Below are 57,671 nucleotides of genomic sequence, written 5' to 3' on the forward strand. Positions count from 1 at the left end.
TGGAAGCGAAAAAAAGAGATAGGCAAGAGACAAACTGGACGATGTGTCTGGAATGTCAGGGGCGTGGAAAAAAAAGCCAGCGAATTAGCAAAAAAGTCAAACTTCGCTATCAGAATGAACTTGATCTATTTGAGAAAACAAATCGCGAAGGAACGGCTCCCGTTCGTCCAAAAGCACATTTATTGATCTGTTCCAGTTGTTCCGGATCCGGATTAATCAGCTCAGAAAACCCTCCCGAAGCCAATACAGAAAATTATCCGCATGTTGCTATTATTGGCGGCGGAATAGGCGGCGTGGCTTTGGCCGTAGCCTGCCTGCATCGCGGCATTCCTTTTACTCTTTTTGAACGCGACGACAATTTCGACGCCCGGTCTCAGGGTTACGGACTTACTTTACAGCAAGCCAGTAAAGCAATCGAAGGATTTGGCGTTTTTTCGTTAGATGAAAAAGTAATCTCAACAAGACACCTCGTTCATACTACCGAAGGAAAAGTAATTGGCGAATGGGGAGTCCGGAAATGGATTCCTGCCGATGTGAAAATTTTCCAAAAACGCTCCAATATGCATATTGCGCGCCAGTCCCTGCGTCTGGCTTTGCTAAAACAACTCACGAAACAAGAAAATGTAAAATGGGGACACCAGCTGCTGGATTTTCAGGAATCTGAAAACGGCGACTTTAATCTGAATTTTAAAGTAAATGACGAAATAAAAACCTTAAAGGCAGATCTTGTTGTGGGTTCCGATGGCATTCGAAGTTCAGTCAGAAAATTATTGATTGGAGAAGATGCCGCGCCTTTACGTTACCTGGGCTGTATTGTAATATTAGGAATTTGTCCTTTGAGCGCACTTGAAAATCTTGAAAGTCCTTTGTTAGATTCGGCTACCGTTTTTCAAACTGCCAACGGAAATGAACGAATTTATGTTATGCCTTACACGGCAGATTCGGTTATGTGGCAGCTTAGTTTTCCAATGCCCGAAGATGAGGCAAAAGAATTAAGCGTACAAGGAACTCATGCATTAAAAGAAGAAGCCTGCCGAAGAACCCAATGGCACGATCCAATTCCGCAGATTTTAAAAGCAACAAACGAAGCCCAGATTTCGGGTTATCCGGTTTATGACCGTGAATTACTCAATCCGGAATTATTAAAGAAATGCGGAAACGCCACTCTTATTGGCGATGCTGCACATCCTATGAGTCCGTTTAAAGGACAAGGCGCCAATCAGGCTTTATTGGATGCACTTACTTTGGCCAGAACAATTACAAAAGGATGCTGGTCTTTAGCACAATGGAAAAAAGCAGGATTAAGAGAAAGTGTCCTTAATGAATTTGAATCTGAAATGGCAGAAAGGAGTTCTTCCAAAGTAAAAGGTTCAGCAGATGCAGCAAAGTTTCTGCATTCCGAAATCGTACTTTATGAAGGTGATGAACCAAGGGGAAGATGTTTGAACAGGGGAGAGTTATAGTGATTGCTGTCTCATAAGTTGTAGATATTTTACGCCTTCTTCGAGAGAAGAATTTATTTAGAATTTCAAGCAAAACAAAAAAATATGAACTTAATCAATAAACTTTACAACAAACTGACTAACGCCGATTTAAGTTTGAAAAGCCGCTCGTACGATTTTTATTTGTTGTTTGGAAGCCAAGACGAAGCTAAATCGCCCTGGCTGAAACCCAATTGGGATTTATATTTCAAACCCTGTTTCGATGAAATTCTAAAACAAGTTGAAGAAAATAAAGAAACCGGAATCAGGGTAAATAAATACAAAGCCGAAAAAAGAATATCGAAAAAAGACAAGGAAGAATTCATTTACCATTCTGAAATAAAACTCGGAAGGTTAAAATGGAATGACGAATCTCACAATAAATGGACGATTGAAAATGGTGACGAAGAATATTTTCAGAATCTGGAACTCTGGTCGCCAATCTGGACCGTGTGCGAAAAACGTCAAACTCCCCCTGAGATTTTTATATCAATATCAAATGAAAGAAATTTTGATAATCAACGTGATCTTCAATTTGGATATTTTATAGTTATTGCCGTTGCCGAAAATCTAAATATTGAGGTAAAGTCAATCATTTCAGAACTTTCGCAGAAAGTAAACGCAAAAGCAGCAGTCTTGAAAAAACGAAAATGGGGAACACCCGAAAAAGCCGGAAAATGGATTTTTAAAAACGGAATTCAGGATACCTTTAGTATAGGAATTTATGAAGAAAAGGATTTACACCATTTAAATTTCGGCGAATTAGAATTTGAACCTATTTGGGAAATAATCTATCAGGAAAAATAACAAAACATTTCTTTAATAAATCCAATAATTTATTGTTGAAGCCTCTATTGTGGTCATTTCATTATTAATCAACATTTTTAAAAGTCTAAATGAATGTTGATATCGGTCTTTAATCTCTGCAATTCCTTGTGATAATGCCCATCCTGAACTATTTACGGCTTTTTCAAATTCTTCAGAGTTTTCAAATTCCATTTCTTTAGTTTCAGAAAGTATTTGCATTGCTCTTCTTCTCAATTCATGTAAATTTGAACCTGTTAGGTAATCTTCTTTTAATGCAATTTTTTCAATTATTACATCAATCAAATTAATTATTTGAGCTTTTCTTTCATCAGTAGTAATAAACTCATTGAGTTCCATTGACATTCCTCCAAATATCATAGGAAATGATTGTATTGCCAGCTGGATTTTAAATTCATTAACCCATTCTGTTGAATCCAGATTTTGTGTTTCGATTTCATTTATCAAACATAATTGCATGGCTTCAACAAAACCATCTTTTGCCCAAAATCCATTATTTTTAAAATTAACAAAACTGCTTGCCATGTTTTATGTATTAGGTTGAAGATTAATTTTAGAACTATTTGCTAATATAGAAACAATTCGAATCAATGGAAAAAAATGAGAAGAGCAATTACAAAAAAGCTCCATTAGAAATAATGGAGCTTTTTTATTGGAAAAAGAAAAATTACTTTTCTTTTATTATATTTTCAAGATATTGAACTTTTTCTTTTTCTGCCTGAACCAAGCGTTCGTAAAGTTTTATTTGTTCTTCGTGAGCTTGAATTAATTTGTCTAAAGGATTAAAAGTACATCCGTAATTTACAGCCGATGAATTATCGACATTATAAGTATTGCCAATAATATTTAAAACAGCTTCCTCTGAAAAATTCTTAATCGCTTCTACACTTACCCCAAGCGCTTTTGCAACTTCAGCCAGTTTTGCGTCGTCTATAGTTTCACTGTTTTCCATTGCAGATATAGCTTGCTGATTAGTTCCTAAAGCTTGCGCTAAAGCTTCCTGTTTCATATCACGAAGTTCACGAATACGGCTGATGTTTCTTCCGATATGTTTTGGTCTTGTTTGTGTGCTCATAATTCAAAGATAATAATTAAGTGAATAAACCAGAACTGTAAAAAACAGATTTTAAATGTTCGTTACATGTTTTCTTGGGGAGCGGTAAACAAAAATACAATTTTTCTAATATGTATTGGTTTTGTTTGAGACTTAAATATTGGAAAGATATTTAGTCAATTTTGTCATTTCGACCGAAGAGAGAAATCACACGCGGGAATCGACAAAGATTGTCTATGTGCTTGTAGAATTTCTAGTGCGATTTCTCCCTTCGGTCGAAATGACAATTCTATTCCAGAAAGTTTCCAAGAAAAATAGCGCTAAAAAAAAACTCCTTAATTTCTTAAGGAGTTTTTTTGTGGGCGATGATAGCTTGTTCCGATTCCATCGGAAGGTTCGAACCCCCGACCACTTCCGATGGAGTCGGAATGCTCTGAACCATCTGAGCTAATCTTTGTTTTTAATTAGTTCCTGAATTTTAATTCTGCTTTTCCAGGATTTAATTTGCAATTCTCTTTTGTGTGCAAGTTCCTTGGTTTCGTAATTTTCAGTATAAACAACTTTCCAGTCGTTTGTGTTTCCTGTAAAACCTTTACTTTTTTGATTGTGCCTAATGAGTCTTTCTTCTAAATTGGGCGTGAAGCCAATATAGAATTTGTTTTTGTTTTCGCTAAATAGAATGTAAACAATAAAATTCATAAAGTGTCTTAAAGCAAAAAACTCCAAAATCATAAGACTTTGGAGTTTTTGGAATTTGGTGGGCGATGAGGGGTTCGAACCCCCGACCCCCTCGGTGTAAACGAGGTGCTCTGAACCAGCTGAGCTAATCGCCCTATTTTACTAGGTTGCTATCATTTCTGATTGCGAACGCAAATATACGTTTGTTTTTGATTCCTGCAAAGAAATTTAAACTTTTGTGAGTTTTTAATATTCTTTTTAGTTCTCTTATTTTAAAAGAAAACTCCTTAATTTCTTAAGGAGTTTTTTGTGGGCGATGAGGGGTTCGAACCCCCGACCCCCTCGGTGTAAACGAGGTGCTCTGAACCAGCTGAGCTAATCGCCCTATTTTATTAGGTTGCTATCGTTTGTGATTGCGAGTGCAAATATACGTCTGTTTTTGAGTTCTGCAAACAAAAACCAAGAAAAAATAAAACTTTTTTAAAAATAACTTATATCTGTTTGTTTATGAATTTGTTATTAAAATGAGTTTTTTAAGTTTTTTTCTAAATCAAAAGTATATTTTAGTCCAAAGGCAATTCCGCCACAACAAAAGTGCTGCCTCCAGCGTAAATAAAATCATTTTCCGAAGCATTTTTCTTCGCTTCTGCAAAAGCGCTTGCAACCGACTCGTATTTTTCTCCAATTAAATCGTGCTTTTTTGCTTCATTTTGTAAAATTTCGGTACTCAAACCTCTTGACGAATCTGGTTTGCAGAAATAATATTTGGCCTCTTTTGGAAATAATGGCAGAATAGAATCCAGATCTTTATCATTTACAACTCCCAGAACAATATGAAGATTTTCGAATTTCTCATTTTTCAGCTGATTCATTACAACCATTAATCCGTGTTTGTTGTGTGCCGTGTCGCAGATAATTTTTGGGTTTTCGCCCAATTGCTGCCATCGGCCTTGCAAACCTGTATTTTTTATAACATTCAATAAACCTTCTTTTAACTGTTCAATAGAAACTTTAAAATCGGTTTCATTGTTTAAGATTGAAATGGTCTGCTGCACCGTTTTTTTATTATGAAACTGATAATCTCCAATCAAATCCGACAAATAAATCTGATCAATTAAATCGGATGCGAAAGAAATCGGTGCGTTATTTTCTTCGGCTTTTTCCAAAAATACCGATTTTGTTTCGTCTGTATATTCACCAATAACAACCGGAACATTTGGTTTTATGATTCCCGCTTTTTCGCCTGCAATAGCTTCTAATGTATTTCCTAAAAACTGAGTATGATCTAAACCAATATTGGTAATGACCGAAACCAAAGGCGTGATGATATTCGTCGCGTCAAGTCGGCCTCCCAAACCAACTTCTATAATCGCAATGTCGACTTTTTCAGAAGCGAAATAATCAAAAGCCAAACCAACCGACATTTCGAAGAAACTCATATCATTGGCTTCAAAAAAATCTTTGTGTTTGGCAATGAACTCAATTACAAATTCTTCTGAGATTTCCCTGCCGTTTATTTTGATTCTTTCCCTAAAATCTTTTAGATGCGGCGAGGTATATAAACCCACTTTGTAACCCGCTTCCTGCAATACCGAAGACAGTATGTGCGAAGTCGAACCTTTTCCGTTTGTTCCGGCCACATGAATGCATTTCAGTCCCGTTTGCGGACTGCCAAGATGAGCTGCCAGTAATTTGATATTCGTTAGATCTTCTTTATAGGCAGAAGCGCCCTGTAACTGGTACATTGGGAGCTGATTAAACATCCAGTTGGTAGTCTCTTGATAGTTCATTTATTTTGGATAAAATGGTTGCTGATTGAAATAAATTTCGATTTTTGTAGTTTAATATTACAGCGAAAATTATCTTTATTGCAAATTTCAAATATTTTTTAGAATTAATTATTAAAAACCAGAATTAATATATGTTTAGTTTTATTCAGTTACAAACAGATACAATCGCAAATGCTTCAAATGTAGTGATCGAAAAGATCGCTCCGGATCATGAAATTTCGATGTTTGGGTTTATTATGAAAGGGGGAGTTTTCCTGATTCCAATCGCGATTTTATTGTTTTACACTATTTATCTGATTTTTGAGCGTTATATGTATATCAGCCGTGCTTCAAAAATCGACAGCAGATTAATGCAGGATGTCGGCGAAAAACTGCATTCTGGAAATATTGAATTAGCAAGAACAATTGTTGAAAGAAATAATACCGCTGCAGCCAATATTTTAAAAGAAGGAGTAGTGGTTATTGGAAGACCAATTTCTGAAATTGAAGCCAACATGGACCGCGCTGCCGATATCGAAATTGGCGAAATGGAAAGACATTTAGGTCACCTTGGACTTATTGCTGGTATTGCACCAACTTTAGGTTTCATTGGAACAATTTCGGGGGTTATTAAAATTTTCTACAGCATCTCAGTTACAGAAAATATCAGTATCGGGAATATTTCGGGAGGTTTATACGAGAAAATGATCAGTTCAGGTTCAGGACTTATCGTGGGGATTATTGCCTATAGTGCTTACCACTTACTGAACGGAAAAATTGATGATTTTGCTTTAAAAATCCAGAAACAGATATTAGAATTTGTAAACATAATTCAAAAAGCATAAAAAATGTCTATTAAAAGAAAAAGAAGATTTCACGCCGAAGTAGCGACTTCATCTTTGAGTGATATTATGTTTTTCCTGTTGTTGTTTTTCTTAATTATCTCAACACTGGCAAATCCGAATGTGATTAAGATGACTTTGCCAAAAGCCAAAGCGAATGAAAAAACCAATAAACAGTTAATCAGTTTATCGGTTACAGAAGATAAAAAGTTCTACATTGACAAACAAGAAGTAGATTTCGAAAATCTAGAAACGAGTTTAATGTCAAAAATAGGAACAGATAAAGAGCAAACTGTTGTAGTTCGAATTCCGTTTAATCTGCAGGTTCAGGATTTAGTAGATGTTTTGCAGATAGGAGTAAAGAACAATCTAAAATTTGTAATTGCCACAAGCCCGAAGTAAATTATTATTAGGGCGTGACCACAATAAAAAAATGGGCTAATCAGCAAAACGTTGATGCGCCCATTTTTTTATTGCGGTCGGGCTATCCGCTCCGCCGTGGCGGATTGCTTCTATCCCTCACGCGAGAAAACGTAATCTGCATCGTTGTGAGAAACGAAGCAATATTACTTAACAGTATACGTCACAGTTTTGTCATTTCGACGAAGGAGAAATCACACTAGAAGCTCCTCAAGTAATTCTCCAATCTTTGTCGAATCCCGCGTGTGATTTCTCTCTACGGTCGAAATGACAAACTGAAACGAATAAAAAAAGGCTTTCAGGAATCTGAAAGCCTTTTTTATGTGAATATATTTTTAATGTAAATCTGTGAAATTCGTGTTTTAATTCAAATTGAAATTATAAATGATTTTTCCAACTTGTTTTGGTGCGGCATTATCATCAGCAGACCATTTCGTGTTTAATGCAGCTATTTTTGCTTGTTCTAATAAACAACTAGCTTTGTTTGTAGTTCCTTTTATTCCTGGATTAGCACTGACGGTTTTTCCATTTTGATCTACTGTAACTTCAACTACCACTGTTCCTTCTTCATTACAAGTGTATTTAGGTGCAGGCTTTGATAATGCTTTTCTACCGTTTAAAGAATATCCTGATCCGCCGCCAGAACCACCGCCGCTTCCGGCTCCGTAACCGCTTCCGGTACCAATACCATTTCCGGTTCCGTTACCGCCTCCGGTTCCGCCGCCAGAGCCTCCGGATCCATAATATCCGTTCGAGTTTAAACTTCCGTTTGCTTTTCCTTTATTTCCAGCAGCTTTATCATCGCCGTCTCCGCCTTTGTTTGACCCTTTTAAAATACTCGATAAGGCATCGTTTGTTGAGTTTGAAACTTTTGGTTTCTCGGGAACAGGTTTTTGTACCGGTTTTTCAACAGGAACAGGTTTTTTAGGTTTTTCTTTTGTTGGAATAACAACATCATTATCGGCAGTTGTGTTTTCCTGAGTAATGATAGATTCTTCTTCGGGAGTTGCTTTTGGAGTTGCTTGTTTTACGTTGTTTTTTACATCCAGAACTTCACTTTTGTAGTTAGCTCCTGATCCTAAATCGCTGTCTCCAAAATTTACGGTTACACCTCCGCCGCCACCTCCGCCATCAGCAAGAGCCACGTTGTTTTCTGGATTGTAGGGAGGCCAAAAGCGTATTAAGAACAATATTCCAATTAATACTGCATATATAAGCGAGGTAATTGCCAATGATTTCTTTCTGTCTGAAGAACTGGCGGCATCTGCTTTATTGTAATTAATTTTATATGGACTCGCTTTCATATAACTCGTACGATTCTGAATTTTGTAATGTATTCTTTAAAAACGTTTAAAAGTACTAAAAATTGTTTAGAATGAAAGTGCATCGTGGCATTTAACCGCAAAGCACGCTGCGGTTTTTTGTAGACTTAGTATAAACGCAAAAGCTCGCAAAGCTTTAACTACAAAAAGCTTTGCGAACTTAATATTTAGATTCTGCCTGCGCTTCAAATTACAATAACTTAGCGTGCTTTGCGGTAAAAAAAAACATTTGAGGTAATTAATCAAACAAGAATATTTGACTCATTTAGAATTGTTTGTTTTATGATTAGACCAACTGTTTCAATGCAATTTCAAAAGCAGTTGCGCTGATGTTTGTTTTTGATGCGCTTATAGAGTGAGCTTTTACGATGGCATTTTTAATAGTTTCTGATGTGTCGTTAAAAATAGCCTCATCTGTCATTTGTACTTTTTTCTCCATGAAATAAGCAAAAACCCTTGCCATTCCGCAGTTTGAAATAAAATCCGGAATCAGACTTACTTTACGGTCTACTTCTTCCATAATAGATCCAAAGAAGATTTCTTTATCTGCAAAAGGCACATTCGCACCGCATGAAATTACTTCTAGCCCGTTTTCGATTAAACTGTCGATTTGAGCCTGAGTTACCAGTCTCGAAGCTGCACACGGTGTAAAAATTTCAGCACCAATGGTCCAGATTTTAGAATTGATTTCTTCAAACGGAATCATAGCATCGGCAACTAATTTATTTCCGTCTTTATTTAAAAACAACGTTCTGATTTCTTCAAACGAAAATCCTTCCTCTTTAATTAATCCGCCGTCGCGGTCAATAATTCCGATTACTTTGGCTCCCATTTCGGCTAAATAAAAAGCAGCAGCAGAACCTACGTTTCCAAATCCCTGTACAATTGCTTTTTTGCCTTTAATGTCGCCTCCGTATGCTGCATAAAAATGACGAACTGCTTCGGCAACGCCAAAACCGGTAATCATATCTGCAACGGTATATTTTCTGGTTACATCCGGTGAGAATTTAGGATTTTCGATTACCTTGATAACTCCCTGGCGTAACTGCCCGATTCTGTTAATTTTATCAGCTTCCGTTGGTTTAAAATGTCCGTTAAAAACACCTTCCTGCGGATGCCATACGCCGCATTCCTCAGTCATTGGAATCACCTCGTGAATCTCGTCAACATTCAAATCGCCTCCTGTTCCGTAGTAACTTTTTAATAATGGAGAAACTGCTTTGTACCAGCGTTGTAAAACTCCTTTTTTACGCGGGTCATTTGGGTCAAAATTTATTCCAGATTTAGCTCCGCCAATTGCTGGACCGGAAACTGAAAATTTAACTTCCATTGTTTTGGCAAGAGACAGAACTTCGTTCATATCTAAGCCTTTTCTCATTCTTGTTCCTCCGCCGGCAGCTCCTCCGCGCAGCGAATTGATTACTGTCCATCCTTCTGCTTCAGTTTCAGAATCTTTCCAGTTGAAAACAATTTCAGGTGCTTTATTTTCAAATTGTTGTAATAAATCTTTCATTTCGTTGTGATATGTTTATTTTGCGTAAATGTATAAAATAGAATAATGCGAATAATGTATTTTGTGTCAAATTTTATCAAACCCAAAAGAAAAGCCGAAAACTTGTGGGTTTTCGGCTTTTTTAATATTAAAATTTTAAGAATTATATTCCAAGCAGGTGTTTTTTCAAAGTATCATCGACTGGTTTGTCTGAAAGCCAGATTCCGAATAATGCTTTTTTGAAATCAAATCCCGGAACTTGTCCTTTTAAAACTTCGTTCTTGTAAATGTTCATCGTTTGATCCAGTGGATTATAAGCCAGAATAAAAACATCTTTTTCTGTAATCGCATCGCTCAAATACGATTTTAACTGCTCAATTCTAGGGCGTAGTTCTTCAAGATTACTTCCGGCAGACTTTTCAAATCCGGCATTTATCGCTTTTGTTAATTTATTAGAAGAAACCATCGATGAAGTAATTTCAATTCGTATAGCCATTTCGGTATCACTGTCGATAATAAATTTTGGATCCTGGCTCAATTGAGATAAATACAATGCCTGAACGTAAACTTCTAACCACATTTTTGATCTTCCTCCCGCACCATTTAGCTGCAATGTTTTATTTTGAAATTCTATTTTTCGGGGAACAGTAACACCGTTAACTTCTAAATGTGTCTGGGCAGAAACTGTAAAAAAAGGTATAGTCAACAGGAATGTCAGGACTAGTAAAATATTTCTCATGTTCTATCAATTGTTTATTTTTTAGGCAAAAATAATGTTAATTTATCAATAATGTAACTATGGTTACAAAGTTTTTTTTTGGTCTAATTTTGATTTTTGTTTGTCTATATTCTTAAAAATCAGAATAGTAAGATTTAATTTACGTACAATTACGTGTTTTGTGAATTGTTTAATGTTTTGTTGATAGGAATTGTCTGATTTTTGGTTTTTTTGAGGCAATTAGGACTTCTTTATATTCATTTATGTTTTCTAAAATTTGCTGCATGATTATTTGATCTCAGAGCAAAATCATATATAATTACGAAAACGTTATCGTTATTGTTGTAAATCTATTAATTTTATATGCGTGCATTGTAAATTAAGCATTTAAAAATTATCTTTGAAAGCCTTTACTACAATAAATGCATTTCACAAAAAAATAAATAAAAAACAACTAAACGCAATCATGCATTGGTTTAGTATAAAAACAATAAAACAAAAAACTATGGATTTTAATCTTACCGAAGAACATTTAATGATTCAGCAGGCAGCAAGAGATTTTGCTCAGAATGAATTATTACCAGGAGTTATTGAACGCGACGAAAAACAAATCTTCCCTACAGAACAAGTTAAGAAAATGGGCGAACTTGGATTTATGGGAATGATGGTTGATCCAAAATACGGCGGAAGCGGCCTTGATGCCATTTCGTATGTAATTGCGATGGAAGAAATTTCTAAGGTAGATGCCTCTGCTTCTGTAGTAATGTCTGTAAATAATTCTTTAGTCTGCTGGGGACTGCAGGAATATGGAACCGAAGAACAAAAACAAAAATACTTGCCGGGTTTAGCTTCAGGCGAGATTCACGGGGCATTTTGTTTAAGCGAGCCGGAAGCCGGAAGTGATGCAACATCCCAAAAAACAACCGCCATTGATATGGGGGATCATTATTTGGTAAACGGAACCAAAAACTGGATTACAAACGGAAACACAGCTTCGGTTTATTTGGTGATAGCGCAAACGCATCCTGAATTAAAACATAAAGGAATCAATGCTTTGATCATGACTAAAGATATGCCGGGTTTTGCTGTTGGTCCAAAAGAGCAAAAAATGGGAATCCGTGGTTCTGATACTCACTCTTTGATGTTTACGGATGTTAAAGTTCCTAAAGAAAACAGAATTGGGGAAGATGGTTTTGGATTTAAATTTGCAATGAAAACTTTGGCGGGAGGCAGAATTGGAATCGCTTCTCAGGCTTTAGGAATTGCTTCTGGAGCTTATGAACTGGCTCTTAAATATTCTAAAGAACGTAAAGCCTTTGGAACAGAAATCTGCAATCATCAGGCAATTGCTTTTAAATTGGCAGATATGGCGGTAAATATCGAAGCGGCACGCCATTTATGTATGAAAGCGGCCTGGGATAAAGACCAGCATAAAAATTATGATGTGAGCGGTGCAATGGCAAAATTATTCGCTTCGCAGGTTGCAATGGATACTTCGGTTGAAGCCGTTCAGATTCACGGAGGAAATGGATATGTAAAAGAATACCATGTAGAGCGTTTAATGCGTGATGCTAAAATTACCCAGATTTACGAAGGAACATCAGAAATTCAGAAAATTGTAATTTCAAGAGCTGTTATTGCAGGATAATTAAAATTCTTTCTTTATTATAAAATTAGAACCCTTTCGGCTTTTTGGAGTGCGAAAGGGTTTTTTTCTAATGTTTTTAGAGGGTTTATTCTTTCAAATTAGTAACTTAGTTTTCTTTTAATCCAAAATCATTTCCATGAAAAAGTTGTACTTTCTCCTTCCGTTTATTCTGCTGGCCTGTAAATCGAATACCTCTCCGGTAAGCGAAAAATCATCCAAATCAAATTCGAAGCCCCTTGAAATCAGTTATAAAGTTTCGGAATCAGAAGTTTCAGATTTTTTAAAATACCTTTCTTCGGATGAACTTGAAGGCCGTGAAACGGGAACAAACGGAATTGAAAAGGCAGCGGTTTTTCTGGAAGATTATTTTAAGAAACACAACGTTAAACCTTATTTTTCTACTTATCGCGATACGTTGACCAACTTTAAATCCCCAGCTTATAATATTGTCGGCGTTTTAGAAGGAACAGATCCGGTTCTTAAAAAAGAATATGTGGTCCTGAGCGCGCATTATGATCATATTGGTGTTGAAAAGAAACAACAGCCGGATGTAATTTACAACGGTGCAAATGATGATGCATCGGGTGTTACAGCTGTGGCGCAAATGGCAAAGTATTTCAGCGAAACCAAATCGAATAAAAGAAGTATTCTTTTTGTGTTTTTTGCCGGAGAAGAAAAAGGACTTCTGGGCTCTAAAAGTATGGTTCAGAAACTAAAAAAACAAAACTTCAATTTATATACCCAGCTAAATATCGAAATGATCGGCGTTCCAATGAAACGCGATTATCTGGCTTACATAACGGGTTTTGATAAATCGAATATGGCAGAGAAAATAAATGAGTATACGGGAAAAAAGACCATTGGTTTTTTACCGAAAGAAGCCGAATATCAATTGTTTTACAGATCTGATAACCATCCGTTTTTTGAAACTTTTGGAAAACCATGCCAGTCTTTAAGTACTTTTGATTTTGAAAATTTTGATTTCTATCACCATGTTTCGGATGAATTTAAAATAATGGATATTCCGCACATGACTGCATTTGTTCAGGAACTTCTTCCCGCAGTTACCCGTATCAGCCAGACACCGACAGAGGAAATAACGATGAATAAATAAGAGTCGTTTTGTCTCATTTGATTATTTTTGCTTCATGAAAAATATTATCGTTACCGGAACAAGCAGAGGGATAGGTTATGAATTGGCCTTGCAGTTTGCAAACGAAGGAAATCAGGTTTTGGCTATTTCCAGAAAAGTACCAAAAGAACTATTAGAACATCAAAATATTACTTGTTTGTCTGTTGATCTGGCAGATGAAAGTGCATTGAATCAGGTTGAAGGTTTTCTTTCTTCAACATGGAAAAAAGTAGATGCTCTAGTACATAATGCGGGTGCTTTATTATTAAAGCCTTTTGCAGAAACGACTCAGGCTGATTTTGAAAGTATTTATAAAGTAAATGTTTTTGCTGTCGCAAATCTTACGAGAATCTGTCTTCCGTATTTGCAAAAAGGAAGCCATGTTGTAACCATTAGTTCTATTGGCGGTGTAAGAGGAAGTCTGAAATTCGCCGGACTGGCCGCTTATAGTTCGAGTAAAGGCGCTGTGATTACGCTAACCGAATTATTAGCCGAAGAATATAAAGAAAAAGGAATCTCATTTAATGTTCTGGCTTTGGGTTCTGTTCAGACTGAAATGTTAAATGAAGCTTTCCCTGGCTATCAGGCGCCAATTTCGGCAGCAGGAATGGCTAATTATATTTATGATTTTACATTGAACGGTAATAAATACTTTAACGGAAAAGTATTGGAGGTTTCTTCTACTAATCCGTAAATTAAATTATGAGTTTTGAGTTATGAATTATGAGTTTGATTATGAGTGAGAGTATCGTGAAGGTTAAAAGTTTTGAGTTAGCTATAAGAGGAGTTAATTTTTATAAATGGCTGATTTCAGAAAAGAAAGAATTTATAATGAGCAAACAATTTTTACGTTCTGTTACTTCCGTAGGTGCAAACGTTCGAGAAGCCGTAAATGCTCAGAGCAAAGCTGATTTTATACATAAATTATCAATTTCTCAAAAAGAATGTGATGAGTCAATGTATTGGTTAGAAATTTTAAATGCGACAAATTATATTTCAGAAAATGAATTTGAATCATTGCATCAACAATGTAATGAAGTTCTGAAAATTATAAAAAGCATAATTATAACATCAAAGAAAAACATATAGTTAGTAAAACTCATAACTCATACTTTATAATTCATAATTATTTTGAGCGCCACTTTAGCCAAATACATTCCCGAGCATGCTGTAAAGCCTGTTTTTGATTTGATTGTAGCCAATCAGGTTCATCTGAAAATCGTAAATGAGCGTCAGACGCGTCACGGAGATTACAGAAGGGGACCGAGCGGAAAGCATGAGATTACGGTTAATGCAAGTTTAAATAAGTACAGGTTTTTGATTACGCTTATTCACGAGATTGCACATTTGGTTGCTTTTGAAAAATTCGGACGAAATATTAAACCGCACGGAAACGAGTGGAAATATACCTTTCAGCGTTTAATGGTTCCGTTTATCAGGCCTGAAATATTTCCGAGTCAGATCCTGCCTTTGCTGGCAAGACATTTTAAGAATCCTTCTGCAAGCAGTGATACTGATACTACTTTATCGCTGGCTTTGAAACAATATGATACGGATAACGATAAAAGTTATGTTTTTGAAATTCCATTTGGAAGCGTTTTTAAAATTAAAAACGGAAAGGTATTCAAGAAACTGGCAGTTAGGACCAAGCGTTTTGAATGCATCGAAATAAGTTCAGGAAAAACATATCTTTTTAATCCAAATGCAGAAGTAGAACTTGTGGATTAAACAATGAAATTTTAATGTTTTAAATCCCAAATTCCAAAATCAGGGATGAATATTCTAAAAAAAAATCCAAATTCCAATTGAAAAAGCTGGAATTTGGATTTTAAAATATTTTGAAATCTAAAAGGTTTTAACCTTTCAAATATGCTTCTCTTACTTTTTTGAAAAGGTTTGAAGAGTAAACAAACTTCACGATGTCTTTATTATCTGTTCTAAAGATTTCTTCTTTTGTTCCCTGCCAGGCTTTTAATCCTTTCTTTAGGAAAACAATATTTTCGCCAATCTCCATAACCGAGTTCATATCGTGTGTGTTAATCACGGTTGTAATATTGTATTCTTTAGTGATTTCCTGAATAAGATTATCAATCAAAGTTGAAGTATTGGGATCTAATCCGGAGTTTGGTTCATCACAAAATAAATATTTAGGATTGTTTACGATAGCACGGGCAATAGCTACACGTTTCTGCATACCTCCGGAAATTTCAGAAGGCAGTTTTTTATGAGCTTCGACAAGATTTACTCTTTCTAAAACAAAATCAACACGTTCTTTGATTTGTGCTTTATTGTTATTTGTGAACATTTTTAACGGGAAAGCTACATTTTCTTCAACCGTCATAGAATCAAATAAAGCACTTCCCTGAAATACCATTCCAATTTCGGTTCTTAAGTCACGCTTTTCATCTTTGTCTAAATCAGAATACACTCTGCCGTCAAATTCAATTGTTCCGGAATCTGGCGTGTGAATTCCTAATAATGTTTTTAGCAGAACTGTTTTTCCAGATCCACTTTGTCCAATAATCAAGTTGGTTTTTCCGGTTTCAAATACTGTCGAAACACCTTTTAAAACTTTGCTGTCGCCAAATGATTTTTCTATATTTTTTACTTCTATCATTATCCTAATAATAATTGAGTTAATATATAATTTAGAAGAATTATAGTGACAGATGTCCATATAAATGCTGTCGTACTAGCTTTACCTACTTCTAATGCACCGCCTTTCATGTAATATCCGTGAAAAGCCGGAATTGTTGCCAGTAACAGGGCAAAGATTAAAGTTTTGATAAAAGCATAAGTAATATGAAAGGGTATAAAATCTTTCTGAGCTCCCATGATAAAATCTGCACCGGTCGAAAATCCTCCATAAGCACAAGCAAGCCATCCTCCAAAAACACCTAAAAACATACTGATCCCGATTACGAAAGGATACATTAACAGAGCGATTATTTTTGGGAAAACAAGATAGTTTACTGAGTTGACTCCCATAACTTCTAAAGCATCGATTTGTTCTGTAACACGCATTGTACCTATACTGGAAGTAATGTAAGATCCCATTTTTCCGGCCATAATTACAGAAATAAAAGTAGGGGCAAACTCCAGGATTACAGATTGACGTGTAGCAAAACCAATTAAATATTTTGGAATTAATGGATTAGTTAAGTTTAATGCTGTCTGGATGGCCACAACTCCTCCAATGAAAAAAGAGATAAAACATACAATTCCAAGAGAGTCAATAATAAGATCATCGATTTCTTTTAGAATTAGGTTTTTCATAACAGGCCATTTGGTCTGTTTATTGAAAATTTCTTTTAGCATTAAAAAATATTTCCCTATTTGGGATAAATAACGAATTAGCATCATAAGGTTTTACAAATATTGGCTAAATTAAGCATTAGTTTACAGTTTATCGTTTAGGCGTGTCGTTTTTTAATTTTTTTTAAGATTAAAAAAGCTTTTGTTTCATTTTTTGAAAACGATAATTTCTAATAAATTTAGCTTGTTCAGTAGTAACTAATAAAGGAGTTTTGGCTTTTTTTGCTTTCCAGAATCCTCTTATATAATCTAAAAAAAGAAATGGTTTTTTTTTCATCATGGCCAGTTTTGCCGAAGCAATTGCCGTGATCCAGAAACCATATCCTAAAGTATAAAAAGCCTCGCCTTGTTTGTAGCGGGCTGTTTTGTTGTAGTTTGCTCCGGTTGGTTTTAGGTGTTTTACATGTAAAGATTCATCGGTTACGATTTTCCAGTTGTAATATTTACAAAGTAATTCGTCAACGGTGTCCCATCCCATTGCTGGACGCAAACCGCCAATTTGCTCGAAGGTTTCTTTTCTATATGCCTTTAAAGCACCCCGAATGTGATCTTTATCGGTAAGATTTTCTAAAACCCAGTCGCCGTTTTTGTCAATGTAACAAAATCCTCCGGCCATTCCAACTCTTGTATCGCTTTCGAAATGTTTTATTATCGTTTCGAAATAATTGGGAGGGAAAATTAAATCACCGTCAATTTTTACAATGATATCGTAATTGGAATCTAAAGTTTCAAAACCTTTTTGAAAAGCCTGAATTACTTTGCTTCCCGGCATATGAATCGCGTCTGAAGTTTTATTTACAACAGAGATATATGGATTTTCTTTTGCAAATTCCAATACAACTTCTTCTGTTTTATCAGTCGAATTATCGTTTACAACCACAATTTTTGATGGCAAAACAGTTTGCGTAACCAACGATTGCAGAGTCAGGCCAATAAGATCTTGTTCGTTGTGTGCGGGTATAACAATGTAATACTTCATTTTAAATTCCAAATTTTTTAAATTCCAAATTCCAAATCTTGAGAATAACTCTTAATCTTCTTAAACTCCAAATTCCAACTATTAAAATAATTTCAAAAATTAGTTCTTGAAATTTCTCTTTTAGTTGGAATTTGGAATTTAAAAAATTTGGAATTTATTTTATTTTCTCTGCTGCAACAATATAATATCTTGGAGTGAAATATCGTAATAAAGGTCTTAATCCAAACTTTTTAACCGGATGCGTAAATTGCAGGCGGTCGGTTATTTTCCAGCCTGTTTTTTCTAAAAGCCAGTCTAATTGCCAATCTTCAAATTCATGATAATGTCTGTCCCACATATCAGTTTTAGATCTGTATGCCGGTGAAAACCATAAACGCAGCGGAATTGAAATTAATATTTTGTCACATTTTACGTTTTGTAAAATAGTATATGGATTTAATAAATGTTCGAAAATTTCAAATGCAGTAAAAACAGTATATTCTTCTGTTTGCAAAGCAGTATGATCGTTGTCTAAATCTTCGCCTTTTGTATTTTTTACGGTATATCCATTTTCTTCCATTATTTTGGAGAAAGGATTTGGAACTCCAAAATCAAAAATGGTCTCTGATGTATTAACGTGCTTTTGTAAAAATTCTAAAGTAAGCCTGAATCTTTTATTCGGAAACGTTTTTTCGTACATAGTCATTGCGAACGAATTAATCTCTCGTTCCTGATTTTAATTAGGTCGCAAATATACTAAAAAAGTCCGCACCTTTTGGTACGGACTTTTTTAAAGTTTTCAGTCATAAGAAGCGGCATACTGCCACTGTTAACTGTGACTAATATCTGTAAACAAAAGCATTAATATTCATTCCGGCTCCAACCGAAGCAAAAATAACAACATCGCCTTTATTGATTTCGTGGTTCTCGATTTTCCCCTGTAAGATTAAGTCAAATAGAGTAGGAACGGTTGCAACACTGCTGTTTCCTAAATCATGAATACTCATTGGCATAATATCTTTTGGAGGTGTTTTGTCATAAAGTTTATAGAAACGTTCGATAATCGCTTCGTCCATTTTTTCGTTGGCCTGATGAATAAGGATTTTTTTAACCTCGCTGATATCAATACCGCTTTTATCTAAACAGCTTTTCATGGCACACGGAACATTGCTTAAAGCAAATTCGTAAATTTTACGTCCGTACATTTTGATGTACTTAATATCCGGATCCAATTCAGGATTGTATGATTTTCCAAAGAAAAGGTAATTGGCTTCATCGTTTGCAAAAGTGGCACTTTCATAAGATAATAAACCTGTTTCATCTGTTGAGGCTTCTAAGATTGAAACCCCGGCTCCATCAGAATAAATCATCGAATCGCGATCGTGATCATCGACTACCCTTGATAAGGTTTCAGCACCAATTACCATAACTCTTTTTGCCATTCCGGATTTGATGAAAGCATTAGCCTGTAAAACACCTTCGATCCAGCCCGGACATCCAAAAAGGATATCATAAGCGACACATTTAGGATTTTTGATTCCTAATTTATTTTTTACTCTCGTTGCTAAACTTGGTAAAATATCAGTTTGGTGCGTGCCGGTTTTTACATCGCCAAAGTTATGGGCGAAAATAATATAGTCTAAAGTTTCGGCATCGATTTGTGCGTCAGCGATTGCTTTTTGAGCTGCAAAAAAGGCTAAATCTGATGCATTGTATTGAGGTTCAGCATAACGGCGGTTTTGAATTCCGGTAATACCTTTAAATTTTTTAATAACAACTTCATTCGGATAACCAAAAGGAGTTCCATCCTCGTTTAAAAAAACATGTTTGTCAAAATCTGTGTTTTTAACTTCTAAATTAGGAATATAGCTCCCAATACCAATAAATTTTATTTTCATTTTTGCCCGTAATTATCCGATAAATTTATTGCTAAAGTATAAATAAAATTATGATAACTATCATAAAAAATACTATGCATGCATATAATTGTGAAATAATGATTTTTAGAATGATATATTGTTTATTTTTTAATGATTTTTTAATTTAATTGAGATTTCAAACGATTGAGAAAGCGAGATAGAGTTTAAAAAAAAGTTTCAGGTTTCAAGCTGCCTGGACTTGTTTTGTGAACATGAAACTTAAAACCTGAAACAAAAAAACAAACCCGACAGATTTTGAAGATCTGTCGGGTTTAAGATATTTAGAGAAAACTAATTTTTAGTTTTCCATATAAGCTTCGATAGGCGCACAGCTGCAAACTAAATTTCTGTCACCGTAAGCATCGTCTACACGACGAACAGATGGCCAGAATTTATTTTCAGCAATATAGTCTAATGGATAAGCTGCTTTTTCTCTAGAGTAAGGGAAGTCCCAGTTATCAGTAGTTAACATTGCTAATGTATGAGGTGCATTTTTCAGTACATTATTTTTGTCATCAGCTGTTGCAGTTTCGATTTCTTTTCTGATTGAAATAAGCGCATCGCAAAAACGATCTAATTCTGCTAAATCTTCAGATTCTGTAGGCTCGATCATTAATGTTCCTGCTACCGGGAAAGAAACTGTTGGAGCGTGGAAACCGTAATCCATTAAACGTTTAGCGATATCACCAACTTCGATTCCGTTTTCTTTAAAAGCACGACAATCTAAAATCATTTCGTGAGCTGCTCTTCCGCATTCTCCAGTATAAAGAATTGGGTAGTGACCTTCGAAACGAGATTTCATGTAGTTTGCATTCAAGATTGCGTGCTCAGTAGCGCTTTTTAATCCTTCAGCACCCATCATCGTGATGTAACCGTAAGAAATTAAACAAACTAAAGCAGATCCGTAAGGTGCAGATGAAATAGCAGTAATGGCCTGCTCACCGCCAACTCTTAAGATAGGGTTTGTTGGTAAAAACGGAACTAATTTTTCGTTCACACAAATTGGTCCAACTCCAGGACCGCCTCCACCGTGAGGAATAGCGAATGTTTTGTGTAAGTTTAAGTGACAAACGTCAGCACCAATTGTAGCAGGATTTGTTAATCCAACTTGTGCGTTCATGTTTGCACCGTCCATATATACTAATCCGCCGTTTTCGTGGATTAATTTTGTGATTTCGATAATTGAAGATTCGAAAACTCCGTGAGTAGATGGATACGTTACCATTAAACAAGATAAATCATCTTTGTGTTCAATCGCTTTTTCTCTTAAATCTTCTACGTCGATATTTCCTTCAGGAGTAGTTTTCGTAACAATGATTTTCATTCCCGCCATCGCAGCAGAAGCAGGGTTTGTTCCGTGAGCCGATGAAGGAATCAAGCATACATTACGGTGACCTTCGTTTCTTGACATGTGGTACGCACGAATCGCCATTAAACCAGCGTATTCTCCTTGTGCTCCAGAGTTTGGCTGTAAAGTTGTTCCGGCAAAACCAGTAATTACATTTAATTGCTCTTCTAATTTTTTAAGCATTGTGATGTAACCTTGAGCCTGCTCAACTGGTGCAAACGGGTGAATGCTGTTCCAGTTTGGCATTGATAAAGGCAGCATTTCAGAAGCAGCGTTTAATTTCATTGTACAAGAACCTAATGAAATCATCGAGTGATTCAATGATAAATCTTTACGCTCTAATTTTTTGATGTAACGCATCAATTGGCTTTCTGAATGATGATTGTTGAATACATCATGTGTTAAGAAAGAAGAAGTTCTTTCTAAAGAAGCTGGTAATTGACTAGCTTCAGTTAATTCAGAAACAGAAACTGTTTCTTTTCCTAAAGCTTCAGCAAAAATTGCTGCGATTTGGTTGATGTCTGAAATTGAAGTTGTTTCGTTTAACGAAATAGAAATCGTATCAGCATCAACATAGAAGAAGTTTACTTCGTTTTTCTCAGCAGCAGCTTTTACTTTTTGAGCATCTGCTTTTACCAAAATAGTGTCAAAGTAAGCCGAGTTAACTTGAGAAACTCCAATTTTATTTAAAACCTCAGCAGTAGTAACCGCCGATGCGTGAACTTTGTTTGCAATATATTTTAATCCTTTTGGTCCGTGATAAACAGCGTACATTCCGGCCATAACCGCTAGTAAAACCTGAGCAGTACAAATGTTAGAAGTTGCTTTTTCACGTTTAATGTGCTGTTCACGAGTTCCTAAAGCCATACGTAAAGCGCGGTTTCCGTTTGCATCAACAGAAACTCCAATAATACGTCCTGGCATAGAACGCTTGTACTCATCTTTGGTTGCAAAGTAAGCAGCGTGAGGACCTCCGTAACCCATTGGTACACCAAAACGCTGAGTAGTTCCAACCACAACAGCAGCTCCCATTTCTCCAGGAGAAGTTAAGGCCGCAAGTGATAAAATATCAGCAGCAAAAGCTACTTTAATTTCATTTTCTTTTGCTTTAGCAGTAAAAGCGCTGTAATCGTTTACCTGACCATATTTTCCAGGGTATTGTAAAATAGCTCCGAAGAATTCATTTGAAAAATCAAATGTTTCGTGGTTTCCAACAACTAATTCAATTCCAATTGGAGTCGAACGTGTCTGCAGTACAGATAAAGTTTGTGGTAAGATTTCTTCAGAAACGAAGAATTTATGTGTATTGTTTTTCTTTTGATCGCGTGTACGAACATCAAATAATAACGCCATAGCTTCTGCAGCTGCAGTTCCTTCATCTAATAAAGAGGCATTGGCAATTTCCATTCCGGTTAATTCGATAACTGTAGTCTGGAAATTCAAAATAGCTTCAAGACGACCTTGGGCAATTTCTGCCTGGTAAGGCGTGTAAGCTGTATACCATCCCGGGTTTTCAAAGATATTTCTTTGAATCGGAGCCGGAACAATGGTTGGATGATAACCCAAACCAATGTATGATTTGAATACTTTATTTTTCTTTCCTAATTCCTGAATATGATTTGCAAATTCATACTCTGTCATCGCAGGATCTAAATTCAAAGGTGCTTTTAAACGAATATCGTCCGGAAGGGTTTCATAAACAAGTCGCTCGATTGAGTCAACTCCAATAGTGTTCAGCATGTGCTGAAGATCAGTTTCTCTTGGACCAATGTGTCTTAAAGCAAAAGCATCTGTTTTCATTTGTAGCTATCTGGTTTTTTAAATGGATGTGATTTGTATAACGTTGTATAGTACGAATCACATTTAAAAGTAAATGTGTTGTTTTTTTGTGGCGCAAAATTAAGTATTATTAATAATTTAATAGGTATTTTTAACTTCAATTTTTATCAAATTTCTAACTAAAGAGTTGATTTGTTAATAAATGATTAGATTTGAGGTATGAAACTTCTAAAACAGCTATTTGATTTTTATTTAAACAGCAGCATTCACGTGGCTTTATCGTGTTATGCATTGGTACGGATTACATTTCATGTGTTTCATATTCAGTATGATGAACCTATGGCGTTGTTTGTTTTTTTTGGGACAATTGTAGGATATAATTTCGTAAAATATGACGCACTGGTTCGCGTAAAGAAAAATCCAATTGGAACTCAGCTAAAAATTATTGCTGTTTTGAGTTTTATTTCGGTCGTTTTGGTTGGGTATTATTTTTTTCATTTAAAAAGAATTACCCAAATCGTTTCCGTTGGAATTTTTGCCATAACCGCACTTTATACATTGCCATTTTTTCCGAATAGAAGAAATGCCAGAAACTGGGCCGGTGTAAAAATCTACATAGTAGCGCTCTGCTGGGTTGGCGCGACTTTGGTTTTGCCTTTAATTAATGCCGAAATTCCGTTTACAACCGATTTCTTTATCAAATGCATTCAGCGGTTTGTTTTAGTTTTTGTACTGATATTGGTTTTTGAAATTTTAGATTTAGCTAATGACGATCCGCATTTACAAACCGTTCCGCAGACAATTGGAGTGAAGAAAACCAAACTTTTAGGATTTTTACTGCTGATTCCGTTTTGGTTTTTAGAAGTTTTTATATCAACATTTAATTATCATGATGCATTCATTAACCTTATCATGGTTGTTATGCTGATGTTGTTTATCTTTTTCGCCAATCCCGCCCGTTCCAAATATTATACTTCTTTTTGGGTAGAAGCCGTACCGGTTTTTTGGTGGCTGATGATTGCTTTCCTGAAATAGAAACAAGTCTTTTTCTGAAAAATCTGTTTTGGACCTTTTTTTCGAAAGAAAATGGGTTTCCATATATTTTCTAATGCACTAAACTTATATAAAGGTATTCTGCGGTAAGAAGCTTTTTGGCTTTTTATGAACCTGTATAAGTATTTGATAACCAATAATCTCTATTCTGCGGCATTTTTTGCAGTCCTCCTGCCGATGTATTATAATTTTGAAATGAAAAGAAAACAAGCCGACAGGTATTCTTTTCATTTTGTTTCATGTTATCGTTTTTTAAATTTCTGAGTACGAGGCCTGAGACAAGTCAAATTGAATTCAATCACGATGGGTACTGTATCGCTCAGGAAAGCGGCTGCGAAAACCGAAAAGCAGTAGATAAGAGTAGGTTATAAATTTTAAAAATTAATATCATGGCAATTCAAACAGTAGGAAAATTTAAATTAGACCAGCAGGGTGGTTATGTATGTAAGACAGAATTTGTTTATATGGATAATGAAGGACAGCTGCATACTTCGTCGCGAACAGGAGAAGAACTTTTAGGACAAACCTATGTAACAGATCCGGGAGATCTAGGTGTACCAAGCGGTTCTACTTTATGGATGAAAATATGGGTAATGGCCGGACATGATAATCAGGCAAAACAAGCCTTTATTTATCAAAAAGGAAACAGCTCTACTGCAGATTATACGTGCTCAGGAACAACCTTAGGAAACCATTTGGCATTAGAAGGGGTTTCTTAATGAGCTATATAATTCAGACAAAAAAATGAACCACTCCTAAAAATTAAGTTTAAGAGTGGTTTTTTATTTAATACCGGGGTTTTTACGGGTAAAAAAATCTAGTGTCATTCTTAACCTTATTTCATGTCAAAGAATCCTCATCTTATGACATTTTTTTTCTAAATCCTATAAATCTGCTATAGTTTTGATGTAGATAAAATGAAGCTATTGAAACTATTAACGGCTGATTTTTAGCTAAATAGTATTTTATAAGTCTTAATTTCCAAAAACAGTTAAAATACTCCCATCAAACAAGTGGAGCAGACCCCACGAAAAAAAACGAGGCGGTTCCGAAAAGCCATACGAGTAGGAAACCTTAAAACAAAAAGTTATGTCAGATTTATTAGCAGGTGCCTATTTAGCAAAAGGCACAATCGGAAATGTAGGAACACCAGGTGCTCCAGTTGCAACATTTAGTTTAGTAGTAGTACCGTCTCAGCATACTGTAACGGGTACAGTTGTAATTAAACAAGCGGTACAAGGTCCGGACAGCCATATCGTGGTTCAGGTAAAAGGAAGAATTTATTCTACAGGATTTGGAAAATACACTCAGGTAGTAAGTTTTAATGGGCAATATGTACAATCTTTCCCACCGCCGGCAATTGGTTCTTTCTTAGCTGAATTTAGTGCTCATTTAGCTATTGATGGTGCATGGAACGGAACAGGAGGATTCTCTTACTATCAGCACCAAATCGAAAATGTGCCGGTTGCTTCGGCTAAGCAGTCAGAATTAGTATAAGTTGGTTATACTAAAATGTTACAAATAGGAATAATATGAATCAGCATATATGTTCCTGACTTGAAAGAGTTACAATTTTAAGACCGCCTGATATGGCGGTCTTTTTTTAGAATAAAACCTTTTTGCTCCCATCCATTATCAAAAAAAAATAAAATTTTAGAAGAAATTCTAATTCACCAAAAACTAAAAAAATGAAAAGAAAACCTATTATTATCACCCTGTTAGTTGTTTTTCTGGTAGCAGCCGTCACCCTGTTTTTCTTAAATAAGGAGAAACTGCTGGAAAAAATAGGAGTGTCTTCCGGTTACACTTCCTCAACCGAACCTTGCGACTGCGAAACCAGCTGGTTTCCTCATGAACAGACACCTCCTCCGGCAGAAGGAGACGGAAGCCCTTTTGATTCTAGCAATACTACCAATTGTATTTTTCATCAATGGTCATGGCAGAAATTTTTGTGGCTTACCAAACCAATGCCAAGTGGAAATCCTTTCTTTTTAGATTCGCTGGATGTGGTAAGTCCGCAGTTAGAAGATGTTGCACCTGAACTGGGATTAAAACTTACGCTGAGTTCTATACATCAGGCAGGTCCGGGAGGTGTTTTGGTATCGAATCCGAAATATAATAATGCGGCCGATACCGTTTTTTATTCCATTCACGTCAATGATTTATTAAAGGATAAAGCACTTTCAGCGGCTATACAAATTAACAAAGGACAACTTCCGGTTTCTAATCTGGAGACTTTTCCTGTAGGAGCTCTGGAACTAAAAGCATCGTGGATTAATGTAGAAGCCATTCCGCAGCAGGAACGCGCTTCTTATTTTACGACCAAAGCCGCTGTGATAAACAAAAAGAATAAATATGTCGAAAAAACGGTAGCACTGCTTGGCATGCACGTAGTTGGAGTGGTGAAAAATCATCCAGAATTTATCTGGGCCACTTTTGAACACAAAGACATGGCACCGGTTTACGATAAGAAAAAAAATTCGGTAACATCGGCAAAAGAAATGCTGTTTTACGAAAAAGGAACCACTACAGATATCCAAGGCATTAAATGGAATAGCAAAGACAGTGTGCCTCTGCTTCCAAACAGAGCATTTATTCTTTACGAATACGGCGTTCCAACGGAATTAAAAACCGGAAATTTTATGCCTACGAGCCAGTCAGAACCTATGAATTATGATAATATTGAAAACATCAACAAATGTGTTGCGTCTAATTTAAAAGATGTTTTCGTTAATTATTTCTACAATGGTTCTGTGTGGTTAAATTTTGACGGAGTTTCTCCTATAAATCAGGCAAAAGCTATCGTGACGAGAGATATTTCAAGTGTACTGCCGGATTCATTGGTGAGAGGTTCTGCCAATCTGGCCAATATTACAATGGAAACCTATACACAGACTTTCAACAAAAAAGGAATTCACAGTATTAATAATACCAATTTGGTAAACTGTTTCGATTGTCATCAGGCGGGCAATTTTGATACATCAAGACCGGGAAATTCTCCTTTGTTCTTAAGCCATATTTTTGGGGATCACCTGAAATTTACAAAACCAAAAGAAGCTTTAACAGGAAAAAAAGCGAATGTTAAAGATATACTTTCAAGAGAGAAACGTATTGAAGAAATTGAACAGTTGAAACTTAAACAATTTGAAAAATTTGTTGAGAAGAATCAATAAGTTCAGATTCGTTTTCGGCAGTTTCTGTCAGCGTTTTATTTCTTTCTAAAAGGAATTTTATGAGATGTTTTTTTAAACACAAAACATCAAATAATTTTCCGAAAATACCAAACGGAGTTTCATATTGCAGCAAGTCTGTCATTATGGTAACTCCGTTTACTTCTTTAAAATAATGTTTGTGTTTAAATGATGCAAAACAGCCTTCTTCCATTTCATCTACAAAATAATTATAAAAATCCATCGCGGTAATGCGGCTTTTATGAGTAAGATAAAATCCAAAATGTTTCCCGCGCCAGGTTACGGTTTCATTTACATTTATTAAACCCGAAGTGACGCCTGCAATTGCTTTTTCTTTTGATGGACTGGCTGATTTTTGGTGAATGTCAATATCTCTGGATACATCAAAAACGGTTTTTAACGGTGCATTTATTTTTGTAATAAGATGAATGGTAGTCATAAGAATAAAGTTTTAAGATTTAGTCAATAAATTACGAAAGGCTTTTTCAACAGAATCATACTTAAATTTAAATCCATTTTCCAAAAGTCGTTTAGGAATCACATTTCTGCTTTTTAAGACCAATTCAGCCTCTGTCCGGATAAAGAAAGATCCAATTTTAAGTAAAAATATATTTGCCGGAATTCCAAAAGGCATTCCAATACTTTTTCGGAGCTGCTGCATGAAATCGGTATTACGGACTGGTTTGGGAGAAACGATATTGATAACGCCGGTAATTTCTTTTTCGATTACAAAATCTACCGCATTGGCAAAATCCTCTTCATGAATCCAGCTTACAAACTGATTTCCTTTTCCTTGTTTTCCTCCTAAGCCCAATTTTGCCAGATTCTTTAACGTAACCAAAGCACCGTCGTTTTTCCCTAAAACGATCGAAGTTCGCAAAGCGGTTTTTAAGGTATTTGGTGTTTCGGTTTTAAAAAAAGCTTTTTCCCACGAAAGAGCCACATTTATAGAAAAATCATTTCCAATTTCGCCATTTATCTCATCCATTTCTTTGTCTAAAGAAAAACGATAAATAGTAGCTGTTGATGAATTGAGCCAGTGTTTGGGCGGGTTCTGACAATTTAAAACTGCTTTATTTAAAATTTTTGTGCTGTCAATTCTGGACCATAAAATCTCTTTTTTGTTTTCTTTGGTATAACGGCAGTTAACCGATTTTCCGGCAAGATTAATTAAAACCGAAGCATTCTCTACTTCCTTTTCCCAGCCCGAAAAAGTTCTGGCATTCCAGTTTACATATTTAATACCGCCGGCAGTTTTTGATTTTCCGCGTGTAAGGATTACAACCTCATCAAATTTATTTTTGAAATGATTGACTAAGACCTGTCCCAGAAATCCGGTTCCGGCTGCTATAATAAGTTTGCTCATTTTTGTTTCGGTTAAGAGATTAATTTAGAATTAAAAACAACGCAATAATTCGATAAAGAATCCAGGTGAAAGATAGAAAAAAAGGAAGTTTTAAAAGTTTTATTCTTCTGAAATGTTCTAAAAACATAATTAAAACAACAGCGCCAAACCAGCTTAAAATAATCACTTGCGGTATAATAATAAATTGGCTCAAAATTAAAATTGGCATTAAAATTAAAGATCCCGCTAAAGAAACCGTCATTAAATTACCTGCATAATTAACAATTGTTTTTTTGTCGAATTTGAATAAAAACAAAGCCTGAAAAACAATTTGTCCGAAAGCCAAAATAAATTCTCGTGTAGCGCTGTTTTTAGGGAAATTCAATATCAAATTAGAATAAGAAAATAATACTATGGTTGTAATGCTGATTGCAAATAAGATAAAAAGAAATCTGTATTTAAAATTGAAATCAGGAATGCATTCGAGTTTGTCTTTTTTTGTTTGCGCCGGAATAATGACTTTTCGATTATAAGATACAAAAGAATAGAGTTTTCTTAATAGAAGATAAACTGGTTTTGCAGTGAGAATTTTTTTGATCCATGGAAAAGAAAAACCAATTACCTTGATCAGACTGTCAATACCATACGTTGTCGTTTTTGTAGTATAATCAATTAAAGCAATTTCATTTGCGGCACGTTTTACATCTACAAAATCTTGTTCTTCGCAGCTTATATTGCAATAAGGTTTTCTGCCGTTTTGGTCAAGCATCCCTGTTTTTATAAATCCGGTTGTGTACAAATTGCAGAGCGGACAATCTTCATCATACAATAAAGTTTGATTTTCGAGCATTTTCATGGCATTTATGATTTAAGGTTTGATGAATTAGGGAGGGATAAGTAAATCCGATTGAGGAAACCTAACAGGTTTTTAAAACCTGCTAGGTTTCTATTAAAAAATTACGCTTTAAAAACCAATCGTTCTTCTCGTTGAGATTCTTTTGCTTTTCTTTTTCCTCTAAAGAAAAAATATAAATTAAGGAATAACATTATACCAAGGTAAATAGCAAAACCTCCAATTTTATAACTCAATCTTTCAACCAATTCCTGATAACTGTCGGTATTCAATTGCAATTCCAGAATCATCAAAGCAAAACCAATATTTAAAAGATAAAATCCGGTTTCAAAAAGTCTGTTGGTTGCTTCAGCGATATCTTCTCTTCCTTTAAAAATGTCGAGCATGAATATTTTACCGTTTTTAAACAAAGTTTTAGATACATAATAGGTTAAAAATAAAGCAACAGGTAAATAAATGCTGTATCCGATTAAAATTTTTGCAGTTTCCATAGTTATTTGATATTAAGTTATTTAATTATTTTTTGAATGTACTTTGTGATAATAATAATGTTGAGGTAATGCAGGATTGAGATAATAAAAATTATAACAGCTGTTTTGATGCTGATAATTTCAACTAATTGTTCCGAAGAAATAATTTTTTCCCAGGAAATTAAAGTCATAGCACAATACCCGATATTTAAAAGGTAATATCCTAAAAGCAGTACCTGATTTGTTTTCTGGCAGAGATCTTCATGATCCGGAATTAATGCGGCTACATACACATTTCCGTTTTTATAGCAGATTTTTCCAACTTTGAGAATAATGAAAATCGTGATCCCGAGATAAATAAAATACCCAATAATGTTATAATTGATATTCATGGCGAAGTGTTTTTTTGTTTTCGACTTTTATCTCTGAACCTTTTGCCAGAAATACAGAAACCGGTTTTTGATTTTGTAAAACAGTAAAGTCCTCACCGTAATTTTTTCCAAAATCAACATGCAGCATAAAATTTTTAATTTCGAACTGCTGCCATCGGGGGTGTTTTACTTCATATTCAAAAGTTGTATTGTCGTCGTATTTTGTGTAACCAAAATAATGTTCCGTTATAAACCCGGCTTCAGAATCTGTTTCGATTTCTTTAAGTTCTTTCTGGGTTTCTACTTGTATGGTATTCCATTTTTTATCTGTTTTCCATTGATATACGAAAGTCAGGGAATTTTCATTTTCAATAATTTTATGCCTCATTTTGCGAGTCTCATAATGCTCCTTATACAGCGTATTGGCAATAAAAGTGATCGCTTTTTTAGGAACAATTTCTTTAATAAAAACCACACCGCGTTTCCATTCTCCGTTTTCAAATCTTTTTGCATAAAACCTTAAATTAACCTCTTCAAAATTGATGTGAAACGGAATTTTAAGTCCCAATACTTTCGTTTCTTTAAACATAAAACCAACAAGACTTACATAACATTTCCCGTTCCAGATATCCAGTTCTGTTCCTGCAGGAAGGTATTTCTCTAATATTTCAGCCTCAATTTCATAATTAATTATGGCTAAGTTTTTCCATTGTGCACTTAAGAAACTCATAATGTTGTGTGTTTTTTAAACTTTCAGAAAATAATGAAAGATTGATTTAAATTTTTTTGATTGTGTACACTAAAAAAGAAAGATAAAAAGCTAATAACGGAGGCAGAGAAAATGTAAAAAATGTTAGTGCTGGATTATAATCTGGTCCATAATTATTCCACAGAATAAAAAAGAGTGTTACACCGGCGAGATAGAAATACATTTTTCTGTCACAAACACCATCATACAATATTTTTAATGCAACCAAAACCTGGAGAAATCCCGTTACCATCGTTTATAATAAACTATACATGAAAGCGTATTCTTCGATAAAGGGATAACTGAGCAGGATAATAAGAGGCAGGCTTACTGCAAATGTGTTGATGTATTTTAAAGTTTTCATAATTACTGATTATTTTGAATTTTCAGAAAAAATTGAAAGTTTTGATTAAATTTTTTTATTTCATGATTTTTAAAACCAGTTTTCCTAACCAGTTTTCATTAAATTCAGTCATTTTGTCCAGCATATTATCTGCTTTCAAAACAAAATCATACAGTTTGGAGGTCTGGTCTACAAAATGTTTTTCTTCGGCAGAATCTTTCGCTTCAATAGTCGAAACTTCTTTTAATATTTTTAAAGCCGGTTTTAATTCTCTTTTGCTTCTTTCTCTCGAAATTTTTGCAGCCAGTTCATCCAGATCTTTTTCGGCAGTAAAAAACTCTTTTCGTTCTCCCGCTTTATTTTCTTTATATACAATCCCCCAATCCATTAAAGCTCTCAGGTTCATACTGGCATTTCCACGCGAAATTTGTAATTCTTCCATAATGTCTTCCATAGAAACAGGATCGTTTGAGACCATTAACAAAGCATGGATCTGTGCCATGGTTTTATTAATTCCCCATTGAGAACCTAAAGCTCCCCAGGTCTGAACGAATTTATTTTTTGCTTCTTTGAATTCCATGAAACAAATGTAAATAAAAGTTTTTAAACTTTCAAAAATAATTGAAAGTTTATTTAAAAACCCGGAAACAAATTATTTTTTTTAAGAATAATCTTATGACTTGTTTTTTGTGTTTCATGACATAGAATCTTCTGTTTCGTAACATTTTTATGTAATTGGCTGTATATCAGGTGTAATTTTAATCTGAAAAATAAAGGTAGCTGCTGTATTTTTTATCACGTGGAGCCAGAACCCACGCTAAAAAACGAACTGTTTCGCACAGTAAAGCGAAGGCGGAACCTGAAAAGCCTTATGAGTAAGACCCAAAAACTTATTATTATGCAACCTATACCTAGAAAAGTAAAAAATGTAAATGTATATCCTTATATAGACTGGAAAGGAGGAGGAGTTGGTCCTGTTATTCTTCCGGTTATCGAAGGGGCCAGCGGTACTTACGCTGTTGGTACATTGATCAGATCTGTATTTTACAACCTGAATCTTTCTTCAACTGGTCAAACAAAGCTAGGAATACATCAGAGATATGTAGCAATAGGAGAGTATCAGGACGGAACACCTTTTACTACACCCTGGATGTACTGCACAAACGCAGGCGATGAGCCTCAATTTGGAAGAACTATTAACCTTCTTAAACCGGAATCAGAAGCTTTAAATGCAGAATTTTTGCCTGACTACATCACGCTTGGACCTCTTACAGATATTACGGTTACACAATCATTTCCTCCTCCGGCAATTGGCGAGATTTTATTAATCGAAAACGGTGCAGGAAATGTAATTGCCACAAGAACCGGTACACCTCATGAAATGGGAATCGAAGTAAGCAGCGGTAACCGTGTAGGAGAACTAAGAGCTGGTTTGAGAAATATCATGATTACCGGAAAAAACAAAGACGGACAAAATGTTACAATGGGTAACCTTACCTGTATAAGCCCAAATGAACCGGCGATTTTCCTTCATCAGTTTGGACCTTTCGAATAAATTTTTTACACCAGATAATAGTTCTCGTCTGTAAGAATCTATTTGAAATAAATCAATACTAAGTTAATCTAAAAAATAAAACCATGGGAGTAATCATGCCTTACGGTGTTGCAATCAGAGAAGCGATAGCTTCTAATGATTTAGCAAAAATGGAATCTATTGCAGAGCAGGCAAAACAGATAGTTAAAGATCAGGGCGATTTAAGCGCTGCTCTTCTGGACTTGCTGGAAGCAATAGAAGCCTTGAAAAACAAAAAATAAAAAGTTTTTTCAAACCAAAAACAAACAAACTGTCTTGTTCAGTAAAACAAGGGTGAAACCGAAAAACCTTACGAGTAGGAATAACCTAAAAACAAACTATTATGGGAGCTATTATGCTTTACGCCGCAGGAATCAGAGAAGCACTTGTTTCAAATGATTTAGAAAAAATGAAAGCAGTAGCCGAGCAGGCTAAACAAACTGTGAAAGAACAAGGAGACTTAAGTGCCGCTTTGTTAGAATTGCTTGAGGCAATTGAAAAATTGAAAAAATAATCTAGAAAAGAACGGTTTATTGAGTCCTGACTTTATAAACCGTTTTTTTTAAGTAATTAAGTAACCCTAAATTAATTAAGATGAATAAGACTTCTACACGATACAGAGTAAGAGATGATTACAAAACAGCAACACCTGTTCATGTTGTATGGGAAATTACGCTGGCCTGTAATTTGAAATGTTCACATTGCGGCTCCAGAGCAGGCAAAGTAAGACCCGGTGAATTAACTACAGAACAATGCTTCGAAGTTATTGACAGTCTAAAACGTCTTGGTACAAGAGAAATAACCATTATTGGCGGGGAAGCTTTTTTACGAAAAGACTGGCTTGATATAATCGAAAGAATCAGCGAAAGCGGTATTGAATGTTCGATGCAGTCCGGTGCTTATAATTTAAATGAAGAAAGAATCAGCAGTGCCAAAAAAGCGGGCATACGAAATATTGGCGTTTCGATTGACGGAATGCCGGAAACACATAATAAAATAAGAGGAAGAAGAGATTCCTTCGACCATGTTATCCATTGTCTGCAATTACTAAAAAGCCACGATATTCCTTCGAGTGTTAATACTGTTATTACCAAATTAAATCAGGACGAGCTGAACGATCTTCTGGATGTTCTGATCGAAAACGGAGTAAGAAACTGGCAGATTCAGCTTGCCGTTGCAATGGGAAATGCCGTAGATCATGCAGACGAATTAATTCTGCAACCGTATGAATTAATCGATTTTTACGAAAAACTAATCGTGATTTACAGAAAAGCACTGGCTCATAATGTTTTAATTCAGGCAGGAAACAACATAGGTTACTTTGGTCCATATGAACATATCTGGAGACAAGGTAACGAAAAATATTATACAGGTTGTTCTGCAGGACATACCGGAATTGGCATTGAAGCCGATGGAAAAATTAAAGGATGTCCATCCTTACCCACAACAGAATATACCGGCGGTAACGTAAAAGATATGAAACTGGAAGACATTTGGAGATACAGCGAAGAAATGGTTTTTTCCAGATATAGAAACAAAGAAGAATTATGGGGAGGCTGCAAAGGCTGTTATTACGAATCGTCCTGCCTCGCCGGATGTACCTGGACAAGTCATGTACTGTTTGGCAAAAGAGGAAACAATCCGTTTTGCCATCACCGGGCCTTGGAACTAAAAAAGAAAGGACTTCACGAGCGCATCAGAAAAATAAAAGAAGCTCCCGGATTGTCTTTTGATATTGGCTTGTTTGAGATAATCGTAGAAAACGAAAAAGGTGAAATAATAGAAATCCAGTCACCATATAACAGTCCGCCATCACTTCCTGCCGAAGATTATACAGACAGAGTACCAAGAATGCCGCAGGCACTTAAACTCTGCAGCGGCTGCGATAATTATGTGTATGAAGAAGAAGAAACCTGCAGTTTCTGCAAAGCCGATATTCAGAAAGTAAACGATGAATATGCGGCTAAAATGGAAAAAGCCAAACGATCACTGGAAAAATTAGAACTATTAATGATGAGATAATATGGAACTGCTAAAAAAGATTCAATCAGAAATTGACAAACAATCAGATACGATCGAAGAAAATTTAAGTCTTCCGGAAATTACAATCAAATACGGCTTAAACTCGTATCGATACGGATCGTCCAGTTTTTTAGCTGATCTTTTTGATCCTGTCGAAATAACAAACCAAACCGTCTTTTATGATTTGGGATCAGGTTACGGAAATATAATTTTATACGGAGCCGTAAAATATCCCGAAGCACAATTTAAAGGAATTGAAATCCTGAAAGAACGACATGAGGTCTGTGCTGATTTGATAGAGAAAGAACAATTAAAAAATGCCGCTGCAATCTGCGGTGATATTTTAAAAACCGATATTTCTGACGGAACGATTTTTTATCTCTACAATCCTCTCTTTGATTTTCAGTATGCCGAATTACTGGATAAACTCTATCAGATTTCTTTAAACAAACCCATTATTGTTATTGCAGAATCGCGCTGTGTTTTCTTTGATGAGGCAGACTGGCTTGAACAATACTATCTTAAGGATATTGATGTCATCCGAAAAATTAAATATTACCGATCCAGATAAAACCAGAAAAAAACAGTCGGCTAGGCAAAACCGCATGCACAATTTTTTATGACAAAAATTAACGGTTTCATGCCGCATATTAATCTGTTTGTGACATTTCCTGTTTACTGTGATTTTTTATAAGATAAGTTTACCCATAAAAATAAAAACCCCTTGTTTTTCCGGCTCTTTAACCTGGATTCAAAAAGACAAACCCAAAAACAAATAATAACTAAAAAACTAAGATCATGGCTAATTTAAGTTCAATTATCCTTCCGGTTCTTCAGGATATGGAAGAATCGCATTTAAAAGATCAATTATTAAAGTTCCTGCCAAACCAGACAGAAGCTTTTTCAAAAATCGAAAAAAGCTTCATTCAGTTAACTTCAAAAGTTCAGGACAAAGAGCGTTTACAGCGTTTCTTTCACAGCTGGAGCCAGACCAATAACAGTGCAATGACTGTTGCCGGAATCAGCAACCGTATTACAATGCTGGTTCATAAAAAACAGCCAATTGCAGACGAAAAAGCACTTTTGCAATCTATTACCAGTTTAAACAGAATTGTAGATGAAGATCTTGCAGTGGTAGGGCGTGTATTGCATTCTCAGTTATTCTATACTATGGCAACAAATATTTGTACAGATGATGACTGGCTTTCACGTAAATATTTAAACCAGAGCGCTTACGAATTTAAAGCCTGGAAAGACCAGAACTCCCTTCGAAACAAAGATATCATGATCGCTTTATTAACGACTTTGATACATGAAATTTATACTCACGGTGAAGTAGAATATATTCTTCCAAAATTTGAAGCCTGGGTTACAAACGACTATGGATTTTCTGAAGAAGACCGAGATAAAACTTTAGCATGGATTAGTGTACACTGCGGGCCGACAGAAAAAAATCATTTCTTTTTTGCCGTGAGCGCTATTTTCCATTATGCAAAAGCCATGAATGTAAATCTTGAATCGTATGATCTTGAAAACATCATCAAAGATTACTTAGATAAGAAATCGGCCGTAATGGAAGATGTAATGGAAATTGAAGAAGTAAGTATCTAATTATTGCAAAAAATGATTACTACAAGTAAAGAAGCAGAGCCTAAAGTCACGTCTAAAATTTCATTGCAGCAAAATCCATCTGATAAACAAAAAAAGTGGAACCAGTTGTTTGTGCAATATCTTCAGACTGATACCGGATTAGACCGAAATTCATTTGCCGGTTCTTCGGTAAAATTGTCTTCGGGCTATAATAAAAAAATGAGACGTTTATGCTCTGTTTTAAATCATGCTTGTAAAGCTGTTGTTTTAAATTATTTTGAAGATGAAAGAATTCGGGAATATTATCAGTTGGATAATGATCTCGAAACTTTACTAAAAAAATGCAATAACCAGCCATATAATCAGGGCTTTTACCGCCCTGATTTTTTATATGACAAAAACGATCAGGCAAAAATTTGTGAAATAGGCGCACGTTATCCGCTAAACGGCTGGATGATCAGCTATTATCTGGAATTAATCGATAATGAAATCAATAGAGAACAAAGTAAGGAATCTGACCTGAAAAACCTGATCAGCGATTTGTATTATCAATTTTCTCCCGACAAAAAAATAGCACTTGTTCATGACGACGAAAAAGGAACCGAAATTTTTTATCTTCAAAAGGAACTGGCAAAATTTGGTATCGAATTAATTTCTGTAAAACCTCAGGATTTAATCGTTTCAAATGATTCTGTTTATGTAAATGGAGAACCCGTTTCTAAATTTATATTAGAAATGGATCGTGAGGAACTCAAAAAAATAAATCCGGAGGTAATCGATAAACTGATTGAACAAAATACCTATTTCAATGACATTCGAACTTTAATTTTAATTCATGACAAAAGAGTTTTGGCTGTTCTTTACGACGAACAAATTATGAGCGATTATGTAAATGAGGAAGACTATACCTTTTTAAAAAAATACCTTATTCCGAGTTATGTAATTATAGACCCAATTGGCTGTGATCCTTTTATTTATTGCGACACCAATTTAATCTTAAAATTAAACAGCGGCGGCAGAGGAATAGGCGCTTATGTAAAAAACGAATGTACAGATCAGGAATGGGAAAACATTATTAGACAAAACTGGAATAAATACCTCATTCAGCATTTTGTAGATCAGAAAGAATTCGACGATATCGAGAACAACCGTGACATTCATCTCGTTGGCATGCTATTGTGTAAAGATGACAAAACCTATGGTTCCGGTTTATTTCGCGGTTCAGATGAATCAGTTGTAAATGTACATCAGGGCAGGGCATTGATTTATCCTGTATCAGACTAATCAAAAAAATGAAACATACTGTTGTTATTCCGCTTTACAATAAAGAAGCTTATATATCAGATACCATTCGTTCGCTCGCTTTTCAGGAGAAAAAACCATACGAAATTATCATTGTTGATGACTGCAGTACAGATAAAAGCCTGCCGCGTTTAAAAGAAGCTTTGGCATTTTTTGCACCGCAGTTCCTGCAAACCAATGTTCAGATTATCAAATTAAAAGAGAACAAAGGTCCTGGGAATGCACGAAACACTGGACTTGAAAATGCAAAAGGCGACCTGATAAGTTTTCTGGATGCCGATGATTATTACACCCCTTTCTGTTTACTCGAAGCCGGTTTAGTAATGGAACAGGAAAATATCGACATTCTGGTGCTCGGAATTGTATTGGTACCCTCAAAATATTATCTGCCTCAAATAAAATCATTCGAAAAAGAACTGATTTTTTTGCATGATGAGCTCTTTTTGATTCCAAATATACTGCACACCATAAGTTCTCCGGATTTTATTATGGGCGTTGGAAGCAATGTTGTCATCAAAAAGAAACTTTTAGAAAATGTGCGTTATGAAACCAATGTTTCCTTAAATGAAGGAATTGATTTTTGGTACCGGGTTTTAAAAAGTATGGAAAAAACATCTCGTACCGCTTTACTTAATAAAGTCTGTATTGAAGTTAGAGAAGTAGAAGGAAGTTTGTCCCGAATAAGTTATAAGAGCTGGAAAGAATTAAAAATTCCGGTTACCATACAACGATATCAAAATAGCACCGATTGCAATGACCGGCAGTTAATGGGAATGTTATCGCAGCGATGGTTTGATCACGCTATGGAACGTTTACCATCCTTTTGGCAAAAATTACTCTTTGTGTTACATCACTTTAAAACCTTATTTCGAAATCGCCGGTATTTCAGAAAAAGAAATAAATAAACCACAAAATTATGTACGAAACCTGTACTTTTCATACAACAGATCTCACGGAATTGCAGGATTATTTTGAACTGGCAAAAAAGAATCCGTTATATACAGCATTTTATAAAGAATCCGAATCTGCTTCTAAAGCTCCAATGCTGAGTAAAAAAGAATTGATTCCCATTCTGAAAACTAAATTTAAACTTCAGGAGGAAAATACCGGTGTGTATCTTGTGCGTTCAGGCGGGAGCACTCAAAATCCTTTAGTTTTTCCTGTGGACATTCAGGAAAACCATAATCAGCGTCTGGCATTGGCAGAAGAATTAATCCAAAACAATTTTTTTAGTCCGAAAACCATAGCTTTAAATATTTTTGGTTATTCTGATATGTACCGCACAGCAGCAATAATGGATGATATTTTAGAAAAATGCCAGGCCACAACATTAGCCTTAAGCGCACATGCCGCTTATGCCGATATGGAACACGCAGCAGATTATTTTAAGCCTGATTTTATATTGGGAACACCTTCAAAATTATTATGCTTTGCACAGTTTTTAGAAGAAAAGAATAAAAAACTTGAAATCCGGAATTTACTTTACGGAGGAGAATTTTTAAGACCAAACATACAAAAGCTTTTACAGAAAACACTTGGAGTACAGCAAATCTATTCGTTATATGGTTCTGCCGAAACCGGAATTTGGGCCTGGTGTAATGTTACCGAAAAGCCGTCACTATTTTCAGTTATTAACGGAATTATAATCGAAATCCTGAATCCGGACAAAGAAGGATATGGTACAATTGCCGTAACGAATACTTTTAGAAAAAGATTTCCGGTTTTTCGATATGCCATTGGCGATTTAGGCCGCTGGGTTGAAGCTGACGGAAAATCCTTTCTGGAGTTAAAATCGCGAGAAAGTAAATCTTTTATCCTTTGCGAACAGCATTACGATTTAGACGATTTTGCTTTTTTAACAAACGGAGCTGCTGCTTTTCAAATCCAGCTTTCGACCTCAGATAAGTTTAAGGAAATCATACGTTTTTTACTTGTTCATGACCTTCCTCAAAAACAAATACCTGAATTTGTTCAGGAAAAATGCGAGGCACTAAAAAAACTTCTTTATTATGACGAACGTTTTATGAAAGTAGAGGTTTCGCTCGTAAAAGCCTCCGATTTATACATTGATCCCAATACTGCAAAAACACCTATATTGTTGGATATTAGATGATTTAACTTGCGTTGTTTTTCATTACAGCAAAAAGTTTGTTCATGACATTCTTTTAAGCTTTGATGACATTCTTTTTATAGTCTTTTTTTTGTTCGATTAATTTTAATCAAAATAACTGCGGGAACTCTGTTTCTTAAAGTTTGTTTTTAGAGAAAATCTCAAATTTCAACTAACAAAAAAATAACTATTATGACCACATTTTCATCAAGTCCGAATTTTGCGAACGGTTTTCCAACACCGGGTCCGCAGGATCCAACAGCACAAAAAGTTTTGGATCACATTTTTTTCCTTTCAGAAACCGACTGGAAAATTGCACGAGAACAAGAACATTTTGATTTTATAGTTATTGGGAGCGGTTTCTGTGCTTTGGCTTTCGCCGAAAAAACATTAGAAGAAAACCCGGAGGCAAGAATTTTAATAGTAGAACGAGGTCCTTTTTTCCTGCCAGAACACTTTCAAAATCTTCCTATTCCGTATCAGCATGTATTGGGCGGATTGTCAGAAACATTTCCGTGGACACTTTCAAGAAAAACGGCTCAGCAGCCAAAAGGAAATATCCAGTTTCAACACGGAATGATTCCGTTTTTTGGAGGAAGAAGTATTATGTGGAGTGCGTGGTGCCCAAGACCGACTCAGGAAGAAATGCAGTACTGGCCTCAGGAAACGATTGATGCGGCTAATAGAAAATTTAAAGATGCTGAAAAGCTGTTAAATGTTATTCCGGCAGATAAAATTGATACCAAACTTGATGATGCAGTTTTAAATCATGTAGCTTCACAGCGTCCTGTTTATAATGTAATGCAGAAAAAACTGCAAAAAATGTTAGCAGATAATTTAGAAAAGATTCCATCTGCTACCAGAAGTATGGCTGCTCCTTTGGCAGTAGGTTCCGGAGAACTGCAGGGATTAGATTTTGCTAAATTTTCTACTCCGTCCGTAATGCTGGAACTTGCCATAAAACAAGCCGATAAAAGTAAAAAAAAGGAAGGAAGCCCTTTAAAAATGGTTGCCAATTGTATTGTAGAGCGTATTCATCAGCAGGATGGCGTTGCGACAGCTCTGGAAACTTCAAGAGGAGTAATAAATGTAGGCGATGCCAAAGTAATTCTGGCAATGGGAACACTGCCGCCAACTACCTTATTATTAAATTCTTTCCCGCAGGTTAAAAGAGCAGGAGAACGTTTTACGGCTCATTTTATTACTTCAATTGTAGCCCGTATTCCTCGTAACGATTATGATTTTGCACAACGGTTAGATGAACTGGAATTGGCAGCAATTTATATGGCAGGAACCAATAAAAAAAGCGGTATGCAGTATCATGTGCAGTTGTCTGTTTTATCAGATAAAAACCCGAAAGAAAATGCACAAAAAGCAGCACGATATATGCCGGATGTTGTGGCAACAGCCTCGATGGCACAATTAAAAGATTCTAAAGATTATCTGGTATTTGTCTGCGCTGTACTGGGTGAAATGGATTTTATAAATCCGGAAAACTTTTTACGTCTTAACGGACAATCTGACCCTACTACAAATGTTACGCTTCAGGCAATTGCCAGTAAAAAAGATTTACAAACCTGGGACACAATGGATGAAGGAACTTTTGAAATGCTGGAAAAAGCCTTATCTCCAAAAGGAGAAGGGGCTGTACAATACTGGAGAGGCTCTCCAGACAAAGGAGAGTGGGTGAAGGAAAGACCTCCGGTAGATCAGCGTAGAGTAGGCGGTCTGGTTCACGAAGGCTCAAGTCTTTGGATTGGAAAAGACGACGAAGGTGTTGTAGGATTAGACTATCGTCCAAACGGAGTAGAGAATGTTTATGTAACCGGCGGTGCACTTTGGCCTGCAAGCGGTTCATGGAACCCCACTTTAACTATGGTCGCTCTGGCTCAGGATTTGGCAGAAAATTTAAACCGCGAATCTATCAGCAAAACTAAAATTGGCTCTAAGAAAGCCGCTTCAAAATAATCGAAAATGAAAACTCAGATTTTAGAACATTTGACTGGAGATATAAATAATATTCCATTAGATACCATTCCTCCTATGACAGTAGGGGATGTTCTCGATAAAACAGACGGTGTATATTTTTGTATAAAAAACAGAGATTCGGTTTTTCTTTGGGTCAATAAAAACTTTGCCGATTTAGTTGGTCAGAGACAAGAAGATATTATTGGTACAAGAGACGAACGCACTGAGCACGTTGCGCACGACAGAGCGGTTATGGAAAGCGGTATTCCGTTACTTAATTTTCATGAAACAATCGAAGTCCCGCAGCCGGACGGATCTATGTCGGCTCTGGAAATTGTAACACAAAAAGGACTTTTGAGAAAAAAAGACGGTAACGAAATTATTGGTATTACAGTTTGTTTCTCTAAAAGATTCCCTAACGCTGATAAAGAGGCAGATGAATTAATTAGAAATTTAAACATGGTTCCAACCGGAATTGGCGGTTATCTGGCACATGGCCCAATAAGCAGTATTATACTCCCAAAAGAGGCACTTCCGGAATGTTTTGGAGGTCCAAGAAAAGCCTATTCAACAAATTATTTTCTGCTAAAAAAGGATGAGGTGCTTAAAATTCATGCTTTAAATCAGGATGAACAATGGTTTTTTCATCAGGGAAGCGCCATTAAACTTCATATTTTTTCAGAAGACGGAGTGTATTCTTCTATAACCTTTGGAAACAGAATCGATCAGGAACAGTTTTTAATGGGAGCAGCTCCTCATAGTCATTGGTTTGGTGCCGAAGTTATAGGTTCCGGATATTCTTTGTCAAGCTGCAGTCTTGCACCTGCCTGGGACAAAGACGACAGTTTTCTTCCCGATGCAGGAAAAATTGAAGAACTCAAAAGGAAATTTCCCAAACAGGTTGATATTATAGAAAGGCTTCGATAAAGAAGAAAAAGAGAGAGTTGTTTTTTACAGCTCTCTTTTTTATTTCGCTGCAAAAGTGTATTTTAATTCTATTGGGTTTTATTCAGTAAAGAAGGGTAAAGATTGAGGATAATTTAAAAAGATGCTTTTACAAATTATAAAATTATGTTAATTCGCTGCTTCGAATTTTGTTTTAAGTAATGGAAAGATATTTTTGTAAAAATCACATTTATGGAATTATACTACACCTTTTCAATACTTATTGTATTGGCCTCTTTCTTCGCCTATTTGAATTTGAGATTTTTAAAACTTCCGGGAACTATTGGAATTATGATTATTGCCATGCTGGTTTCTGTAGGTATCCGACTTTTGGGAGATTCTTATTTTCCTGCAACCACCAAACATTTTTTTGAGTTGATAAAAGAATTCGACTTCAATGAAATTCTCATGGGGGCGATGCTGAACTTTCTTCTGTTTGCAGGTGCACTGCACGTTAACATGTCTGACCTTAAAAAACAAAAAGTTCCCATAATAATGTATTCTACTGTCAGCGTAGTATTGTCAGCTTTGATCGTTTCAATGCTGTTGTATTATATAGCACCGCTTTTAGGAATAAAAATTCCGTATGTGTTCTGTCTGGTTTTTGGAACCCTGATTTCTCCAACCGATCCGATTGTGGTATTGGGAGTTTTAAAAGAAGCCAAAGTTCCTAAAAGAATAGAAACCAAAATTGTGGGCGAATCCTTGTTTAATGATGGAGTAGCAGTAGTAATGTTTGCCGTTGTTCTTAAAATGGCAACAGATCCAACATTTGAGATGACATTTAGTTCAATCAGCTGGTTGTTTATAAAAGAAGGCGTTGGCGGACTTTTACTGGGAGCCGTTTTCGGATTTAGCGCAGCAAAGGTTATGAAGAAAGTTGACGATTACAAAGTTTCAGTTTTAATTACGCTTTCTATTGTAACCGGAGGCTTTTTGGTAGCTCAGAGTCTGCACGTTTCAAGTCCGTTAGCAATGGTTGTTGCCGGATTGATTATTGGAAATTATGGTAAAAAAGTAGCCATGAGCGAAGTAACCAAAGATTATTTAGGAAAGTTCTGGGAACTTATCGACGAGATATTAAACGCAATTTTATTCCTGTTTATTGGTTTTGAATTATTGTTGCTGCCGGATTTGAATAAACAATTATTAACGGGTTTTGTAGCCATTTTTATTGTACTGTTTTCAAGACTGACATCTATAGTTTTGCCTTGGAAATTCTTTGATATATTTAAGTTCTTCGGAATCAAATCAGCCTATAATAAAGGTTCCCTGATGGTAATGGTCTGGGGCGGAATTCGTGGAGGAGTTTCGATTGCGCTGGTTCTTTCTATGCCGGAAGGTGAATATAAAAACCTATTACTGGAGGTAACCTATATCGTGGTATTATTCTCTATCGTAGTACAAGGATTGACTGTTGGAAAACTGGCTAAACGAGTTTTGGAGAAAGAGTAAGAAATATAGATTAAAGAAAATAGAGAATAGAGCAAAGAATAAAGATTTCTATTCTTTGTCTTTAAATTATTAACCTGAAACCCTGCAAGTTCTTGCAGGGTTTTGTTTTTATCGTTTATCTTCTTTAGAATAATTAGATTCTCCATTAATATTAATTTCTCCACCTAGAAACTTCGGTTCACGATTTCTCAAAACATCAAAAAAAGATTTACATCTCGAAAGACATTCTCTAAAACGAACATAATTGTAACCTAAATATTCGCCTTTATTAGCAGAATAACCTGCAGATTTTATTCCCAATTTATTTCCGATGTAAATCGCGCGATTCAAATGATATTCCTGTGATATCAAAGTTGCTTTTTTAATCTTGAAAATATGCTTTGCCCGATACATTGTTGAATACGTATCGAAACCAGCATAATCGATAAAAATTTTAGTAGTGTCAACACCTTGTGCATAACAATAGTTTTTCATAACCGTTAGTTCGTCATATTCTTCACGGCCGTTATCTCCGGAAAGAAGAATTTTATTGATGCGTCTTGCTTTCCAAAGCATAATTCCTGCATCAAGTCTGTCTTTTAAATATTTACTTGGCTGATTTCCGTTAATTCCTGCGCCAAAAATAATTCCAACATCATTTTTAGGAAATTTTTTAATAGAATAATGAATGTATTTCTTGGTCGAATTTTTTACGTAGTAGTTTACAGAAGTAATTGCAACTAATCCAATAATTGCAAGATAAAGTGCTATTTTAAAATATTTTTTCACGGCTTGTATTTTGTAAGATTAAGATTCGAAAATGCTAAGATAGCTAGACAAAATCAAATAAAAAAACCGAAGCGGAATACTTCGGTTTAATCTAAAATTATAGCGATCAGAATTTAATCTAAAATTACAAAAGTCCCGCTCTTTTCAATAAAGCCTCAGGTTTTGGCTCCTGACCTCTAAAGCGTTTGTATAAAGTCATTGGATGTTCTGTTCCTCCTTTAGAAAGTACATTGTCTTTAAATTTCTTTGCAACTTCTTCGTTGAAGATGCCTTTTTCCTGGAAAAATTCAAAAGCATCTGCATCTAGAACTTCCGCCCATTTATAGCTGTAATATCCAGAAGAATATCCGCCTTGAAAAATATGCGAAAAAGAAGTACTCATGGCATTTTCTTTTACGTCTGGATACAATTGCGTATTAGCAAATTGTTCTGTTTCGAAAGTTTTAAGATCTGTAATATTAGTTGGATCTTGTCCGTGCCAGGCCATATCCAATAATCCGAAACTTAATTGACGCAATGTTGCTAGACCTTCCTGAAAACTGGCACTTTCTTTAATTTTCTGAACATACTCAATCGGAATAATTTCTCCCGTTTCGTAATGATTTGCGAATAAAGCCAAAGCTTCTGGCTCGTAACACCAGTTTTCCATAATCTGACTTGGTAATTCTACAAAATCCCAATAAACAGAAGTTCCGGATAAACTTGGATAAACCGTATCGGCCAGCATTCCGTGTAATCCGTGACCGAATTCGTGGAATAAAGTCGTTACTTCATTAAAAGTCAATAACGAAGGTTTTGTTTCGGTTGGTTTTGTAAAATTGCAAACGTTCGAAATATGCGGTCTTTCGTTTACGCCGTCTTTTACATATTGCGATTTGAATGAAGTCATCCAGGCGCCGTTTCTTTTTCCTTTTCTTGGAAAGAAATCAGCGTAGAAGATCGAAACTAAATCATTTTTAGCATCACGAACTTCATAAGTTGTAACTTCTTCGTGGTATTTATCGATATCAAAAACTTCGGTAAAAGTTAAACCGTATAGTTTTTTCGCCACGGTAAAAGCACCGTCTAAAACTTTTTCTAATTGAAAATACGGTTTTAGTTTTTCATCATCTAAATTAAAAAGCTGCTGTTTTAATTTTTCAGAATAATAAGCACCGTCCCATTTTTCCAATTGCTCTATTCCGTCCAGTTCTTTTGCGAAAGCAGTTAATTCTGCAAATTCTTTTTGAGCGGCAGGTTTTGCTTTTGCCAATAAATCATTAAGGAAAGAAAAAACTTTTTCCGGACTTTCGGCCATTCTTTCTTCCAGAACAAAATGAGCGTGCGTTTTATAACCTAGTAAATTGGCTCTTTCGTGACGAAGTTTAGCAATCTTTAAAACATTTTCCTGATTGTCGAATTCGTTATTCTGAAAACCTTTTGCACCAAAAGCAATTGCCATTTTTTTACGCAGTTCGCGATTATCAGCATAAGTCAAAAACGGAACATAACTTGGATAATCTAAAGTAAAAATCCAGCCTTCTTTTTCCTGATTTTTTGCTAATAATCTAGCCGCTTCGATTGTACCTTCAGGTAAACCAGCTAGATCTTTCTCGTCGGTTAAATGCAATTCGAAGTTGTTGGTTTCGGCCAAAACATTTTCGCCAAACTGCAAACTCAATTTCGATAATTCTTTGTCGATTTCTCTTAATTGGTTTTTCTTGTCTTCCGGAAGATTAGCTCCGTTTCTGGAGAAACTTTTGTATTTTTTATCTAATAAAGTAGTTTGTTCCGGGTTGAGGTTTAAACTTTCTTTTTGATCGTAAACCGCTTTTACTCGTGCAAAAAGTTCAGCATTTAAACGAATGTCATTTCCGAATTCAGAAAGCCAAGGCGAAACTTCCTGAGCAATTTTCTGCATTTCGTCATTCGTTTCAGCCGAATTCAAATTGAAGAAAACACTAGAAAGACGATCTAAAATATCGCCGGAATAATCCATTGCTGCAATTGTGTTTTCAAAAGTTGGTGCATCCGGATTATTTGTAATTGCATCAATTTCGGCTTTAGCCAAAGCAATTCCTTCCTGAAAAGCAGGAACGTAATCTTCGATTTTAATCTGCGAAAAAGGTGCGGTGTTATGTTTGGTATTGAAATATTGTGTTAATATACTCATGATGCATTTTTTAGTCCTGCAAGGTTTTCAAAACCTTGTAGGTTTCTTTTAAGTATTTAAAATCTAGTTATACCTGCAAGGTTTTGAAAACCTTGCAGGAATTTATGCGAAAAGATTATTTCTTTAAACCTTCAGCCGCTTTATTTACCGCAGCTTTTAATTCTTCTTTGTAAGCAATAATCGTATCCAAAACTTTTTTGTCATGGCTTCCGATGATTTGTGCTGCTAAAATTCCGGCATTTTTTGCTCCGTTTAAAGCTACAGTTGCTACAGGAACTCCGCCTGGCATTTGTAAAATTGATAAAACAGAATCCCAGCCATCAATTGAGTTGCTTGATTTTACCGGAACTCCAATTACCGGAAGCGGAGACATAGAAGCTACCATTCCTGGTAAATGCGCTGCACCGCCCGCTCCGGCAATAATTACCGAAATACCGCGAGTATGTGCGTTTTTGCTAAAATCAAATAATTTCTCCGGTGTTCTGTGTGCCGAAACGATATCTACTTCAACTTCAACATTGAATTGTTTTAATATGTCGATTGCATCCTGCATAACTGGCATGTCTGAGATGCTTCCCATTATAATAGCTACTTTGCTCATGTTTTTTATTTGTTTCAAGTTTTAAGTTTCAGGTTTCAAGTTGTTACTGAGACTTAAAAATATATTTAGTTGTTAACTGTAAACTGTGACTGCGACTAAAAGCTAATCACTAATTACTATTGACTAATTACTCGAATAGTATTCTTAACTTCCTGTGCAATTCTTCGAGCTTCCTGCATATTCTCATTTACAATCGTAACGTGGCCCATTTTTCTGAAAGGACGGGTTTGTTTTTTACCGTAAATATGTGGCGTAACACCGTTCCATCCTAAAATGGTTTCGATGTTTTCATACACTACATTTCCGGAATAACCTTCGGCACCGACTAAATTTACCATAATTCCGGCAACTTTGCTGTCTGTGTTTCCTAACGGAAGATCTAAAATAGCACGTAAATGATTTTCGAATTGTGAGGTATAACTTGCTTCAATTGAATAATGACCAGAATTATGCGGACGTGGCGCAACTTCGTTAACCAAAATTTCGTCATCCTGAGTCTGGAACATTTCAACTGCCAAAAGTCCAACGTGATTGAATTTTTCAGAAACGTTTAAAGCGATTGCTCTCGCTTTTTCGGCTACTTTTTCGTCGATTCTTGCCGGGCAGATTACGTATTCAACCTGATTGGCTTCTGGGTGAAATTCCATTTCTACAACCGGATAGGTTTTTATTTCTCCTGACGGATTTCTGCAAACAATTACCGCTAATTCGTTTTTAAACGGAACCATAGTTTCGGCAATGCATTCTACATTAGGAAGATTATCTAAATCTGAAATCTGACGAATTACTTTTACGCCGTTTCCGTCGTAACCAAATTCGGTACATTTCCATACAAATGGAATTGTGATTTCGTTATTTCCAACTGATTTTTGTAATTGCGCCGGATTTTCAAAACGTAAATACGATGCGGTTGGAATATTACTTTCTGTATAAAAGTCTTTTTGAGTTCCTTTATTCTGAATTCCTTTTAAGGTTTTTGGAGACGGATATACTTTTACGCCTTCGTTTTCTAATTGCGTTAAAGCTTCAAGGTTTACCAACTCGATTTCAAAAGTCAAAACATCGACTTGTTTCCCAAAGTTATAAACGGTTTCATAATCCATTAAATCGCCCTGAAAGAATTTATTGCAGGCAATTTTACTAGGCGCTTCGTCGCTAGGGTCAAGAACGTAAGTTTGTATATCAAATTTTCGGGTGTCGAACAAAAGCATTTTACCTAATTGTCCGCCGCCTAATATTCCTAATTTAAAATCAGAAGAAAAATAATTCATTTTGAGTTGTGTTTTTGCAAAGATACTTTTTAATCTTTTTTTAGCCAAAAATTCATTATGCGCTAGTTTTTTTCCGCCACGACTAGAGCGGTAGCGACTGGCGAAGCAATTCACGAATTTTTATTAAATCAAAAAGAAAATAATTCGTGAATTTGTGGCGATAAAAAAACTATTTTATTTTTTTCAAAACTTCTTTGGCAACGGCTTTGTAAGCGGGAGAATGATCGGCATAATCTTTTTCAACAATGACTTTAAGTTCCGGATGAATCCAATCGTAATGATTACCTAGAATATATAAAGTTCTAATAGAATACGCTTTTGTGGCAACTTTAATGTCATTAATTAACCAATCAAAACTTGCTTCGATACAATCCTGAAGATTTTGTTCGGATAAATGAATATTGTTTTTGTCTTTCTTATAATGTGATTTTACCAAAAGCTGAACCACTTTTGCAATCGGACGAAGCGAACTTTCATCTTTTAAAACTTTTAAATTGGAAAAGAAAAAATCCAAATGAGGCTGGAGCCAACTTAATTCTTCATAAGAAACAAACTCTAAAATCCAGCACGCTTTGTGATTGTTTTTGTCTTGTGGCGAAAAGCATATCAAAATTAATTCACTATAAAGTGAGGGGTTTTCTAAAATTTCATGTGCTACTTCAAGACGACTTTCTCGGCAAGGATATACATATTCCAGTTTTTTTTGCAATTCGGTCATCATTGTTTTTGAGTATTTATAGTAAGCTAAAATACGTAATTTAATGAGATAATTCCGTAATAGTTTATTGGTAGGCCTGGATAATAAAATCTGGGTTGCGCATTTCCAACTCCGGTTGCGTTGGTTAAAATCATTGAAGCATATTTTTCGTTGGTAACATTGTTGATTCCTGCATCCAAATGAGTTGTTAAACCTTGTAAAATCTCAAATTGATAACCTGTTTTTAGATTAATTATATTATAAGAATCAGAAAAAGCCGTATTGGCATCGTTCATCGGGATTTCGTCTACAAATTGATAATCGGCTCCAAAGTAAACGCCAAAATTTGTGTTTAATGTTAGACCGAGATTTATTTTATTTGGAGCAACTCCGGTTAATTTATTTCCCGAAAAATCATTTCCATTATCTACAAATTCTTTAAATTCATAATTTCCCAAAGAACCTCCAAAATAAGAATTTAAAGTAAAAAAACGATTCATCTGCCAATTGTGGTTCAAAGTAATTTCGATTCCTTCATGAAATGTTTTTCCGGCATTTGCACCAACATACTGATCGTCGCCAACTCTTTTAGCAACCAATAAATCCTTAATTTCCATTCGGTACAAAGAGATTTCGGCGTAAAGATTTTTATCAAAAAAATAAAACTTTCCGCCAAGTTCAAAGTTATAACCATTTTCAGGTTTTATATCAGGATTAATTGTGCCTTCGCTTGTTAAAGTTTCTTCGGTTGCCGGAAGCGAAAATCCCCGGCTTACCGAAAAATAAAACGTTTTTAAAGAATTTGGTTTAAAAAGAAACGAAATCTGAGGCGAAAAAATGCCATCATAACTATATTTCTCATTAATATTTTCGGTGTAATTGTTAAGATCAAATTTTGTTTTATTATAATTCAAACCCGCCTGAATTTCAAATTGTTCCGAAAGCTGAGTTCGTAACTGAGAAAAAATATTGTAGAAATGCCTTTTTTGGTCGGTTTCTGTAAGTTGATTTCCCTGCAGACTTCCTAAACCATTATTTTGCTGATATAGATTTTGAAACGTATTTCCGTTGTAAGTGTCTGCGAAATACTCTACACCGGCAATAAACTGATTTTTACTTTTTCCAATTTCAAAATTTCCCGAAAACTGAGTTCTTGCTCCAGTTGCAAAAGTATATTGACGCAGAATATCAAACGGTCGAGGTTCGTTACTATCTTTATAATTAACAAAAACTGAAGTCGAATTATTCAGGTTTTCATTAATTCTGAAATCATAAGCCAATCCGCTCAAAACAGATTTGTATTCTTTATATCCTTTTGATGCCACCCAGGTTGGAGCGCCGGCTTTTGGATTTGTATCAAAAACTTCCTTACTAATCGAACTCGGAATAAAAGCTTCTAAGTAAGTATAATTCGAAAAATAGGTGAGTTTACTATTTTCTTTTCGGAATAATTCTCCTGCAAGTGTAATTCCTTCTCTGTTATAAGCGCTGTTTTCTCTCCAGCCATCGGTCTTTAGGTTATGATAACTGATGTTTAAACTTCCTGATTTTTCATCTAAACTATAATTGATACTGTTTTTCAATAATCCGTATGAACCAAAAACGGTACTTATTCCGGCAGATTGTCCATTGTTTTTAGAAAGCTGTGGCGAAATTAAAATCGCGCCACCCAGGCCTGCGCCGTAAACACTCGAAAGTGGACCTTTTATAATTTCAATTTGATTGAGGTTTTCCAGATCAATATCATCAATTACGGTTTCGCTATTTCCAGATGTTAACGGAATACTGCCGTAAAAAGCTCTGATTTTATTGGTGCCGTATGGAGTTCTGGCGCCAATACCGCGAATTGAAATTCGGCTTGTGGTAAAATTTGAAGACTGCATGAATACGCCGGGGATTGTATTGATTACCGTTGTAATATCTGTGGTGTTATTTTGCAGTAAATCTTTTTTAGAAAGAATTCCAATTGAAGCCGGAGTGTTTAATAAATTGTTATCAATATGAAGCGGGCTGATGACGACTTCTTTAAGTTTTTCTGTTTTTACAGAATCAACAATTTTGCTTTCTATTTTCTGTGCCAATATATTCTGAAAAATAAATAGCAGAAAAAACAGTAAACAATATTTTTTTAAAATCATAGAATGAAATTGAGGCAAAGTTTTTTTAACACATAGAAACATAGCATTGATTGAGGCAAAAAAGGCGTTTTACTAATTTGAATTCACATAGAAACTATGTGTAAAAACGAGTTTTTATTTAACAACTTCTTTTTAAAGCAAAAATCTATGTCTCTATGTGTTTAAAATATTTAGTTTGTCCGATAGCTGTCGGATTAAAATTGGAAAATTTTTTAACCGCAAATTGCGCAAATTTGTGGTTAAGGAATCTTTAGTTATTTATTAGCAGAAACTTTCCAAATCGTATTTCCGCTGTCATCATTTATCAAAAGCGATCCGTCGTTCATAACCGTTACAGCAACCGGACGTCCATAAACTTCAGCTTTATCATTATCAGAAACAAAACCAGTTAAAAAATCTTCTGGTTTTCCTGAAGGTTTTCCGTCTTTAAAAGGAACGAAAAGCACTTTATATCCCGAAATTACCGAACGATTCCACGAACCATGCTGACCTACAAAAGCACCGTTTTTATATTTCGCAGGAAAAGCATTTTTGGTATAAAAAGCCAATCCTAAAGAAGCCGTATGCGAACCAACCGGAACATCAGGAACAATTGCTTTCTCGACTAAATCTTTTCTTTCTCCTTTCATTCTTGGATCTGGAATGTTTCCAAAATAAGAATAAGGCCATCCGTAAAAACCATCTCTTTTTACACTCGTAATATAATCCGGAACTAAATCATCGCCCAAATCATCACGCTCATTTACAGCTGTCCAAAGTTCTTTATTAACAGGATTCCAATCCATTCCAACTGGATTTCTAAGACCCGAAGCAAAGATTTTTTCGCCCGTTCCGTCAGGATTAATTTCCAGAATTCCAGCACGGCGAACTTCTTTGTCAACACCATGTTCGGCATTGTTGCTTCCGGAACCAACAGAAACGTAGATTTTGCTTCCGTCAGGACTTGCCAACAAATTTCTTGTCCAGTGATTGTTGTAGCCTCCAGCAGGAAGTTCAAGGATTTTTTCACCTTTAGTTTCTAATTTTAGCGGATTGTTTTTATAAGGATAACGATATAATCCGTCAGTATTTGCGATATAGAAAAAGTCTTTCAAAATCAACATGCCAAAAGGTTTGTTTAATCCCGAAATAAAAACCTCGCGGGTTTCATATTTACCATCTTTATCTTTATCACGCAAGACTGTAATCTGGTTTTTGCTCATACGAGTTCCGCTTTCGACAACAAAAATATCCTGATTTGGCGCGATATAACTCCAACGCGGATTTTGAAAACCATCTGCAAATTTGGTCACCGTAAAACCTTCAGGCGCTTTTGGCGTAATTCCGTCTGGCCATCCAATAACCTTGCTGTTTTTTGTTTTAGATTCTGTTGCGTATGGTGGCGGAAGTGTCAAATCTCCAATCGCAGTTTTTACCACATTTCCAGGTTGTTTAGCCAGTGCTTCTTTTTCATCTTTTTTAACCTGTCCGTTGCACGAAGTCATTAATGCTAATAATGATATAGAGAATAATGGTAAGTATCTTTTCATTCGTTCTGATAATTAAAGGTTTATATAACAACAATTTACTCAATTTTAAATTAGTGTCAAAAAATGATTTGTAAATATTAACTGATATTTAACATTCGCAAAAAATATACAGTTGTAGTATATTTTGTTTGGAGCAATTAAGTTGTAATTCTGTATCTTTGTCAATTATTTTAAATTTAAAAAATAATGATACAACTTCACGATAAACAATTTGTTCCGTTTATTTCGGCAAAAGAAATTGATTTTGCTTTAACCAAAATAGTGGCGCAGGTAGAAGATGATTTTGGAGATGAAATTCCTGTTTTTATTGGAGTTCTAAATGGCGCATTTATGGTTGTTGCCGATTTTTTGAAAAAATATAAAAAACCTTGCGAGGTTTCATTCATAAAAATGGCTTCGTACGAAGGAACTGAAACCACAAATTCGGTTAAAGAATTAATCGGCATTAATCAGGATTTATCAGGCCGAAGCGTCGTTATCATCGAAGATATTATCGATACAGGAAACACGATTGAAGAATTAAAAAATTTGTTTAAAGCACAAAACGTAAAACATTTCAAAGTAGCAACTTTGTTCTTTAAACCAGAAGCTTACAAAAAAGATATCAAAATAGATTATGTTGGAGTCAGAATTCCGAATAAGTTTATTGTAGGTTACGGATTAGACTACGACGGTTTGGGACGAAACCTGACAGAGGTCTATAAATTAGCAGAATAAAAAACAAAACACAACTAAATATTCATTTTAAACTTCTGTAAAAAGAAGTCACAACACGCAAATTCATTATGATTAACATCGTTTTATTCGGAAAGCCTGGCGCAGGAAAAGGAACTCAGGCTGAATTTTTAAAAGAAAAATACAATTTAACACACCTTTCAACAGGAGATATTTTTCGTTTCAATTTAAAAAATGATACAGAATTAGGAAAACAAGCAAGAGTTTTTATGGACAATGGAGAATTAGTTCCTTGCGAAATAACAACGGCAATGTTAATCGATGAAGTAAAAAAACATCCGGATACAGCAGGATTTTTGTTCGATGGTTACCCAAGAACAATTAACCAGGCAGAGGCTTTAGATAAATTTTTGCCAACAATTGGTTCAAGTGTAACAGCAACAATTGCTCTAGAAGCTGATGACGAAATCTTAGTAGCACGTTTACTTGAAAGAGGAAAAACAAGCGGAAGAGCAGATGATCAGGACGAAGAAAAAATTCGTGTAAGATATCAGGAATACAACGAAAAAACAGCTCCATTGATTGGATATTATAAAGAACAAAACAAGTTTCACGCCGTAAACGGTATCGGAACTATTGAAGAAATTACTGAGAGATTAACTTCAGTTATAGATAATTTGTAGAAGCTAATCCAGCTGTACGTGAAATCCCGATAGCTATCGGGAAAGTAAAAAAAACTATTTTTCCAAACCATAAAACGAGCTTATCCCGAGACTTCGGGAGTTGACTGTTTTTTGGGAGGAAAAATTAGTTTTTTTAGCTTCGGGCTTTTCATTCCATCTGAGTTAAAAAATAAGAATACCACATAATACGCAACGAACCAAACAAATAACGAATCTACTAAACATTGGAAATACTAATAATATTTTTTCTAATACTACTAAATGGAGTTTTCTCTATGTCTGAAATTGCATTGATCTCGGCTAGAAAAAACCGACTTGAAACTGCTGCTAAAAAAGGAAACAAAAGTGCCAAAACAGCACTTGACCTGGCAAATTCCCCAAACAAATTCTTATCAACCGTACAAATCGGAATTACCTTAATCGGAATTTTAACCGGTATTTATTCTGGAGATAAAATCACTGCCGATGTTGAGGTATTTGTTGCGGGTTTTGAAGTTTTAAAGCCTTATGCACACTCAATTGCAGTTGGAATTGTAGTTGTGGTTCTTACTTTTTTCTCTTTGGTTTTAGGAGAATTACTTCCAAAACGTATCGGATTAAATTATCCTGAATCGATTGCCAAAATGGTAGCAATGCCAATGAAAGTTATTTCGATCATTACAGCGCCTTTTATCTGGTTATTGACTTCTTCGACAGATTTTTTACTGAACATTTTTCAGATAAAGCCGACTGCTGACGGAAAAGTGACCGAAGAAGAAATTAAAGCCATTATCAAAGAAGGAACAGAAGTTGGAGAAGTTCAGGAAATTGAGCAGGATATCGTGGAGCGTGTTTTTCATATTGGAGACAGAAAAGTAAGTTCTTTAATGACACACCGAAAGTCTGTAGACATGCTGCCGCTAAATGCAGATAAAACAAAAATTAAAGAATTGGTTGTTCAGGACCTGCACGGCGTTTATCCGGTTTACAATGATAATTACGATGATATTGTTGGGGTTGTAACCCTAAAAAATATTTTTGCGCATATAGAAAATGACAATTTTGATTTGTCTTCAATCATGTCAGATGCGCCTTATTTAATGGAACAGACTACGGCTTATAAAGCTTTGGAAAATTTCAAAAAAACAGGTATTCATTACGCTTTGGTTTCAGACGAATACGGTGTTTTTCAGGGAATGATTACTTTGAATGACATTCTGGAAGCTTTGGTAGGTGATGCTGCTGAGTTTTATAAAGATGAATTTCAGCTTGTAGAAAGAGAAGACGGTTCATGGCTTGTTGACGGACATTATTCGTTACACGATTTCTTAACTTATTTTGAACTGGACGAATTAACAAACGATTACGAAGTAAACACCGTAAGCGGAATGATTATGACCGAACTTTCGCATATCCCAAAAGAAGGCGAAAAATTAGTTTGGCAAAAATTTGTTCTTGAAGTTGTCGATATGGATGGCGTTAAGATTGATAAAGTTTTAGTAAAAGCTTTAAAAGAGTAGAGAGAATTTTGTTTCATGTTTAAAGTTTCAAGTTATTGCGTTGTGCAGACTTGGAACCTGAAACCTGAAACTTTTAGATAAAAAAAAACAATGACAGAAGGAAATTTTGTAGATTACGTTAAGATATATGTTTCATCCGGAAAAGGAGGAAAAGGTTCTACGCATTTACATAGAGAGAAATTTATTGAAAAAGGCGGTCCGGACGGAGGAGATGGAGGTCGCGGCGGACATGTGTATCTAGTGGGGAATAAAGGACTCTGGACATTATTTCATTTAAAATTTGCCCGTCACGTAAAAGCGGGACACGGAGGTGACGGAGGTTCTGACAGAAGTACCGGTGCTGATGGAGAAGATAAAATTATCGAAGTGCCTCTAGGAACTGTTGTAAAAGACAAAGAAACCGGAGAAACACTTTTTGAAGTTACAGAACACGGAGAAAAAAAGATTCTGGCAAAAGGAGGAAAGGGAGGTTTAGGAAACTGGCATTTTAGAAGTTCGACAAACCAAACGCCTCGTTATGCACAGCCAGGTCTTCCTGGACTTGAAATGGATGTGATTCTGGAACTTAAAGTTCTGGCAGATGTTGGACTCGTTGGTTTCCCGAATGCCGGAAAATCTACTTTATTGTCTGTATTAACATCAGCAAAACCAAAAATTGCCGATTATCCGTTTACGACTTTAAAACCAAATTTAGGAATCGTAGCATACAGGGATTTCCAGTCTTTTGTAATTGCGGATATTCCTGGAATTATTGAAGGTGCAGCCGAAGGGAAAGGTCTTGGACATTATTTCCTTCGCCATATTGAGCGTAACTCAACTTTGTTGTTTTTAATTCCTGTTGATACAGCTGATATTAAAGGAGAATACGATATTTTAGTTAATGAATTAACGAAATACAATCCGGAAATGCTGGATAAAGAGCGTCTGGTTGTTATTTCAAAATGCGATATGCTTGATGACGAATTAAAAGCAGAACTAAAAGCGGAGCTTGACGTAAGTTTTAAAGATGTTCCGTATATGTTTATTTCGTCTGTTGCCCAGCAAGGCCTGACAGATTTGAAAGACAGACTTTGGAAAATGCTTAATGAGTAAAATTATTTGCTTTAAAATATAAAACCCGACAATAACAAATTGTCGGGTTTTTTACTTTTTGCGCGAAAAAACAAAAAGTAACGGATTTACTTTTTAACTAAAATCCTAAAAATTATAATCCAAAGTTTTTAGAAACTCCAATGCTTATTGATTTTCCAAAATTGAATCCGAAATTCTCTTTTCTTGGGGTAAAGTCCCCTTTCTGATTGTCATAATTTATTCCCCCGATAGAAAAGTTTAGACCAAATCCGTTTTTCATGTTAATAAACAAAGCAGGAGTAAAGCTGGCATACATTCCTTTTGCATTATCATATGAATCGTTTTGGTAACCTGCGCCTAAATCTCCGTATACAGAAAATAAATCAGATAAAGGAACGGCATAACGTACAAAACCGCCAATTTTGTAAGTGTCAGTTTTCTCGTATCCGCTAAGTTTCTCGCTTCTGATCGCAGCATCAGCTCCGATAGTCCATCTGTCAGCAAACTGATACCCTACTTTTGGAGAGAACTCAAATGTTTCAAATTTA

At 35.4% G+C, this 57,671-nt stretch carries 58 protein-coding genes and 2 tRNA genes (1 of these 60 only partly in view); 29 read left to right on the forward strand and 31 right to left on the reverse strand.

The genetic code is table 11. From position 1 onward, the window contains the following. Positions 1 to 41 precede the first annotated feature (41 nt). Positions 42 to 1,463 carry an FAD-dependent oxidoreductase gene (locus tag OZP11_RS17165; RefSeq protein WP_281235542.1) on the forward strand — a complete coding sequence of 474 codons (1,422 nt, stop codon included), beginning with the start codon at positions 42 to 44 and terminating at the stop codon, positions 1,461 to 1,463. Between the two features lie 84 nt (positions 1,464 to 1,547). Continuing rightward, positions 1,548 to 2,288 carry a hypothetical protein gene (locus OZP11_RS17170; protein WP_281231772.1) on the forward strand — a complete coding sequence of 247 codons (741 nt, stop codon included), beginning with the start codon at positions 1,548 to 1,550 and terminating at the stop codon, positions 2,286 to 2,288. 12 nt (positions 2,289 to 2,300) lie between these two features. On the opposite strand, the gene OZP11_RS17175 is transcribed toward OZP11_RS17170, so the two are convergent. The 6 genes from OZP11_RS17175 to OZP11_RS17200 all read right to left on the reverse strand — a co-directional run bounded on the left by OZP11_RS17175 (position 2,301) and on the right by OZP11_RS17200 (position 5,828). Next, the gene (locus OZP11_RS17175) at positions 2,301 to 2,831 is read right to left on the reverse strand and encodes a hypothetical protein (protein WP_281231773.1); all 531 of its coding nucleotides are present in this window, start codon (positions 2,829 to 2,831) and stop codon (positions 2,301 to 2,303) included. A 142-nt stretch (positions 2,832 to 2,973) separates the two neighbouring features. After that, positions 2,974 to 3,381, reverse strand: coding sequence for a helix-turn-helix domain-containing protein (locus OZP11_RS17180; RefSeq protein ID WP_281231774.1), 408 nt, complete (start codon positions 3,379 to 3,381; stop codon positions 2,974 to 2,976). A gap of 426 nt (positions 3,382 to 3,807) precedes the next feature. Continuing rightward, entirely contained in the window at positions 3,808 to 4,092 is a 285-nt protein-coding gene (locus OZP11_RS17185; protein WP_281231775.1) for a GIY-YIG nuclease family protein, read from the reverse strand. A 23-nt stretch (positions 4,093 to 4,115) separates the two neighbouring features. Further along, a tRNA-Val gene (locus OZP11_RS17190) sits at positions 4,116 to 4,193 on the reverse strand. Between the two features lie 155 nt (positions 4,194 to 4,348). Beyond that, positions 4,349 to 4,423, reverse strand: a tRNA-Val gene (locus tag OZP11_RS17195). Between the two features lie 178 nt (positions 4,424 to 4,601). Further along, positions 4,602 to 5,828 (reverse strand): bifunctional folylpolyglutamate synthase/dihydrofolate synthase, encoded by a 1,227-nt coding sequence (locus OZP11_RS17200; protein ID WP_281231776.1) that lies wholly within the window; start codon positions 5,826 to 5,828, stop codon positions 4,602 to 4,604. A 131-nt stretch (positions 5,829 to 5,959) separates the two neighbouring features. Between OZP11_RS17200 and OZP11_RS17205 the strand changes: the two genes are divergently transcribed. Next, positions 5,960 to 6,652: a MotA/TolQ/ExbB proton channel family protein gene (locus tag OZP11_RS17205; protein WP_281231777.1), complete on the forward strand. Its 693-nt coding sequence runs from the start codon at positions 5,960 to 5,962 to the stop codon at positions 6,650 to 6,652. Between the two features lie 3 nt (positions 6,653 to 6,655). Next, positions 6,656 to 7,051 carry an ExbD/TolR family protein gene (locus OZP11_RS17210; protein ID WP_008464192.1) on the forward strand — a complete coding sequence of 132 codons (396 nt, stop codon included), beginning with the start codon at positions 6,656 to 6,658 and terminating at the stop codon, positions 7,049 to 7,051. Between the two features lie 380 nt (positions 7,052 to 7,431). On the opposite strand, the gene OZP11_RS17215 is transcribed toward OZP11_RS17210, so the two are convergent. From OZP11_RS17215 to OZP11_RS17225, 3 genes are all read right to left on the reverse strand, one after another. Continuing rightward, complete coding sequence (locus OZP11_RS17215) at positions 7,432 to 8,373, reverse strand: energy transducer TonB (RefSeq protein WP_281231778.1); 942 nt, start codon at positions 8,371 to 8,373, stop codon at positions 7,432 to 7,434. 304 nt (positions 8,374 to 8,677) lie between these two features. Beyond that, positions 8,678 to 9,904 (reverse strand): Glu/Leu/Phe/Val dehydrogenase dimerization domain-containing protein, encoded by a 1,227-nt coding sequence (locus tag OZP11_RS17220; protein ID WP_281231779.1) that lies wholly within the window; start codon positions 9,902 to 9,904, stop codon positions 8,678 to 8,680. Positions 9,905 to 10,046: 142 nt separating this feature from the next. Next, complete coding sequence (locus OZP11_RS17225; RefSeq protein WP_281231780.1) at positions 10,047 to 10,622, reverse strand: chalcone isomerase family protein; 576 nt, start codon at positions 10,620 to 10,622, stop codon at positions 10,047 to 10,049. 484 nt (positions 10,623 to 11,106) lie between these two features. Here OZP11_RS17225 and OZP11_RS17230 point away from each other — a divergent pair, with 484 nt between their 5' ends. From OZP11_RS17230 to OZP11_RS17250, 5 genes are all read left to right on the forward strand, one after another. Then, positions 11,107 to 12,249: an acyl-CoA dehydrogenase gene (locus OZP11_RS17230; RefSeq protein ID WP_281231781.1), complete on the forward strand. Its 1,143-nt coding sequence runs from the start codon at positions 11,107 to 11,109 to the stop codon at positions 12,247 to 12,249. A gap of 136 nt (positions 12,250 to 12,385) precedes the next feature. Next, positions 12,386 to 13,363 carry a M20/M25/M40 family metallo-hydrolase gene (locus OZP11_RS17235; RefSeq protein WP_281231782.1) on the forward strand — a complete coding sequence of 326 codons (978 nt, stop codon included), beginning with the start codon at positions 12,386 to 12,388 and terminating at the stop codon, positions 13,361 to 13,363. Positions 13,364 to 13,397: 34 nt separating this feature from the next. Continuing rightward, positions 13,398 to 14,075 carry an SDR family NAD(P)-dependent oxidoreductase gene (locus OZP11_RS17240; RefSeq protein WP_281231783.1) on the forward strand — a complete coding sequence of 226 codons (678 nt, stop codon included), beginning with the start codon at positions 13,398 to 13,400 and terminating at the stop codon, positions 14,073 to 14,075. Between the two features lie 41 nt (positions 14,076 to 14,116). Then, positions 14,117 to 14,470: a four helix bundle protein gene (locus tag OZP11_RS17245; RefSeq protein ID WP_281231784.1), complete on the forward strand. Its 354-nt coding sequence runs from the start codon at positions 14,117 to 14,119 to the stop codon at positions 14,468 to 14,470. Between the two features lie 42 nt (positions 14,471 to 14,512). Further along, positions 14,513 to 15,109, forward strand: a complete 597-nt coding sequence (locus OZP11_RS17250) for a SprT-like domain-containing protein (protein ID WP_281231785.1) — start codon at positions 14,513 to 14,515, stop codon at positions 15,107 to 15,109. 127 nt (positions 15,110 to 15,236) lie between these two features. Here OZP11_RS17250 and OZP11_RS17255 read toward each other — a convergent pair whose 3' ends face one another. The 6 genes from OZP11_RS17255 to gcvP all read right to left on the reverse strand — a co-directional run bounded on the left by OZP11_RS17255 (position 15,237) and on the right by gcvP (position 22,721). Further along, entirely contained in the window at positions 15,237 to 15,998 is a 762-nt protein-coding gene (locus OZP11_RS17255) for an ABC transporter ATP-binding protein (protein ID WP_281231786.1), read from the reverse strand. Continuing rightward, positions 15,998 to 16,744, reverse strand: a complete 747-nt coding sequence (locus OZP11_RS17260) for an MlaE family ABC transporter permease (RefSeq protein WP_281231787.1) — start codon at positions 16,742 to 16,744, stop codon at positions 15,998 to 16,000. Before OZP11_RS17260 ends, OZP11_RS17255 begins: the two co-directional genes overlap by 1 nt. Positions 16,745 to 16,826: 82 nt before the next feature. Continuing rightward, complete coding sequence (locus tag OZP11_RS17265) at positions 16,827 to 17,675, reverse strand: glycosyltransferase family 2 protein (protein WP_281231788.1); 849 nt, start codon at positions 17,673 to 17,675, stop codon at positions 16,827 to 16,829. 154 nt (positions 17,676 to 17,829) lie between these two features. After that, complete coding sequence (locus OZP11_RS17270) at positions 17,830 to 18,354, reverse strand: methyltransferase (RefSeq protein WP_281235543.1); 525 nt, start codon at positions 18,352 to 18,354, stop codon at positions 17,830 to 17,832. A 139-nt stretch (positions 18,355 to 18,493) separates the two neighbouring features. Then, complete coding sequence (locus OZP11_RS17275) at positions 18,494 to 19,552, reverse strand: 3-oxoacyl-ACP synthase III family protein (protein WP_281231789.1); 1,059 nt, start codon at positions 19,550 to 19,552, stop codon at positions 18,494 to 18,496. Between the two features lie 319 nt (positions 19,553 to 19,871). Then, positions 19,872 to 22,721, reverse strand: coding sequence for an aminomethyl-transferring glycine dehydrogenase (gcvP, locus tag OZP11_RS17280; protein ID WP_281231790.1), 2,850 nt, complete (start codon positions 22,719 to 22,721; stop codon positions 19,872 to 19,874). A gap of 198 nt (positions 22,722 to 22,919) precedes the next feature. Here gcvP and OZP11_RS17285 point away from each other — a divergent pair, with 198 nt between their 5' ends. Then, positions 22,920 to 23,735: a UbiA prenyltransferase family protein gene (locus tag OZP11_RS17285; RefSeq protein WP_281231791.1), complete on the forward strand. Its 816-nt coding sequence runs from the start codon at positions 22,920 to 22,922 to the stop codon at positions 23,733 to 23,735. Between the two features lie 124 nt (positions 23,736 to 23,859). Here the strand turns inward: OZP11_RS17285 and OZP11_RS17290 are convergent, their stop codons facing one another. Next, entirely contained in the window at positions 23,860 to 23,994 is a 135-nt protein-coding gene (locus OZP11_RS17290) for a hypothetical protein (protein ID WP_281231792.1), read from the reverse strand. Between the two features lie 148 nt (positions 23,995 to 24,142). On the opposite strand from OZP11_RS17290, the gene OZP11_RS17295 reads away from it, so the two are divergent. The 3 genes from OZP11_RS17295 (at position 24,143) to OZP11_RS17305 (ending at position 26,926) form a co-directional block, all read left to right on the forward strand. Continuing rightward, positions 24,143 to 24,472, forward strand: coding sequence for a hypothetical protein (locus OZP11_RS17295; protein WP_281231793.1), 330 nt, complete (start codon positions 24,143 to 24,145; stop codon positions 24,470 to 24,472). A 370-nt stretch (positions 24,473 to 24,842) separates the two neighbouring features. Continuing rightward, positions 24,843 to 25,250: a DUF1842 domain-containing protein gene (locus OZP11_RS17300; protein WP_281231794.1), complete on the forward strand. Its 408-nt coding sequence runs from the start codon at positions 24,843 to 24,845 to the stop codon at positions 25,248 to 25,250. Positions 25,251 to 25,441: 191 nt separating this feature from the next. Then, entirely contained in the window at positions 25,442 to 26,926 is a 1,485-nt protein-coding gene (locus OZP11_RS17305) for a hypothetical protein (RefSeq protein WP_281231795.1), read from the forward strand. Here OZP11_RS17305 and OZP11_RS17310 read toward each other — a convergent pair. The 7 genes from OZP11_RS17310 to OZP11_RS17340 form a co-directional block, all read right to left on the reverse strand. After that, positions 26,889 to 27,383: an SRPBCC family protein gene (locus tag OZP11_RS17310; protein ID WP_281231796.1), complete on the reverse strand. Its 495-nt coding sequence runs from the start codon at positions 27,381 to 27,383 to the stop codon at positions 26,889 to 26,891. The two genes, OZP11_RS17305 and OZP11_RS17310, sit on opposite strands and share 38 nt — an antisense overlap. Before the next feature lie 12 nt (positions 27,384 to 27,395). Then, on the reverse strand, positions 27,396 to 28,310 hold the full coding sequence (locus OZP11_RS17315; RefSeq protein ID WP_281231797.1) for a TIGR01777 family oxidoreductase: 915 nt from the start codon (positions 28,308 to 28,310) through the stop codon (positions 27,396 to 27,398). A gap of 19 nt (positions 28,311 to 28,329) precedes the next feature. After that, the gene (locus OZP11_RS17320; RefSeq protein ID WP_281231798.1) at positions 28,330 to 29,139 is read right to left on the reverse strand and encodes a thiol-disulfide oxidoreductase DCC family protein; all 810 of its coding nucleotides are present in this window, start codon (positions 29,137 to 29,139) and stop codon (positions 28,330 to 28,332) included. A 107-nt stretch (positions 29,140 to 29,246) separates the two neighbouring features. After that, complete coding sequence (locus OZP11_RS17325) at positions 29,247 to 29,633, reverse strand: hypothetical protein (RefSeq protein ID WP_281231799.1); 387 nt, start codon at positions 29,631 to 29,633, stop codon at positions 29,247 to 29,249. Positions 29,634 to 29,650: 17 nt separating this feature from the next. After that, positions 29,651 to 30,004 (reverse strand): hypothetical protein, encoded by a 354-nt coding sequence (locus OZP11_RS17330; RefSeq protein ID WP_349293767.1) that lies wholly within the window; start codon positions 30,002 to 30,004, stop codon positions 29,651 to 29,653. Next, positions 29,988 to 30,713, reverse strand: coding sequence for a YqjF family protein (locus OZP11_RS17335; protein WP_281231800.1), 726 nt, complete (start codon positions 30,711 to 30,713; stop codon positions 29,988 to 29,990). Before OZP11_RS17335 ends, OZP11_RS17330 begins: the two co-directional genes overlap by 17 nt. Before the next feature lie 437 nt (positions 30,714 to 31,150). Next, positions 31,151 to 31,654: a GbsR/MarR family transcriptional regulator gene (locus OZP11_RS17340; RefSeq protein WP_281231801.1), complete on the reverse strand. Its 504-nt coding sequence runs from the start codon at positions 31,652 to 31,654 to the stop codon at positions 31,151 to 31,153. A 318-nt stretch (positions 31,655 to 31,972) separates the two neighbouring features. Between OZP11_RS17340 and OZP11_RS17345 the strand changes: the two genes are divergently transcribed. The 12 genes from OZP11_RS17345 to OZP11_RS17400 all read left to right on the forward strand — a co-directional run bounded on the left by OZP11_RS17345 (position 31,973) and on the right by OZP11_RS17400 (position 44,039). Continuing rightward, positions 31,973 to 32,629, forward strand: coding sequence for a hypothetical protein (locus tag OZP11_RS17345; protein WP_281231802.1), 657 nt, complete (start codon positions 31,973 to 31,975; stop codon positions 32,627 to 32,629). Between the two features lie 83 nt (positions 32,630 to 32,712). Then, positions 32,713 to 32,889, forward strand: a complete 177-nt coding sequence (locus OZP11_RS17350; RefSeq protein WP_281231803.1) for a DUF1843 domain-containing protein — start codon at positions 32,713 to 32,715, stop codon at positions 32,887 to 32,889. Positions 32,890 to 32,990: 101 nt separating this feature from the next. Continuing rightward, on the forward strand, positions 32,991 to 33,161 hold the full coding sequence (locus tag OZP11_RS17355; protein ID WP_281231804.1) for a DUF1843 domain-containing protein: 171 nt from the start codon (positions 32,991 to 32,993) through the stop codon (positions 33,159 to 33,161). A gap of 80 nt (positions 33,162 to 33,241) precedes the next feature. Beyond that, positions 33,242 to 34,669, forward strand: coding sequence for a radical SAM/SPASM domain-containing protein (locus tag OZP11_RS17360; RefSeq protein ID WP_281231805.1), 1,428 nt, complete (start codon positions 33,242 to 33,244; stop codon positions 34,667 to 34,669). Between the two features lies 1 nt (position 34,670). Then, positions 34,671 to 35,240 carry a class I SAM-dependent methyltransferase gene (locus OZP11_RS17365; protein WP_281231806.1) on the forward strand — a complete coding sequence of 190 codons (570 nt, stop codon included), beginning with the start codon at positions 34,671 to 34,673 and terminating at the stop codon, positions 35,238 to 35,240. A 227-nt stretch (positions 35,241 to 35,467) separates the two neighbouring features. Then, positions 35,468 to 36,280 (forward strand): hypothetical protein, encoded by an 813-nt coding sequence (locus tag OZP11_RS17370; RefSeq protein WP_281231807.1) that lies wholly within the window; start codon positions 35,468 to 35,470, stop codon positions 36,278 to 36,280. 12 nt (positions 36,281 to 36,292) lie between these two features. Beyond that, on the forward strand, positions 36,293 to 37,543 hold the full coding sequence (locus tag OZP11_RS17375; protein WP_281231808.1) for a hypothetical protein: 1,251 nt from the start codon (positions 36,293 to 36,295) through the stop codon (positions 37,541 to 37,543). Positions 37,544 to 37,551: 8 nt separating this feature from the next. Continuing rightward, a complete protein-coding gene (locus OZP11_RS17380) occupies positions 37,552 to 38,466 on the forward strand; it encodes a glycosyltransferase family 2 protein (protein ID WP_281231809.1) in 915 nt (304 codons plus the stop codon). An 11-nt stretch (positions 38,467 to 38,477) separates the two neighbouring features. Next, entirely contained in the window at positions 38,478 to 39,674 is a 1,197-nt protein-coding gene (locus tag OZP11_RS17385; RefSeq protein ID WP_281231810.1) for a phenylacetate--CoA ligase family protein, read from the forward strand. 189 nt (positions 39,675 to 39,863) lie between these two features. Beyond that, positions 39,864 to 41,639, forward strand: coding sequence for a GMC oxidoreductase (locus tag OZP11_RS17390; protein WP_281231811.1), 1,776 nt, complete (start codon positions 39,864 to 39,866; stop codon positions 41,637 to 41,639). 6 nt (positions 41,640 to 41,645) lie between these two features. Further along, positions 41,646 to 42,566 carry a cupin domain-containing protein gene (locus OZP11_RS17395; RefSeq protein WP_281231812.1) on the forward strand — a complete coding sequence of 307 codons (921 nt, stop codon included), beginning with the start codon at positions 41,646 to 41,648 and terminating at the stop codon, positions 42,564 to 42,566. Between the two features lie 210 nt (positions 42,567 to 42,776). Beyond that, positions 42,777 to 44,039 (forward strand): cation:proton antiporter, encoded by a 1,263-nt coding sequence (locus tag OZP11_RS17400; RefSeq protein ID WP_281231813.1) that lies wholly within the window; start codon positions 42,777 to 42,779, stop codon positions 44,037 to 44,039. A gap of 108 nt (positions 44,040 to 44,147) precedes the next feature. Here the strand turns inward: OZP11_RS17400 and OZP11_RS17405 are convergent, their stop codons facing one another. From OZP11_RS17405 to OZP11_RS17435, 7 genes are all read right to left on the reverse strand, one after another. Then, positions 44,148 to 44,807 (reverse strand): SanA/YdcF family protein, encoded by a 660-nt coding sequence (locus tag OZP11_RS17405; protein ID WP_281231814.1) that lies wholly within the window; start codon positions 44,805 to 44,807, stop codon positions 44,148 to 44,150. Between the two features lie 124 nt (positions 44,808 to 44,931). Continuing rightward, positions 44,932 to 46,959: a M3 family metallopeptidase gene (locus OZP11_RS17410; RefSeq protein ID WP_281231815.1), complete on the reverse strand. Its 2,028-nt coding sequence runs from the start codon at positions 46,957 to 46,959 to the stop codon at positions 44,932 to 44,934. A gap of 115 nt (positions 46,960 to 47,074) precedes the next feature. After that, complete coding sequence (purE, locus tag OZP11_RS17415; RefSeq protein WP_134150459.1) at positions 47,075 to 47,560, reverse strand: 5-(carboxyamino)imidazole ribonucleotide mutase; 486 nt, start codon at positions 47,558 to 47,560, stop codon at positions 47,075 to 47,077. 116 nt (positions 47,561 to 47,676) lie between these two features. Beyond that, positions 47,677 to 48,831 carry a 5-(carboxyamino)imidazole ribonucleotide synthase gene (locus OZP11_RS17420; RefSeq protein WP_281231816.1) on the reverse strand — a complete coding sequence of 385 codons (1,155 nt, stop codon included), beginning with the start codon at positions 48,829 to 48,831 and terminating at the stop codon, positions 47,677 to 47,679. A gap of 169 nt (positions 48,832 to 49,000) precedes the next feature. Further along, positions 49,001 to 49,552 (reverse strand): HEAT-like fold family protein, encoded by a 552-nt coding sequence (locus OZP11_RS17425; protein ID WP_281231817.1) that lies wholly within the window; start codon positions 49,550 to 49,552, stop codon positions 49,001 to 49,003. A 23-nt stretch (positions 49,553 to 49,575) separates the two neighbouring features. Continuing rightward, entirely contained in the window at positions 49,576 to 51,609 is a 2,034-nt protein-coding gene (locus OZP11_RS17430) for a TonB-dependent receptor (RefSeq protein WP_281231818.1), read from the reverse strand. Positions 51,610 to 51,920: 311 nt separating this feature from the next. Further along, complete coding sequence (locus OZP11_RS17435; protein ID WP_281231819.1) at positions 51,921 to 53,195, reverse strand: PQQ-dependent sugar dehydrogenase; 1,275 nt, start codon at positions 53,193 to 53,195, stop codon at positions 51,921 to 51,923. A gap of 186 nt (positions 53,196 to 53,381) precedes the next feature. On the opposite strand from OZP11_RS17435, the gene hpt reads away from it, so the two are divergent. The 4 genes from hpt to obgE all read left to right on the forward strand — a co-directional run bounded on the left by hpt (position 53,382) and on the right by obgE (position 57,144). Further along, the gene (hpt, locus tag OZP11_RS17440; RefSeq protein ID WP_281231820.1) at positions 53,382 to 53,912 is read left to right on the forward strand and encodes a hypoxanthine phosphoribosyltransferase; all 531 of its coding nucleotides are present in this window, start codon (positions 53,382 to 53,384) and stop codon (positions 53,910 to 53,912) included. A gap of 68 nt (positions 53,913 to 53,980) precedes the next feature. Next, positions 53,981 to 54,553, forward strand: a complete 573-nt coding sequence (locus OZP11_RS17445; protein WP_281231821.1) for an adenylate kinase — start codon at positions 53,981 to 53,983, stop codon at positions 54,551 to 54,553. A gap of 224 nt (positions 54,554 to 54,777) precedes the next feature. Next, positions 54,778 to 56,052, forward strand: a complete 1,275-nt coding sequence (locus OZP11_RS17450; RefSeq protein ID WP_281231822.1) for a hemolysin family protein — start codon at positions 54,778 to 54,780, stop codon at positions 56,050 to 56,052. Between the two features lie 90 nt (positions 56,053 to 56,142). Next, entirely contained in the window at positions 56,143 to 57,144 is a 1,002-nt protein-coding gene (obgE, locus tag OZP11_RS17455) for a GTPase ObgE (RefSeq protein ID WP_281231823.1), read from the forward strand. Positions 57,145 to 57,256: 112 nt separating this feature from the next. On the opposite strand, the gene OZP11_RS17460 is transcribed toward obgE, so the two are convergent. Beyond that, a protein-coding gene (locus OZP11_RS17460) for an outer membrane beta-barrel protein (protein WP_281231824.1) crosses the window boundary here: on the reverse strand, positions 57,257 to 57,671 show its 3' portion. It continues 116 nt past the right edge of the window; the window shows 415 of its 531 coding nt (coding positions 117-531); the start codon falls outside the window, past its right edge; its stop codon occupies positions 57,257 to 57,259.

Source organism: Flavobacterium gelatinilyticum (assembly GCF_027111295.1).
Taxonomy (GTDB): domain Bacteria; phylum Bacteroidota; class Bacteroidia; order Flavobacteriales; family Flavobacteriaceae; genus Flavobacterium; species Flavobacterium gelatinilyticum.

Excerpts from the sequence above, each read along its gene's own strand:
- OZP11_RS17285 (WP_281231791.1), top strand. The coding sequence starts at position 22,920 with ATGAAACTTCTAAAACAGCTATTTGATTTTTATTTAAACAGCAGCATT.
- OZP11_RS17425 (WP_281231817.1), bottom strand. The coding sequence starts at position 49,552 with ATGATGACCGAATTGCAAAAAAAACTGGAATATGTATATCCTTGCCGA.
- OZP11_RS17215 (WP_281231778.1), bottom strand. The coding sequence starts at position 8,373 with ATGAAAGCGAGTCCATATAAAATTAATTACAATAAAGCAGATGCCGCC.
- OZP11_RS17180 (WP_281231774.1), bottom strand. The coding sequence starts at position 3,381 with ATGAGCACACAAACAAGACCAAAACATATCGGAAGAAACATCAGCCGT.
- OZP11_RS17345 (WP_281231802.1), top strand. The coding sequence starts at position 31,973 with ATGCAACCTATACCTAGAAAAGTAAAAAATGTAAATGTATATCCTTAT.
- OZP11_RS17355 (WP_281231804.1), top strand. The coding sequence starts at position 32,991 with ATGGGAGCTATTATGCTTTACGCCGCAGGAATCAGAGAAGCACTTGTT.
- OZP11_RS17325 (WP_281231799.1), bottom strand. The coding sequence starts at position 29,633 with ATGGAAACTGCAAAAATTTTAATCGGATACAGCATTTATTTACCTGTT.
- OZP11_RS17410 (WP_281231815.1), bottom strand. The coding sequence starts at position 46,959 with ATGAGTATATTAACACAATATTTCAATACCAAACATAACACCGCACCT.
- OZP11_RS17210 (WP_008464192.1), top strand. The coding sequence starts at position 6,656 with ATGTCTATTAAAAGAAAAAGAAGATTTCACGCCGAAGTAGCGACTTCA.
- OZP11_RS17340 (WP_281231801.1), bottom strand. The coding sequence starts at position 31,654 with ATGGAATTCAAAGAAGCAAAAAATAAATTCGTTCAGACCTGGGGAGCT.
- OZP11_RS17295 (WP_281231793.1), top strand. The coding sequence starts at position 24,143 with ATGGCAATTCAAACAGTAGGAAAATTTAAATTAGACCAGCAGGGTGGT.
- OZP11_RS17350 (WP_281231803.1), top strand. The coding sequence starts at position 32,713 with ATGGGAGTAATCATGCCTTACGGTGTTGCAATCAGAGAAGCGATAGCT.
- OZP11_RS17240 (WP_281231783.1), top strand. The coding sequence starts at position 13,398 with ATGAAAAATATTATCGTTACCGGAACAAGCAGAGGGATAGGTTATGAA.
- OZP11_RS17220 (WP_281231779.1), bottom strand. The coding sequence starts at position 9,904 with ATGAAAGATTTATTACAACAATTTGAAAATAAAGCACCTGAAATTGTT.
- OZP11_RS17320 (WP_281231798.1), bottom strand. The coding sequence starts at position 29,139 with ATGCTCGAAAATCAAACTTTATTGTATGATGAAGATTGTCCGCTCTGC.
- OZP11_RS17270 (WP_281235543.1), bottom strand. The coding sequence starts at position 18,354 with ATGTACGAAAAAACGTTTCCGAATAAAAGATTCAGGCTTACTTTAGAA.
- OZP11_RS17390 (WP_281231811.1), top strand. The coding sequence starts at position 39,864 with ATGACCACATTTTCATCAAGTCCGAATTTTGCGAACGGTTTTCCAACA.
- gcvP (WP_281231790.1), bottom strand. The coding sequence starts at position 22,721 with ATGAAAACAGATGCTTTTGCTTTAAGACACATTGGTCCAAGAGAAACT.
- OZP11_RS17245 (WP_281231784.1), top strand. The coding sequence starts at position 14,117 with ATGAGTGAGAGTATCGTGAAGGTTAAAAGTTTTGAGTTAGCTATAAGA.
- OZP11_RS17300 (WP_281231794.1), top strand. The coding sequence starts at position 24,843 with ATGTCAGATTTATTAGCAGGTGCCTATTTAGCAAAAGGCACAATCGGA.
- OZP11_RS17365 (WP_281231806.1), top strand. The coding sequence starts at position 34,671 with ATGGAACTGCTAAAAAAGATTCAATCAGAAATTGACAAACAATCAGAT.
- OZP11_RS17230 (WP_281231781.1), top strand. The coding sequence starts at position 11,107 with ATGGATTTTAATCTTACCGAAGAACATTTAATGATTCAGCAGGCAGCA.
- OZP11_RS17420 (WP_281231816.1), bottom strand. The coding sequence starts at position 48,831 with ATGAATTATTTTTCTTCTGATTTTAAATTAGGAATATTAGGCGGCGGA.
- OZP11_RS17335 (WP_281231800.1), bottom strand. The coding sequence starts at position 30,713 with ATGAGTTTCTTAAGTGCACAATGGAAAAACTTAGCCATAATTAATTAT.
- OZP11_RS17305 (WP_281231795.1), top strand. The coding sequence starts at position 25,442 with ATGAAAAGAAAACCTATTATTATCACCCTGTTAGTTGTTTTTCTGGTA.
- OZP11_RS17165 (WP_281235542.1), top strand. The coding sequence starts at position 42 with ATGTGTCTGGAATGTCAGGGGCGTGGAAAAAAAAGCCAGCGAATTAGC.
- OZP11_RS17395 (WP_281231812.1), top strand. The coding sequence starts at position 41,646 with ATGAAAACTCAGATTTTAGAACATTTGACTGGAGATATAAATAATATT.
- OZP11_RS17290 (WP_281231792.1), bottom strand. The coding sequence starts at position 23,994 with ATGAAACAAAATGAAAAGAATACCTGTCGGCTTGTTTTCTTTTCATTT.
- hpt (WP_281231820.1), top strand. The coding sequence starts at position 53,382 with ATGATACAACTTCACGATAAACAATTTGTTCCGTTTATTTCGGCAAAA.
- OZP11_RS17255 (WP_281231786.1), bottom strand. The coding sequence starts at position 15,998 with ATGATAGAAGTAAAAAATATAGAAAAATCATTTGGCGACAGCAAAGTT.
- OZP11_RS17310 (WP_281231796.1), bottom strand. The coding sequence starts at position 27,383 with ATGACTACCATTCATCTTATTACAAAAATAAATGCACCGTTAAAAACC.
- OZP11_RS17235 (WP_281231782.1), top strand. The coding sequence starts at position 12,386 with ATGAAAAAGTTGTACTTTCTCCTTCCGTTTATTCTGCTGGCCTGTAAA.
- OZP11_RS17185 (WP_281231775.1), bottom strand. The coding sequence starts at position 4,092 with ATGATTTTGGAGTTTTTTGCTTTAAGACACTTTATGAATTTTATTGTT.
- OZP11_RS17400 (WP_281231813.1), top strand. The coding sequence starts at position 42,777 with ATGGAATTATACTACACCTTTTCAATACTTATTGTATTGGCCTCTTTC.
- OZP11_RS17445 (WP_281231821.1), top strand. The coding sequence starts at position 53,981 with ATGATTAACATCGTTTTATTCGGAAAGCCTGGCGCAGGAAAAGGAACT.
- OZP11_RS17330 (WP_349293767.1), bottom strand. The coding sequence starts at position 30,004 with ATGAATATCAATTATAACATTATTGGGTATTTTATTTATCTCGGGATC.
- OZP11_RS17370 (WP_281231807.1), top strand. The coding sequence starts at position 35,468 with ATGGCTAATTTAAGTTCAATTATCCTTCCGGTTCTTCAGGATATGGAA.
- OZP11_RS17315 (WP_281231797.1), bottom strand. The coding sequence starts at position 28,310 with ATGAGCAAACTTATTATAGCAGCCGGAACCGGATTTCTGGGACAGGTC.
- OZP11_RS17435 (WP_281231819.1), bottom strand. The coding sequence starts at position 53,195 with ATGAAAAGATACTTACCATTATTCTCTATATCATTATTAGCATTAATG.
- OZP11_RS17360 (WP_281231805.1), top strand. The coding sequence starts at position 33,242 with ATGAATAAGACTTCTACACGATACAGAGTAAGAGATGATTACAAAACA.
- OZP11_RS17205 (WP_281231777.1), top strand. The coding sequence starts at position 5,960 with ATGTTTAGTTTTATTCAGTTACAAACAGATACAATCGCAAATGCTTCA.
- OZP11_RS17200 (WP_281231776.1), bottom strand. The coding sequence starts at position 5,828 with ATGAACTATCAAGAGACTACCAACTGGATGTTTAATCAGCTCCCAATG.
- purE (WP_134150459.1), bottom strand. The coding sequence starts at position 47,560 with ATGAGCAAAGTAGCTATTATAATGGGAAGCATCTCAGACATGCCAGTT.
- OZP11_RS17175 (WP_281231773.1), bottom strand. The coding sequence starts at position 2,831 with ATGGCAAGCAGTTTTGTTAATTTTAAAAATAATGGATTTTGGGCAAAA.
- OZP11_RS17385 (WP_281231810.1), top strand. The coding sequence starts at position 38,478 with ATGTACGAAACCTGTACTTTTCATACAACAGATCTCACGGAATTGCAG.
- OZP11_RS17225 (WP_281231780.1), bottom strand. The coding sequence starts at position 10,622 with ATGAGAAATATTTTACTAGTCCTGACATTCCTGTTGACTATACCTTTT.
- obgE (WP_281231823.1), top strand. The coding sequence starts at position 56,143 with ATGACAGAAGGAAATTTTGTAGATTACGTTAAGATATATGTTTCATCC.
- OZP11_RS17265 (WP_281231788.1), bottom strand. The coding sequence starts at position 17,675 with ATGAAGTATTACATTGTTATACCCGCACACAACGAACAAGATCTTATT.
- OZP11_RS17380 (WP_281231809.1), top strand. The coding sequence starts at position 37,552 with ATGAAACATACTGTTGTTATTCCGCTTTACAATAAAGAAGCTTATATA.
- OZP11_RS17375 (WP_281231808.1), top strand. The coding sequence starts at position 36,293 with ATGATTACTACAAGTAAAGAAGCAGAGCCTAAAGTCACGTCTAAAATT.
- OZP11_RS17170 (WP_281231772.1), top strand. The coding sequence starts at position 1,548 with ATGAACTTAATCAATAAACTTTACAACAAACTGACTAACGCCGATTTA.
- OZP11_RS17260 (WP_281231787.1), bottom strand. The coding sequence starts at position 16,744 with ATGATGCTAATTCGTTATTTATCCCAAATAGGGAAATATTTTTTAATG.
- OZP11_RS17275 (WP_281231789.1), bottom strand. The coding sequence starts at position 19,552 with ATGAAAATAAAATTTATTGGTATTGGGAGCTATATTCCTAATTTAGAA.